The sequence below is a fragment of the Hoyosella sp. YIM 151337 genome, from assembly GCF_026041215.1.
In the GTDB taxonomy this organism is placed as follows: Bacteria; Actinomycetota; Actinomycetes; order Mycobacteriales; family Mycobacteriaceae; genus Hoyosella.
Genome location: NZ_JAPEIQ010000044.1, coordinates 115,343 through 172,271, shown reverse-complemented (window position 1 = coordinate 172,271; position 56,929 = coordinate 115,343). Strand labels below are relative to the sequence as shown.

The 56,929-nt window shown below is 61.9% G+C and carries 52 protein-coding genes (1 of these 52 only partly in view); 26 read left to right on the top strand and 26 right to left on the bottom strand.

All coding sequences use genetic code 11. The features are described from left to right. Positions 1–2,873: the 3' portion of a DEAD/DEAH box helicase family protein gene (locus tag ONR57_RS21860; protein WP_265125822.1), read on the top strand. 469 nt of this gene lie to the left of the window's left edge; the window shows 2,873 of its 3,342 coding nt (coding positions 470–3,342); its start codon lies beyond the left edge, outside the window; its stop codon occupies positions 2,871–2,873. Positions 2,874–3,028: 155 nt separating this feature from the next. Here the strand turns inward: ONR57_RS21860 and ONR57_RS21855 are convergent, their stop codons facing one another. Further along, positions 3,029–4,168 carry a hypothetical protein gene (locus tag ONR57_RS21855; protein WP_265125821.1) on the bottom strand — a complete coding sequence of 380 codons (1,140 nt, stop codon included), beginning with the start codon at positions 4,166–4,168 and terminating at the stop codon, positions 3,029–3,031. Positions 4,169–4,300: 132 nt separating this feature from the next. On the opposite strand from ONR57_RS21855, the gene ONR57_RS21850 reads away from it, so the two are divergent. The 3 genes from ONR57_RS21850 (at position 4,301) to ONR57_RS21840 (ending at position 7,777) form a co-directional block, all read left to right on the top strand. Continuing rightward, positions 4,301–5,257, top strand: coding sequence for a hypothetical protein (locus tag ONR57_RS21850; protein WP_265125820.1), 957 nt, complete (start codon positions 4,301–4,303; stop codon positions 5,255–5,257). 29 nt (positions 5,258–5,286) lie between these two features. After that, the gene (locus ONR57_RS21845; RefSeq protein ID WP_265125819.1) at positions 5,287–6,192 is read left to right on the top strand and encodes an SDR family oxidoreductase; all 906 of its coding nucleotides are present in this window, start codon (positions 5,287–5,289) and stop codon (positions 6,190–6,192) included. Positions 6,193–6,295: 103 nt separating this feature from the next. Then, positions 6,296–7,777 carry an NAD(P)/FAD-dependent oxidoreductase gene (locus ONR57_RS21840; RefSeq protein WP_265125818.1) on the top strand — a complete coding sequence of 494 codons (1,482 nt, stop codon included), beginning with the start codon at positions 6,296–6,298 and terminating at the stop codon, positions 7,775–7,777. 84 nt (positions 7,778–7,861) lie between these two features. Here the strand turns inward: ONR57_RS21840 and ONR57_RS21835 are convergent, their stop codons facing one another. From ONR57_RS21835 to ONR57_RS21825, 3 genes are read right to left on the bottom strand one after another with little or no spacing between them, the layout of a single operon-like run. Beyond that, complete coding sequence (locus ONR57_RS21835; RefSeq protein ID WP_265125817.1) at positions 7,862–8,173, bottom strand: AzlD domain-containing protein; 312 nt, start codon at positions 8,171–8,173, stop codon at positions 7,862–7,864. Continuing rightward, entirely contained in the window at positions 8,170–8,844 is a 675-nt protein-coding gene (locus ONR57_RS21830) for an AzlC family ABC transporter permease (RefSeq protein ID WP_265125816.1), read from the bottom strand. The genes ONR57_RS21835 and ONR57_RS21830 overlap by 4 nt, the downstream gene beginning before the upstream one ends. Positions 8,845–8,886: 42 nt before the next feature. Further along, positions 8,887–9,711 carry an AraC family transcriptional regulator gene (locus ONR57_RS21825; protein ID WP_265125815.1) on the bottom strand — a complete coding sequence of 275 codons (825 nt, stop codon included), beginning with the start codon at positions 9,709–9,711 and terminating at the stop codon, positions 8,887–8,889. Between the two features lie 172 nt (positions 9,712–9,883). Here ONR57_RS21825 and ONR57_RS21820 point away from each other — a divergent pair, with 172 nt between their 5' ends. Together ONR57_RS21820 and fdhD are read left to right on the top strand one after the other, a co-directional pair. Beyond that, positions 9,884–12,184, top strand: coding sequence for an FdhF/YdeP family oxidoreductase (locus ONR57_RS21820; protein ID WP_265125814.1), 2,301 nt, complete (start codon positions 9,884–9,886; stop codon positions 12,182–12,184). 3 nt (positions 12,185–12,187) lie between these two features. Beyond that, entirely contained in the window at positions 12,188–13,087 is a 900-nt protein-coding gene (gene fdhD / locus ONR57_RS21815) for a formate dehydrogenase accessory sulfurtransferase FdhD (RefSeq protein ID WP_265125813.1), read from the top strand. Positions 13,088–13,098: 11 nt separating this feature from the next. Here fdhD and ONR57_RS21810 read toward each other — a convergent pair whose 3' ends face one another. Beyond that, entirely contained in the window at positions 13,099–13,647 is a 549-nt protein-coding gene (locus tag ONR57_RS21810; RefSeq protein ID WP_265125812.1) for an NTP transferase domain-containing protein, read from the bottom strand. Positions 13,648–13,782: 135 nt separating this feature from the next. On the opposite strand from ONR57_RS21810, the gene uraD reads away from it, so the two are divergent. Together uraD and pucL are read left to right on the top strand one after the other, a co-directional pair. Continuing rightward, positions 13,783–14,301: a 2-oxo-4-hydroxy-4-carboxy-5-ureidoimidazoline decarboxylase gene (uraD, locus tag ONR57_RS21805; protein WP_265125811.1), complete on the top strand. Its 519-nt coding sequence runs from the start codon at positions 13,783–13,785 to the stop codon at positions 14,299–14,301. Positions 14,302–14,304: 3 nt separating this feature from the next. Continuing rightward, complete coding sequence (gene pucL / locus ONR57_RS21800) at positions 14,305–15,222, top strand: factor-independent urate hydroxylase (protein ID WP_265125810.1); 918 nt, start codon at positions 14,305–14,307, stop codon at positions 15,220–15,222. Between the two features lie 11 nt (positions 15,223–15,233). On the opposite strand, the gene ONR57_RS21795 is transcribed toward pucL, so the two are convergent. Next, positions 15,234–15,656 carry an MmcQ/YjbR family DNA-binding protein gene (locus ONR57_RS21795; protein ID WP_265125809.1) on the bottom strand — a complete coding sequence of 141 codons (423 nt, stop codon included), beginning with the start codon at positions 15,654–15,656 and terminating at the stop codon, positions 15,234–15,236. A 74-nt stretch (positions 15,657–15,730) separates the two neighbouring features. Between ONR57_RS21795 and ONR57_RS21790 the strand changes: the two genes are divergently transcribed. After that, complete coding sequence (locus ONR57_RS21790; RefSeq protein WP_265125808.1) at positions 15,731–16,189, top strand: hypothetical protein; 459 nt, start codon at positions 15,731–15,733, stop codon at positions 16,187–16,189. 36 nt (positions 16,190–16,225) lie between these two features. Here ONR57_RS21790 and ONR57_RS21785 read toward each other — a convergent pair whose 3' ends face one another. The 3 genes from ONR57_RS21785 to ONR57_RS21775 are packed head-to-tail and all read right to left on the bottom strand — an operon-like array spanning position 16,226 to position 17,198. Next, positions 16,226–16,498 (bottom strand): DUF4235 domain-containing protein, encoded by a 273-nt coding sequence (locus ONR57_RS21785; protein ID WP_265125807.1) that lies wholly within the window; start codon positions 16,496–16,498, stop codon positions 16,226–16,228. Then, complete coding sequence (locus ONR57_RS21780) at positions 16,495–16,752, bottom strand: DUF3618 domain-containing protein (RefSeq protein WP_265125806.1); 258 nt, start codon at positions 16,750–16,752, stop codon at positions 16,495–16,497. Before ONR57_RS21780 ends, ONR57_RS21785 begins: the two co-directional genes overlap by 4 nt. Further along, on the bottom strand, positions 16,749–17,198 hold the full coding sequence (locus tag ONR57_RS21775; protein WP_265125805.1) for a phage holin family protein: 450 nt from the start codon (positions 17,196–17,198) through the stop codon (positions 16,749–16,751). The genes ONR57_RS21780 and ONR57_RS21775 overlap by 4 nt, the downstream gene beginning before the upstream one ends. A 259-nt stretch (positions 17,199–17,457) precedes the next feature. Here ONR57_RS21775 and ONR57_RS21770 point away from each other — a divergent pair, with 259 nt between their 5' ends. From ONR57_RS21770 to ONR57_RS21760, 3 genes are read left to right on the top strand one after another with little or no spacing between them, the layout of a single operon-like run. Beyond that, the gene (locus ONR57_RS21770) at positions 17,458–18,747 is read left to right on the top strand and encodes a hypothetical protein (protein WP_265125804.1); all 1,290 of its coding nucleotides are present in this window, start codon (positions 17,458–17,460) and stop codon (positions 18,745–18,747) included. A gap of 15 nt (positions 18,748–18,762) precedes the next feature. Continuing rightward, on the top strand, positions 18,763–19,299 hold the full coding sequence (locus tag ONR57_RS21765; RefSeq protein WP_265125803.1) for a TRAP transporter small permease: 537 nt from the start codon (positions 18,763–18,765) through the stop codon (positions 19,297–19,299). Next, positions 19,299–20,801 (top strand): TRAP transporter large permease, encoded by a 1,503-nt coding sequence (locus ONR57_RS21760; RefSeq protein ID WP_265125802.1) that lies wholly within the window; start codon positions 19,299–19,301, stop codon positions 20,799–20,801. The genes ONR57_RS21765 and ONR57_RS21760 overlap by 1 nt, the downstream gene beginning before the upstream one ends. 1 nt (position 20,802) lies before the next feature. Here the strand turns inward: ONR57_RS21760 and ONR57_RS21755 are convergent, their stop codons facing one another. Next, positions 20,803–21,174, bottom strand: coding sequence for a MerR family transcriptional regulator (locus ONR57_RS21755; RefSeq protein ID WP_265125801.1), 372 nt, complete (start codon positions 21,172–21,174; stop codon positions 20,803–20,805). Between the two features lie 54 nt (positions 21,175–21,228). Here ONR57_RS21755 and ONR57_RS21750 point away from each other — a divergent pair, with 54 nt between their 5' ends. Continuing rightward, positions 21,229–22,116, top strand: coding sequence for an alpha/beta fold hydrolase (locus ONR57_RS21750; protein ID WP_265125800.1), 888 nt, complete (start codon positions 21,229–21,231; stop codon positions 22,114–22,116). Here the strand turns inward: ONR57_RS21750 and ONR57_RS21745 are convergent. From ONR57_RS21745 to ONR57_RS21730, 4 genes are all read right to left on the bottom strand, one after another. Then, positions 22,074–22,820, bottom strand: coding sequence for a MerR family transcriptional regulator (locus tag ONR57_RS21745; RefSeq protein WP_265125799.1), 747 nt, complete (start codon positions 22,818–22,820; stop codon positions 22,074–22,076). The genes ONR57_RS21750 and ONR57_RS21745 overlap by 43 nt on opposite strands. Before the next feature lie 62 nt (positions 22,821–22,882). Further along, positions 22,883–23,971, bottom strand: coding sequence for a PAS domain-containing sensor histidine kinase (locus ONR57_RS23435; RefSeq protein WP_265125798.1), 1,089 nt, complete (start codon positions 23,969–23,971; stop codon positions 22,883–22,885). 39 nt (positions 23,972–24,010) lie between these two features. Continuing rightward, positions 24,011–25,192, bottom strand: coding sequence for an acyl-CoA dehydrogenase family protein (locus ONR57_RS21735; RefSeq protein WP_265125797.1), 1,182 nt, complete (start codon positions 25,190–25,192; stop codon positions 24,011–24,013). Positions 25,193–25,243: 51 nt separating this feature from the next. Beyond that, entirely contained in the window at positions 25,244–27,022 is a 1,779-nt protein-coding gene (locus ONR57_RS21730) for an acyl-CoA dehydrogenase family protein (protein ID WP_265125796.1), read from the bottom strand. Positions 27,023–27,166: 144 nt separating this feature from the next. On the opposite strand from ONR57_RS21730, the gene ONR57_RS21725 reads away from it, so the two are divergent. The 3 genes from ONR57_RS21725 (at position 27,167) to ONR57_RS21715 (ending at position 28,665) form a co-directional block, all read left to right on the top strand. After that, entirely contained in the window at positions 27,167–27,868 is a 702-nt protein-coding gene (locus tag ONR57_RS21725) for a response regulator transcription factor (protein WP_265125795.1), read from the top strand. A 126-nt stretch (positions 27,869–27,994) separates the two neighbouring features. Continuing rightward, the gene (locus ONR57_RS21720; RefSeq protein WP_308198736.1) at positions 27,995–28,267 is read left to right on the top strand and encodes a type II toxin-antitoxin system VapB family antitoxin; all 273 of its coding nucleotides are present in this window, start codon (positions 27,995–27,997) and stop codon (positions 28,265–28,267) included. Then, the gene (locus ONR57_RS21715; RefSeq protein ID WP_265125793.1) at positions 28,264–28,665 is read left to right on the top strand and encodes a type II toxin-antitoxin system VapC family toxin; all 402 of its coding nucleotides are present in this window, start codon (positions 28,264–28,266) and stop codon (positions 28,663–28,665) included. The genes ONR57_RS21720 and ONR57_RS21715 overlap by 4 nt, the downstream gene beginning before the upstream one ends. Before the next feature lie 107 nt (positions 28,666–28,772). On the opposite strand, the gene ONR57_RS21710 is transcribed toward ONR57_RS21715, so the two are convergent. The 3 genes from ONR57_RS21710 to ONR57_RS21700 are packed head-to-tail and all read right to left on the bottom strand — an operon-like array spanning position 28,773 to position 32,037. Continuing rightward, positions 28,773–29,804, bottom strand: coding sequence for an aromatic ring-hydroxylating dioxygenase subunit alpha (locus ONR57_RS21710; RefSeq protein ID WP_265125792.1), 1,032 nt, complete (start codon positions 29,802–29,804; stop codon positions 28,773–28,775). Next, on the bottom strand, positions 29,801–30,802 hold the full coding sequence (locus ONR57_RS21705; protein ID WP_265125791.1) for a PDR/VanB family oxidoreductase: 1,002 nt from the start codon (positions 30,800–30,802) through the stop codon (positions 29,801–29,803). Before ONR57_RS21705 ends, ONR57_RS21710 begins: the two co-directional genes overlap by 4 nt. Continuing rightward, positions 30,799–32,037 carry a cytochrome P450 gene (locus ONR57_RS21700; RefSeq protein WP_265125790.1) on the bottom strand — a complete coding sequence of 413 codons (1,239 nt, stop codon included), beginning with the start codon at positions 32,035–32,037 and terminating at the stop codon, positions 30,799–30,801. Before ONR57_RS21700 ends, ONR57_RS21705 begins: the two co-directional genes overlap by 4 nt. Before the next feature lie 196 nt (positions 32,038–32,233). Between ONR57_RS21700 and ONR57_RS21695 the strand changes: the two genes are divergently transcribed. Continuing rightward, positions 32,234–33,520: a CdaR family transcriptional regulator gene (locus tag ONR57_RS21695; RefSeq protein WP_265125789.1), complete on the top strand. Its 1,287-nt coding sequence runs from the start codon at positions 32,234–32,236 to the stop codon at positions 33,518–33,520. 332 nt (positions 33,521–33,852) lie between these two features. Here ONR57_RS21695 and rhuM read toward each other — a convergent pair whose 3' ends face one another. Together rhuM and ONR57_RS21685 are read right to left on the bottom strand one after the other, a co-directional pair. Continuing rightward, on the bottom strand, positions 33,853–34,812 hold the full coding sequence (gene rhuM / locus ONR57_RS21690) for a RhuM family protein (protein WP_265125788.1): 960 nt from the start codon (positions 34,810–34,812) through the stop codon (positions 33,853–33,855). Between the two features lie 334 nt (positions 34,813–35,146). Next, on the bottom strand, positions 35,147–36,172 hold the full coding sequence (locus ONR57_RS21685; RefSeq protein WP_265125787.1) for an AraC family transcriptional regulator: 1,026 nt from the start codon (positions 36,170–36,172) through the stop codon (positions 35,147–35,149). Between the two features lie 128 nt (positions 36,173–36,300). Here ONR57_RS21685 and ONR57_RS21680 point away from each other — a divergent pair, with 128 nt between their 5' ends. The 8 genes from ONR57_RS21680 (at position 36,301) to ONR57_RS21645 (ending at position 47,284) form a co-directional block, all read left to right on the top strand. Next, positions 36,301–37,818 (top strand): NAD(P)/FAD-dependent oxidoreductase, encoded by a 1,518-nt coding sequence (locus tag ONR57_RS21680; RefSeq protein ID WP_265125786.1) that lies wholly within the window; start codon positions 36,301–36,303, stop codon positions 37,816–37,818. Beyond that, entirely contained in the window at positions 37,815–38,741 is a 927-nt protein-coding gene (locus ONR57_RS21675; protein WP_265125785.1) for an alpha/beta hydrolase, read from the top strand. Before ONR57_RS21680 ends, ONR57_RS21675 begins: the two co-directional genes overlap by 4 nt. A gap of 80 nt (positions 38,742–38,821) precedes the next feature. Further along, on the top strand, positions 38,822–39,532 hold the full coding sequence (locus ONR57_RS21670; RefSeq protein ID WP_265125784.1) for a TetR/AcrR family transcriptional regulator: 711 nt from the start codon (positions 38,822–38,824) through the stop codon (positions 39,530–39,532). A gap of 322 nt (positions 39,533–39,854) precedes the next feature. Then, on the top strand, positions 39,855–40,625 hold the full coding sequence (locus ONR57_RS21665) for a lysophospholipid acyltransferase family protein (protein ID WP_374116506.1): 771 nt from the start codon (positions 39,855–39,857) through the stop codon (positions 40,623–40,625). Positions 40,626–40,660: 35 nt separating this feature from the next. Further along, positions 40,661–42,268 (top strand): succinic semialdehyde dehydrogenase, encoded by a 1,608-nt coding sequence (locus tag ONR57_RS21660; RefSeq protein WP_265125782.1) that lies wholly within the window; start codon positions 40,661–40,663, stop codon positions 42,266–42,268. Next, a complete protein-coding gene (locus ONR57_RS21655; protein WP_265125781.1) occupies positions 42,265–44,016 on the top strand; it encodes a GMC oxidoreductase in 1,752 nt (583 codons plus the stop codon). Before ONR57_RS21660 ends, ONR57_RS21655 begins: the two co-directional genes overlap by 4 nt. Further along, positions 44,013–45,848 carry a long-chain fatty acid--CoA ligase gene (locus tag ONR57_RS21650; RefSeq protein ID WP_265125780.1) on the top strand — a complete coding sequence of 612 codons (1,836 nt, stop codon included), beginning with the start codon at positions 44,013–44,015 and terminating at the stop codon, positions 45,846–45,848. Before ONR57_RS21655 ends, ONR57_RS21650 begins: the two co-directional genes overlap by 4 nt. 32 nt (positions 45,849–45,880) lie before the next feature. Next, positions 45,881–47,284, top strand: coding sequence for a wax ester/triacylglycerol synthase family O-acyltransferase (locus ONR57_RS21645; protein WP_265125779.1), 1,404 nt, complete (start codon positions 45,881–45,883; stop codon positions 47,282–47,284). 17 nt (positions 47,285–47,301) lie between these two features. Here ONR57_RS21645 and ONR57_RS21640 read toward each other — a convergent pair whose 3' ends face one another. From ONR57_RS21640 to ONR57_RS21610, 7 genes are all read right to left on the bottom strand, one after another. Further along, entirely contained in the window at positions 47,302–48,396 is a 1,095-nt protein-coding gene (locus ONR57_RS21640; RefSeq protein WP_265125778.1) for an ABC transporter ATP-binding protein, read from the bottom strand. Further along, on the bottom strand, positions 48,381–49,055 hold the full coding sequence (gene modB, locus ONR57_RS21635; RefSeq protein ID WP_265125777.1) for a molybdate ABC transporter permease subunit: 675 nt from the start codon (positions 49,053–49,055) through the stop codon (positions 48,381–48,383). The genes ONR57_RS21640 and modB overlap by 16 nt, the downstream gene beginning before the upstream one ends. A gap of 9 nt (positions 49,056–49,064) precedes the next feature. Next, positions 49,065–49,871, bottom strand: coding sequence for a molybdate ABC transporter substrate-binding protein (gene modA, locus ONR57_RS21630; protein WP_265125776.1), 807 nt, complete (start codon positions 49,869–49,871; stop codon positions 49,065–49,067). Continuing rightward, positions 49,868–50,263 (bottom strand): molybdopterin-binding protein, encoded by a 396-nt coding sequence (locus ONR57_RS21625; protein WP_265125775.1) that lies wholly within the window; start codon positions 50,261–50,263, stop codon positions 49,868–49,870. Before ONR57_RS21625 ends, modA begins: the two co-directional genes overlap by 4 nt. A 102-nt stretch (positions 50,264–50,365) precedes the next feature. After that, complete coding sequence (locus tag ONR57_RS21620; RefSeq protein WP_265125774.1) at positions 50,366–51,418, bottom strand: NAD-dependent epimerase/dehydratase family protein; 1,053 nt, start codon at positions 51,416–51,418, stop codon at positions 50,366–50,368. Between the two features lie 318 nt (positions 51,419–51,736). Next, positions 51,737–53,089, bottom strand: a complete 1,353-nt coding sequence (locus ONR57_RS21615) for an amidohydrolase family protein (RefSeq protein WP_374116505.1) — start codon at positions 53,087–53,089, stop codon at positions 51,737–51,739. Positions 53,090–53,246: 157 nt separating this feature from the next. Continuing rightward, a complete protein-coding gene (locus ONR57_RS21610; RefSeq protein WP_265125772.1) occupies positions 53,247–54,113 on the bottom strand; it encodes an SDR family oxidoreductase in 867 nt (288 codons plus the stop codon). Between the two features lie 69 nt (positions 54,114–54,182). Here ONR57_RS21610 and ONR57_RS21605 point away from each other — a divergent pair, with 69 nt between their 5' ends. Next, on the top strand, positions 54,183–55,607 hold the full coding sequence (locus ONR57_RS21605; protein WP_265125771.1) for an MFS transporter: 1,425 nt from the start codon (positions 54,183–54,185) through the stop codon (positions 55,605–55,607). The last annotated feature ends 1,322 nt before the right edge of the window (positions 55,608–56,929 follow it).

Sequence of the window (56,929 nt, the reverse complement as noted above, 5' to 3'; positions counted from 1 at the left end):
AGTTCAAAGCCCAGGATGAAGCCCATGCGAAGCTGCTGGCCGAGAAGGATGAGCTGCTTGTCTCTCATGAGGCTGAGCTCGCGAAGTTGCGTGAGCAAGTCAAGGTAGCTCAAGCGGCGAACACCAAGGTAGACGACCACGACTACACTGAAGCACAGACCCGCGACAAGCTTATCGACTGGTTGCTGAAAGAAGCTGGCTGGCCGCTCGACCAGGATCGTGACCGCGAGTTCGAAGTTACCGGCATGCCCAACACGAAGGGCGTCGGATATGTCGACTATGTGCTGTGGGGTGCCGACGGATTGCCGCTCGCGGTCGTGGAGGCGAAGCGCACTACTAAGAGCGCGCAGATCGGTCAGCAGCAAGCCAAGCTTTACGCCGATTGTCTCGAAGCGCAATTCAAGCGCCGCCCGGTGATTTTCTACTCCAACGGGTACGAGCATTGGTTGTGGGATGACGCGGCGGGGTTCCCGCCGCGCGAAGTTCAAGGTTTCTATACCCGTGACGAGCTGGAGTTGATGATTCAGCGACGCCACACTCGTCTGCCGCTTGCTGCCGCGCCGATCAAGAAAGACATTGTCGGACGCTACTACCAGGAGCGGGCAATCAAAGCGGTCGGCGACGCCCTGACGAAGAAGCAGCGCGAAGCATTGCTGGTCATGGCCACAGGTTCAGGAAAAACTCGCACCGTAATCGCCCTGGTCGACCAGCTGATGAAGGCCAACTGGGTCAAGCGAGTGCTGTTTCTCGCTGACCGCACCGCGTTGGTTAATCAGGCTGCGAACGCTTTCAAAGCACACCTGCCGAGTGCCCCGCCCGTCAACTTGGTGACGGAAAAAGCCACTGACGGCCGGGTGTACCTGTCGACGTACCCGACGATGATGAATCTCATCAACGACGTAGGCGAATCGGGGCGTCGGTTCGGGCCAGGCTACTTCGACCTCATCGTTATCGACGAGGCCCACCGGTCGGTCTATGCGAAATATGGGGCCATCTTCGATTGGTTTGATGGGCTGCTCGTGGGTCTGACGGCGACGCCGAAGGACGAGGTCGACCACAACACGTACCGGCTTTTCCACCTTGAGGACGGTGTCCCCACCGACGCCTACAGCCTTGATGAAGCGGTGGCGGACGGCTTTCTTGTGCCGCCCAAGGGAGTGGCCGTCGGTACGAAGTTCCTCCGCCAGGGCATCAAGTACAACGACCTGCCGGAAGAGGAGAAGGACCAGTGGGACACCCTCGACTGGGGTGAGGACGATCCGCCGGACGAGGTTGGTGCAGAGGAATTAAACCGCTTCCTGTTCAACGAAGACACCGTCGACAAAGTGCTCGGCACGCTCATGCAGCACGGGCACAAAGTCGCCAGTGGGGACCGGCTAGGCAAAACGATTGTTTTCGCCAAGAATCAGGCCCACGCTCAGTTCATCCAGCAGCGCTTCGACATCAGTTGGCCCGAGCACGCGGGCACATTCGCGCGCGTCATCACCCACGGCACACCGTACGCGCAGAGCCTCATCGACGACTTTTCCCAGCAGGACAAAGCACCGCACATCGCCATCAGTGTCGACATGCTCGACACTGGCATCGACGTGCCCGAGGTCCTGAATCTCGTATTCTTCAAGATGGTCCGGTCGAAGTCTAAGTTCTGGCAAATGATTGGCCGCGGCACCCGGCTGCGCCCCGACTTATTCGGACCAGGCCAGGACAAGAAGGACTTCCTTGTCTTCGACTTCTGCGGCAACCTCGAATATTTCAGCCAGGACCTTCCCGGCTCGGAGGGCTCAATCCAGAAGTCGATCACCCAGCGAATTTTTGAGGCGCGCCTCGGGCTGATCACGACATTGGGTGAATCTGAGCCAGACCTGCGCAATGCTACAGCAAATACGCTGCACGAATTCGTCGCTGGCATGAACCTCGACAACTTCCTCATCCGCCCGCACCGCAAATGGGTCGAGCGGTACTCCGACCCGAAGGTATGGGAGACACTCACCACCGAAGACGCCAACGAAGCCGCAGAACACTTGGCTGGTTTGCCATCGACAGCCGTCGACCCTGACGAGGACGCCAAGCGATTCGACCTCCTGGTGCTTCGTCGACAGCTCGCCCAACTGCAATCCGATGCGGTCGCAGCGGAACAGTTGCGCGAAACCATTCAGAACATCGCCTCCGCACTCCTCACCAAGACGGCGATCCCATCCGTCGCGGAACAAGCCGTGCTGTTGGAATCGGTCGCGGGGGATGAGTGGTGGATTGATGTCACCCTCCCAATGCTCGAACTTCTCCGGGTCCGGGTTCGCGCCCTCGTGCGGTTCATTGAGAAGACAAAACGTAATCCCATCTACACCGACTTCGAAGATGAACTCGGCGAATCAATCGCCGTCGACCTCCCGGGGACTACCCCAGGCACCAACTTCGAACGCTTCCGCGCGAAAGCGGCCGCTTACCTGAAAGATCACCTCCACCACGTCGCTCTCCAGCGTTTGCGCCGGAACAAACAACTCACGCCTGAGGACCTTGAGGCCCTAGAAGCGATGCTCATGGAGTCGGGCGTTCAGAAGGCTGACCTCGTGCGGGCTGGTGAGCAGAGCGGGGGGCTGGGCGTTTTCATCCGCTCGCTGGTGGGCCTTGATCGCGCGGCTGCTATTGAGGCCTTCGGGAACTATCTCGACGGCACACAGTTCTCGGTAGACCAGGTCCGCTTCGTCCAATTGATTGTCGATGAGCTCACGGCGAACGGCATCATGGAGCCAAGTCGGCTCTTCGAGTCGCCGTACACCGATCGGGGCCGACCCGACATTATCTTTCCCGACCAGCATGTCGAAGCCATAGTCGAGATCCTTCATGATGTGAAGGCTCACGCCGTGCCAGCTTGAGCCGTCTCGTGTGTTCGAAAACGAAGGCGTCGAAAATGGCCGTAGGAGAGTGCTCGTTGGCTCGGTAAACCGGTCGAATTTGCGCGAATGTCGCCGCGTGACCATCCTTTCCGATTTCCGCGCCTTCCTCGCCGAAAACTAATGCTCATCGGTCACTACCGGTGGAGATCGAGCTTCCACCGGATGATGTCGTCCAAGCTCCCTGGATCTCCCGGCGTGATGACCGGTGGCATCAGCAGACCATCGACATCGATGGGCAGTTCCAGTGCATCGGTGATCTCGCCGAGTTCTTCGGTGAGCTCCTCAGCAGCGTCGTCCTCGGCGGTGCGCTCGCGGAGGTCAAAGTCGACTCCCACGGCATCAGCCGACGCGGTGCTCACCGGGGTTGCAGGCGTTTCGGCCACACAACCGTCAGGCTCGTCTATCTCTACTGTGTATCCAGATTGTGCGTGGTAATTGACGAAAGCGTAGGTTCCGTCGGCGCTGGTCGTTGTTGCCGCGATCGGTTCACCATCGCGGAGCAGTGTGATGGGGATACCGCCGGGGCCGTCAGATGGGTCGTCGCATCCTGAGACCTGGCCACTGATGTCGCGCGCAACGCTGGCGAACCACGTCTGAAAAATCGGTGTGCCGGAGAGCCGGTGGAACTCGAAGCGCAAGGAAGTCAGTTGAACGACTGGCTCGAACCACGCTGACGCCCCGTCTGTGTCACTGCCTCCACCGCGCAACTCACCCGTCACAGGGTTCCACGCCGGTTCGTCGGTCGGCCGGGAACACGAAGGAGATCCGGGGCCGATGCAGTAGTTGAACGTACCCCTGAAGCCCAGCGCCGCTGGAGGGACCGGCTCACCATCGCGGCCGCGCGCCGACACGATCACATAGTCCGCGTCGACGTCACCTAACGTGAACATCCAATTCTCGCCGGGGGTGGGCTCCGCGAACGTATATGTGGTGATCGAGGGTTGGGGATTCGCTGCGGTGGTGCTGAGCGGGTTCACATTCAGGTACGGCAGGTTCCGGCTTGAGCCGTATTTCATACCGGGTGGTGAGCTAGCTGCGAGCCAATTGGTTGTCCCACCGATGCGTTGCGCAGTGCGCGCGTTTGATGTGAGGCTGGCTTGAGGGAAACCGCCGCCAAGTGTCATTGTTCCGGACCAGTTGGTCGCGGTGCCGGTTACGGCGAACTCGGCGTACCCACCGCCCTGCCCATCAACGGTATTAGCGGTTGCGATTGGCGAGAGGGAAAGGATTGCGGCGGCGGTGAATGCGCCGGCCGTGACTGTCTGCCGTTTCATTGCTCTCCACTTAGCGATCTTGTGCCCAATCGCGACGTTACCAAGCTGTGGTTGGCACGTTGGGTGAATCCTCACATGTACTGCACGGCGCGCTATTTCGGCGTATCGGACGAAATGTGACACGGTAACAGAGTGGCCAGCCTTTCCGAGCAGTACATTGCCGCGGTGACGCGTCGGCTTCCGCCCGCGTCGCGACGCGAAATTGCCGAAGAGTTGCGCGCCACGATCGCCGATATGGTGGCGGCGCGTCCAGGCCCTAACGCGGAGTGGGAGACGCTCAATCAACTCGGCGACCCGGCGGTGCTCTCCGCCGAGTACCGCGGATCACCACAGCACCTTATCGGTGCGGAGCTGTACCCGGATTACGTCCGCATGCTGAAAAGTCTTGTGCTGGTAGCTTTCCCGGTTATCGCACTGCTCGTTGCGCTGCCGCGTGTGGTCCTCGGTAACGGGCACCCGGGTGAGGTGATCGCTGCTGCCGGGCTGTGGACGTTCGTTGCCGGCGTGCAGCTAATTTTCTGGATGACGCTGGTGTTTGTGGTTGCTGAGCGGACCGGCAACCGGCATCGGCATTTCACGATGGCGTGGACGCCGGATTCGCTCAGCCGTACGAGCATGAGAACCTCGCGATCTGACGCCGCATTTTCCATCATCGTGTTGCTTCTCGTGCTCGGGTTTGTGCCGTGGCAACAGTTCTTCGCGGCGGTCCCCGTCATCGATCCTGCGCTGTGGCGAGGCTGGCTGCCGGCCATCATGGCGGCGATTGCGAGTTTGCTGCTCGCTGACATCCGCCGCATGCAGACGGGGCGCTGGTCCCGATGGACAGCGACCGTAGCCGTTGTTGGTGATCTTGCGGTAGTAGGTGTTCTGGCGTGGGCGGCCACGGTGAGTCCGCTCGTCAACCCAGAGTTTCTGACAGCTATCGGCGCAGACCCGGCGACGTTTCCGCAGTGGATTCTGGTGGCAATCATTGGTGTGTTCGTGCTCGGTGACGTCGCCGCGGTTGTGGTGGGGGCGCGTGCCCAGCGGTACGACTACCGTGGCGGTAAGCCGGAAAAACCGGGCCAGCCGAGCGCTGTGCAGCGGTGAAGAGACGGAAGAAGGCAGGGGTCGCCCAGATGGGTAGCAACGGTAACGCGGGAAAGACAGTTGTGGTGACGGGAGCGAACGGCGGGATTGGTCTCGCGACGGCGCTGGAACTCGCAGGAAAAGGCTTCGATGTGATCGGCACCGTCCGGTCGGAGTCGGCAGCGAAGAAGGTCACGGAGGCCACGGGCAATGCGGGCGTTAAGGTGCGAACCGTACAGCTCGACGTCACCGACAATGAGCAGACAGCACGCGCGTGGGCCGAAATCGAGTCACTCACCGGCGGCGGCCCGTGGGCGCTGGTGAACAATGCCGGTATTGCCCAGGCGGGCGCGATCGAGGATGTCGATGACGAGGCGGCGCGCCGTCAGATCGACGTGAACGTGCACGGCCCCGCAAAGCTGATGCGCCTTGCACTGCCTGCGATGCGGGAGCGCGGTGACGGCCGGATCGTGAACGTGTCATCGATGTCAGGCAGGGTGTCCTTGCCCTTCTTGGGCTGGTACGCGGCGTCGAAGTTCGCGCTGGAAGCGGTGTCGGACGCAGCACGCCGGGAGGTAGCAGGCTTTGGGGTCAAGGTCATTCTCATCGAGCCTGGCAGTTACGGGACCGGTGTGTGGCAGACGGCGTTTTCGGCGCTGCCGGATCGAGAGAAATCCGCGTACCGCGAGGCGTATGGGATGGTCGATCAGATCGAAGAGAGCGTGTCCGACATGCCAGCGCCGACCCCCGTCGCGAAAACGATTCAGCGTGCACTGAGCGCCTCATATCCGCGGAGCCGTTACCTAGTGGGCGCTGACGCGATCGGCGCTGTGCTCCTGAATGCCGTTACACCAACGCCGGTGGTTGACTATGCGATGCGGTTAGGGATGGGCCTGACTCGCGCACCGAAACCGCTGGAGCGTGTCGTTGACCGGGTTGTCCAGCGGTTGATGTGACGACAGCCATCGGTGTCTCGACGCGGGCGCCGGTAATTGGTACATTCTGTCTCAGGTTTTACGAACGACGAGGTTCGTAAACGAGTTACCTGAGGCAGGTCATATGGCTCCGCAGTACGACGCCGTCATCGTTGGGGCGGGTTTCGGCGGCATGGGTGCCGCAATCGCGCTGAAACAACTCGGACTCGACAACATCGTCATCCTGGAACGTGAAGACGATCTCGGCGGTACCTGGCACGTCAACCGCTACCCGGGTCTTGCTGTCGACATCGCGTCGGTCACCTACTCGTATTCGTTCGAGCCCAACCCGCACTGGTCCCGGCTGTTCGCGCCGGGCGCCGAACTCAAAAAGTACGCGGAACACGTTGCCGACAAATACGATCTGCGCAAGTACATGCGGTTCGGCGCGGTCGTCGGCGGAGCGGTTTGGGACGACGAGGCGCAGCAGTGGACCGTGTCAATCGCCGATCAGGAACCCGTGACGGCCCGGTACATTCTGACTGCGACCGGATTTTTGTCGCAGCCACACACCCCCGAGATCCCGGGTATCGACACCTTCCAGGGCAAGATCATCCACACAACGAACTGGGATGACTCGTACGACCTGACAGGGAAGAAAGCCGCGATCATTGGTACCGGCGCGACTGCGGTGCAACTCATACCAAAGCTCGCCGATCGCGTCAGTGAACTCACCGTCTTCCAGCGCACGCCAATCTGGGTGACGCCCAAGGTGGACACCCCGATTCCGAAGACCGTGCAGGCGCTGTTCAAGCGAATCCCAGCGACCCAGCGTGCTGCCCGGTTCGTCAACACGGCGCTGCTCGAGGCGCTGATGGTAAGTGCGGTTCTGCATTTCCGCCAGGCCCGTGTGCTGAACGAGATCGCTGCGGGAGCTGCCAAGCTGCATCTGCGTGCCCAGGTGAAAGACGCCGAGTTGCGGCGCAAGCTCACGCCCGACTACGACTTCGGCTGTAAGCGCCCCACCTTCTCGAACGAGTACTTCACCACATTCAACAAACCGCACGTCCACCTGCAGACGTCGACAATCGAACGCATCGAGCCTGACGGAATCGTCACCGCGGACGGCAGCAAAGCCGAAATCGACACGCTTGTGCTCGCCACCGGGTTCAACCTCTGGGATGTGAACTTCCCAGCCATCGAAGTACTCGGCCGTAACGGGCGGAACCTTGGAAAATGGTGGCGAGATAACAGGTTCCAGGCATTCGAGGGAATCACGGTTCCGCAGTTCCCGAACTTCATGACGCTCGCGAGCCCGTACTCCTACAGCGGGTTGTCCTACTTCACCACCATTGAAGTGCAGATGAAGCACATCAAGCGACTGCTCGGTGAAGTCAAGCGGCGTGGCGCTACGACGTTCGAAGTGAAGCAGGAGGCGAACGACGCATTCCTCGACCGAATGACCGAGAAACTGGGCGACTCCGTCTTTTACCGAGGCAGTTGCCAGGGTTCACGCAGCTACTACTTCAACCAGCACGGAGAGGCCGCGATCCTGCGCCCCACCTCGACGATCGCTGCACACCGCGAAGCTGAACGCTTCCCGCTGGATAGCTACACCTACAGTTAGTCCACCGCCAACGCACGACAAACGGGACAGATTCACGGGAACGAACTGTGAACCTGTCCCGTTTATCGTGAGTTTGCCCGTAGGCTAGGCGCCTGCCCACCGCAACCCAGCGGTGACCGCAGCCGCCGCGATCAGTACCACCAAGAAGGGCGCCCGTAACGCAAGCGCGACTGCGGCCGTGCCAACTCCCGCGGTGCGGGGCCAATCCAGCACCAAGGTCTGCCCCTCCGAGAATGTTTGTACGACGACAAGCGCTGCGAGCAGTGCCACCGGCACCATATACGCGAAACGCTGCACCACGGGGTGCTCCCGCAACTGTGCCGGGGCCGCGAGACCAGCGAACTTCAAGAAGTAGCAGCCTGCGCAGAGCGCGATAACCGCGAACCACACCGTCATGACCCGGCACCCCGCCTCAAGAAGACTGCAAAAGTGGCGGCCGCCGCGAGCAGCACCGGCAGCCCGGCCGGAAGCAACGGCACCGTCGCGATTGCGATCAGCACGGCGAGCAAGGCCACGACACGCTCACGGCCACCATCCTGCAACCGTGGCCAGATCAGCGCGAGGAACACCGCAGGGCCGACTGCGTCAAGCCCGAGGACAGCTGGATCGGTGACCTGGCCGGTCGCGAGCGCGCCGGCGAATGTGGTCGCGTTCCACAGGACGTAAAGCGTGACTGCTGTGGTGAGAAACGCGAGACGCGCCTCACCGCGGCTGCGGTAACCGATGGACACGGCCGCCGTTTCATCGATGACGCCGTGCGCCGCCAGCGCGCGCTTGCCGCCCCGCCACGCCAGGTGGTCAGCAAGCCGCAACCCGTACAACGTGTTGCGCGCGCCGAGCAGCAGCGCCCCGGCTGTGCCCGCGAGCAGGCTGCCGCCGCTGGCGAAAACACCCGCGAAGGCGAATTGAGACGCTCCAGTGAACGCCGCAAGGCTCAATGCGCATGTCTGCGCGACACTGAGCCCGGCGGTCACCCCTGCGGATCCGAACGCGAACCCAGACAACCCTACGCCCACGCCGACGGCCAGGCCGTTGCGGACAGGGGGCGACAGCACAATCGTCGACATAGCCGGGACGATACGAACCTCCACGCCGCACGGGCTTGAATGTTATTGCACACCTCGCTGGTATGCGCCTGGCGTCACACCCACCGTACGTTTGAAATGACGGGTGAGGTGTGCTTGATCGGCGAACCCTACCTGGTATGCCGTTTCGGCAGGCTTGAGGCCGCGGCGCAGCAATGTTCGTGCCCTCTGCACACGCACTTGGTTCAGGTAGGCGTGCGGCGGCAGGCCGTACGCACGCCGAAATGCGCGCAGCACCGAAAACGTGCTGCTGCCGACGGTGGCGGCCAGCTCCTCAAGCGTCGGCGGATCTGTGAGGCGCGAATGCAGCATGTCCCGGACGTCCCGAATCTCAGGATCGGGGCCAGCAAGTACGGTGCGCTGGCTGCCAAGGTCGGCGACTAATCGACCGAGCGTGCTGCGCAGCAGTGTCGACGCCGCGAGCGTGTCACCGGCTTCAGCGGCATGGTGCGCACCACGAATGAGTAACCACAAGCCGGGGGCGTACGCGGTGGTTCGGGTAAACGCCGGACTGCCACGAACTCCGAGTTCGCGGGCGACTTCACCGACGAGCTGCGTGTCTGGGTAGAGGACTCGGTAGCGCCAGCCCTCCGGGGCGCCCGCGTGCCCCGTGTGCACAACGCCAGGCGGGACAACGACCACCGCGCCAGGACCCGCACGTTCCGTTTCGCCATCGATGAAGTACTCCTCGACACCCGCCTCAATCACCGCGATCGCGTACGTGTCATGGATATGCCGGTCGTAGCGGTAGTCAATAAACCGTGCCGTGAGCATGTCCAGCGAAGGTGCCGTCGGATGCCGCCAGAACCGCGCGGTTTCACCGTGTCGCAGCCCCATCGCGTCACTCATTGCCAAGCCCTCATTTCACTGTGAACTTTCCGCGCCGCGTCGGCATTCCCCCCCGGCAGCCCGCGATAACTGTTGGTTATCACGGCATCGAACAGATTTCTTTGACGTCCTTCCTGATATGGCGGATCCTTCACTTATTAAGCGGACGCACGCGAGTAGATAGAAGCAAAATATGACTTCCCTCGAGGACCCGAAGGACAATCTCTCCGTCACGCCGCCGAAAGAGTGGGCGGCAGGTGTTACTGCCGTGCGGCACGCGATTGAGTATTCGCTGTCGCAGACCTCTGTCCGTAAGACCGCGCTGACGCTGCTGAGCCTGAATCAGGCAAACGGAATCGACTGTCCTGGCTGCGCATGGCCAGAGCCGGACCGGCGGCACCGCAACGAGTATTGCGAAAACGGCGCGAAGCACATCAACGACGAAGCGACGACTCGGCGCGTCACCGACGAGTTCTTCGCGCGGCATTCCATCGCGGAGCTGGACACTAAATCCGATTACTGGCTGAACCAGCAAGGCCGGCTCACAGAGCCGATGGTCAAACGCCCCGGTGCGACGCACTATGAGCGTATTCGCTGGAATGAGGCGCTCGACTTGATCGCCGCTGAACTGCGTGCGCTCGATTCGCCCGACGAGGCGCTGTTTTACACATCGGGGCGGGTGAGCAATGAGGCAGCGTTCCTTCTCCAGCTGTTCGCCCGTGTCTACGGCACCAACAATCTTCCTGACTGCTCGAATATGTGCCACGAGTCGAGTGGGTCGGCGCTGGGCGAAACGCTCGGCATCGGTAAGGGGAGCGTCTCCCTGGACGACATCTACGATGCGGACTTGATTTTCGTCGTCGGGCAAAATCCCGGTACGAACCATCCGCGCATGCTTTCCGCGCTGGAAGAGACCAAACGCAACGGTGGGCACGTTATCGCGGTCAACCCGCTGCCCGAGGCGGGCCTTATTCGCTTTAAGAATCCGCAGAACGCTCGTGGCGTGGTGGGGCGCGGAACTCCAATCGCTGACCAGTTCCTGCAGATTCGGCCCGGTGGCGACCTGGCACTTTTTCAGGCGCTGAACCGCCTGCTGCTCGAGGCGGAAGACGCCGCGCCGGGAACAGTGCTCGACGAGGACTTCATCCGGGCGCACACCACCGGTTTTGAGCTGTTCGCGGACGCCACGCGTCAAGTTTCCTGGGACGCGGTGCTGGCTGCGACGGGACTCGCGCGCGCTGAGATCGAGCAGGTCCACCAGCGTGTGCTGCGAAGCAAGAAGATCATCGTGTGCTGGGCGATGGGCCTCACCCAGCACAAACATGGTGTGCCGACGATCAGGGAGATCGTGAACTTCTTGCTGCTGCGCGGCAATATTGGCCGTCCCGGCGCAGGTGTATGCCCGGTGCGTGGTCACAGCAACGTTCAGGGCGATCGGACGATGGGCATTTGGGAACGGATGCCGCAGGAGTTCATGGACGCGCTCGGCCAGGAATTCGGCTTTACCCCGCCTGCGGCACACGGACTTGACTCGGTCGATGCGATTCGGGCTATGCGAGACGGCCGCGCGAAGGTATTCATCGGAGTCGCGGGGAACTTCGTGCGCGCCACGCCCGACAGCGAGGTCACCGAAGCGGCGTTGCGGCGCTGCCGGCTGACCGTTCAGATCTCCACTAAGCTCAACCGCTCCCACACGGTGTGCGGGGAAATCGCGCTGATCCTGCCGACGCTGGGCCGCAGCGACCGAGATGAGCAGGCTACCGGTGAGCAGTTTGTGACGGTCGAAGACTCGATGAGCCAAGTGCACGCGTCTCGTGGGCGGCTCGAACCGGCTGGGCCGGGTCTGTTGAGCGAGGTGGCAATTATCTGTCGGCTCGCCAGGCGGACTGTCGGTGACAAGGTGTCGATCCCGTGGGATGAGTTCGAGGATGATTACGGCTTGATTCGGGACCGCATTGCGCGGGTCGTCCCTGGTTTCGAAAACTTCAATCAGCGAGTGGAAGCGCCAGCCGGCTTCCGGTTGCCTAACCCCGTCAACGATTATGTTTTCCGCACGCCGAGTAAGAAAGCCGTTTTTACGTGCAATGAGTTCGCGATGCTGGAGGCGCCGGAAGGACACCTGGTCCTGCAGTCGCTGCGGTCTCACGATCAATGGAACACCATTCCGTACGCCATGAATGATCGGTACCGCGGAATCCACAACGCACGGCGCGTGGTGCTTGTGAACCCGGCCGACCTGGAGGACCTAGGGCTCGCTGATCGTGACCTCGTCGACATCATCAGTGTGTGGCACGACGGGGTTGAACGGCGCGCACGAGAGTTCAGTGTGGTTGCATACCCCGCTGCCCGCGGTTCGGCAGCCGCCTATTACCCCGAGACCAACGTGCTGGTGCCCTTGGACAGTGTCGCTGATGTGAGCAACACACCAACCTCTAAAGGCGTGGTGGTGCGGCTGGAACGTGTGGTGGCGACCAACGGCGCGAAGGGGGAGTGAGCGATGGGTCGCGTGACGGCAAGACAACCGGTGCTGCGGATCCGCAACGGCTCGCGTTCGACGCGACCGGACACGCTGGCGGCTGAGGAACCGATGGAAATCCGGGTTGCCGGGCGCCCACTCACCGTCACCATGCGTACGCCCGGGCACGACTTCGACCTCGCGGCGGGTTTCCTCGTCAGTGAAGGCGTTGCGCATGCTGCCAGCGATATCGCCGCGATCCGCTACTGCGCCGGCGCCGCACCCGATGGGCGCAACAGCTACAACGTCGTCGACGTTGCCCTCGCGCCCGGGGTGCAACCGCCCGATGCGTCGCTCGAACGCAACTTCTACACCACGTCCTCGTGTGGTTTGTGCGGCAAGGCAAGTCTGGACGCCGTCCGCACCACAGCAGCATGGTCCGTCGCAGCAGATCCCATGACAGTCGAGCAGGAAGTGCTCTCTGAACTTCCCGAGCACTTGCGCGCCGCCCAGAAGGTGTTCGACAAGACGGGTGGGCTGCACGCGGCCGGGCTCTTCACGTCTGATGGTGAAATGCTCTGTCTCCGCGAGGATGTCGGGCGGCACAACGCCGTGGACAAAGTGATTGGGCACGCGCTGACAGCAGGCATGCTGCCGCTGCGCAACACGATACTCATGGTGAGTGGACGCGCGTCATTCGAGCTTGTGCAGAAAGCGGTGATGGCAGGGGTTCCCATGCTTGCTGCTGTGTCTGCCCCGTCCTCGCTCGCGGTTGACCTGGCGGCGGAGAGTGGGCTCACGCTGGTGGGTTTCCTGCGTGGCGACTCGATGAACGTGTACACGGGTGCCGAGCGGATCAGCCTCCTCCGTGCTCCGGATCCATCTCCGGGTGTCAGCGAAATGGGCTTCAAACGCGCTGTTTTAGCTGACATCCGCAGCTAGATTCGGTGCACTCACGTGCGGACATCGATATCGGCGCCGGACGCGAGATCACCGCACTCCACCATTCGCGTGTCGTGGCGCGCAAGAAAGGCGCGAGCACCGGAGTCGCCGGCGAGCGTTTTCAGCAGGCCGGGCCAGTGGGACCGTCCGATCACCACAGGATGTCCGGGGGCACCGTGATAGGCGGCGCGGGTGAGCCCAGGTGCACTGGAGTGCTGGCCTAGCACTCGAGCTGTCACCGCCGCGGTGACATCAGGAGTGTCGACGGTGTGGAGAACGAGCACACCACATTCGCTCGGGAGAGCAGACACGACCTCAATCACCGTCCGGACAGACTCACTCATACCGCGCTTCCAGTGCGGGACGTAGATTTCACGGGCGGGTTCAGGGAGGCGTGGACGTGCTGCTCCGGTCGTCACCCACACGGAGTCGCAGCCGCCGTCGGCAAGAGCCCGTACGGCAGCAATCAGCCATCGGCCCTGCTCTGCCAGTATCTTCGGCGCCCCATACCGCGTGCCAGCGCCCGCTGCGAGTACCACACCAGCCACAGCACCTCCCATCGTTCCATTGTTACGTGCTGACGAATCAGCAGCGCCATGAGTAGCGGAAATCGCCAACACCCGATTGGATGATCATGTGGAGCTAACGAACCTCACGGCGCAGCTGAAACGGCTCGCCGCGCTACGGACGTAACCATGCCGGCGGTCAGCATGGCGGAATTCAATGCCCTTCCGCGTGCGGAGGCGGTCGCGCGCTTGCTCGGCTGTTGTTCGGCGCGTGCGTGGGCGGAGAACATCGCTGACGCTCGCCCGTTTGCTGATATGGGCGAGTTGCTGCGCGTCGCATCCAAAGCCTTCAGGGCCATCGGTACGGATGACTTCCGCAGCGGCTTCGAAGGGCATCCGCGGATCGGCGAGCGCCCCTCTGCGGGCCACTCTGTTGCACACTCGAAATCAGAACAAGCGCAAGTCGCGGGAGCCCAGGAGGACGTGCTCGCGCAGCTAGCCACGAAGAACCTCGAATACGAATCTAAATTCGGGTTTGTCTACCTTGTTTTCGCGCACGGCCGGTCGGCAGAAGAACTTCTGACAATCCTTACCGATCGTCTCGCCAATGACGCGGACACTGAGTGGCGCAACGCATGCACTGAACTTCAGAAAATCACTCTGCACCGGCTGCGTCAGTTGGTGACCGATGATCGACCAGCGAGGTGACGTATGGGTATTTCTCTGGGCAGCAACCAGTACGGCAAAGCCGAGAACCGGGTCGTGCGTATCTACCGCGACACTCCGCGGCACGAGATACGAGACCTTACCGTTTCCACCGCTCTCCGGGGCAATTTCACGGTTGCCCACACCCACGGTGACCAGTCTCCTGTTCTGCCGACCGATACGCAGAAGCAAACGGTGTACGCCTTCGCGAAGACTCATGGTGGTGGGTCGATCGAGGACTATGGACTTGCGCTGGCACGGCATTTCGTTGACAACACACCACCGGTCACCGGAGCCCGGATAGAAATCGACGAGCACGCTTGGGAGCGCGTTACGGCTAGCGGTGCTGAACACGCTCACACGTGGACGCAGCGCGGGCCTGAGGTGCGAACCGCCGCGATCACCATTTCTGGTGACGGCTCTAGCCAGCAAGCGTGGGTGATCGGGGGGATCAAAGACCTCGTCATCCTCAAATCGACGGGCTCGGAGTTCCACGATTTTCTGACCGACGAGTTCACGGTCCTCGAACCCACGGACGACCGTGTCATGGCGACATCACTTGTCGCGCAGTGGCGTTTCGCTGGCACCGAGCGGACGGGCGAGGCATGGGATGTCGTCTATCATTCCGTACGCCAGATAATCACCGAGACGTTCGCGACGCACCACTCGCTGGCATTGCAGCAAACGCTCTACCAAATCGGTAAGAACGTGCTCGAAGAGCACGAGGAACTGGTGGAGATGCGACTCTCCGCCCCCAACAGGCACCACTTCGTCTATGACATCGAACGTTTCGGCATCGAGAACCACAACGAGGTCTTTCACGCTGATGACCGGCCGTACGGGCTGATTCAGGCTACGGTGGTGCGCGATGACGCACCGGATGCTGGCTCCGCGTGGACGCAACAACGGCACTGGCTGGGCTAAACACGGCCATGTCACAAACCATGTTCCGTGAGCCAGGCCGCGGCGCGGCGCCGCGAGGCCCGGCATAGCCACGCGTCCTGGATCAGTTCGCGCAGCTCACTGCGCGGGATCTCATGGAGCTGGGAGGCCCTGACGAGCACGGATAAATGGCCGTCGAAATGCGGGGTGGTGAAATAGGGGCGCGTGGCGTCCTGCACTAGTGCGTCCTTCTCGCCTGCGTCCGTTACCCAGATCACGATGACGTCGGCGTATCGTTCACCAGTTTCCGGATCGAACGCGTCCGGGCGAGGGTTGCGAAAGAAAATGAATGACTTCCCTCCGACCTGATAGACCGGGTTAGCCCCTGCCTTCTCCACACGAACGAACGGCATGCCGCCCGCGATGTCGTGCACATCCGCTACGGTTGCGGGCTCGTCATCTTGTGCTGTGGCCATCCATTCACGCTATAGCGGTTTGTTGTTTCGGTATCGGGTACTTCGGCACCATGGACCGGTTTCTCGCTATTTACATGAACGACCAGCTTGCGCTCGGCATTGGGTGGCGCCAATTGGCGAAGCGGTCACAGCGCTCTAACCGCGGTACGGAGGTGGGTAACGCTCTCGCGGAGGTCGCAACCGGAATCGCAGAGGATGTCGAGACGTTTCGTGACATGATGCGGCGCTTAGGTTTCCGCGAAAACCCCGTGAAAGTGCTCGGCGCTCTCGCGTCCGAGCGGCTCGGCCGATTGAAGCTGAACGGCCGCATCGTGCGCTACTCCCCGCTGAGCCGTTTCGATGAACTCGACTTTCTTACGATGGGCATAGAGGGAAAGAAGCAGCTGTGGCACACGCTTGAGAGCCTCGCTGATTTGACAACCCGGCTGCCCGAGGTTGATTTTCAGCACCTCATCGACCGGGCGGAACACCAGCGGACGCTCCTAGAACCGCACCGGTTACAGGCGGGCAAAGCAGCGTTTCGTACGCAGTGACACCGTAGCTGTTAGGGGGTTGCGCTGCTGCTCAACTCACGATGGGTCGGTGTGTGTGAGTGCGCGGTATCCGGACGCACCTGCACGATCCACGGCAGCTTTGACGACACCGAAGATCGCGCCTTGCAGCGCAGCCGCGATAAGGACCTCGCGCATGGGATAGTTCAGATCTCGGGGGTCGGGAGCGGTGTCTTCATCACTTCCCACACGCTTCCACAGCTGTTTGAACACCAGTCCTGCCGCGATGCCGCCGAGAACGCTGGTCGCGATGGAAAGCGGCTTATACATCGCCTTCGATACGCTACTCACCGCTGTGACCTCCTTTTGGCGCGTCGCCGCCGAACTGTGAACACGGTGAGCGCAACTCCGAAAACCGCCGCCCCTGAAAGCATCAGTGTTTGAGGATTGTTTTCCGCGACGGTTTTCGCGCGGTCGGCTTGCGCTGCGGCGCTGTCCCGCACACGGCTTGGCACGTCAGCCTTTGCCGCGAGTGCGGCGACGGTGTCAGCCAGCTCAGCGCGCTGCTCTTCGATACGGGCCTGGTTGGTGTCTCCCGGGCTCATTGAACGCTCCTCCTGACTGCGGCGATGTCTTCATTCACGCTGTGGGCGGTGTTTTCAGGTACTGGCGGCATCGCCTTCTTAGCTTGCGAGCGGCCGACGGCTGCGAAGACCGCACCTCCGAGAACGAGCACGCCGCCCACAATCAATGCGGCAAGCCACGGCTGTACGGCGTTCGAGAGGCCGAGCACCGCTGCGGCGATCAGTGTTCCGAATCCGAAGAGCAGGAGCAGTGCGCCTGCCCCGGAAACCCCGATTCCGGTGCTGAAGCGGCTGCTCTTGCCCTTGACTTCCTCGAGCCCCTCGCTTATTTCGGTGCGCACGAGTGCGGACACTTGCTGGGTTAGCCGCTCGACGAGCTGCACTGTTGAAAGCTCGGTTGGTGGGGTCTCCGAGCCGGACGGCCGGGCGGAAGTCTCCGGACGGTGCGACGTAGTTTCCTGCGTCATCTCGTCTCCTGTTCCTCACTTTCAGTGGCTGATGTGCCAAGGTCCTGGATGTTCCTCACTTTCGCCTACCCGGCAAAGGCCAGGCGAAACACGGGACCTTTCAGCGCGGTGCTGCGTCGCCCACCGTAAGAATTTTCCGACACGTATCTCCACCTAGTTCTGACTGATTCGCGACGCGATAATCCGCAGAATTTCCAGCACGTGTTGTGAATCACATTAGCGGCGAGCTAATCACCCTCAGCAGACGGAGCAGTAACTGATGAAGACACCCCCGAGACCACTCGCAGCAAAAGGCAGCATCGCGCTGTGCTGCAGCATCGCCTTCATGGTTGGCTGCACCCCCGCTGGTGACCGGAACACCTCTGCGGGCGGGCCTTCGGTACCTCCCGGCGCAACCAAAGAGCAATACGCGGCCGCGCTCGCCGACATGGAGCCCATCCAGCTGACGACGCAAAACGGCGGTTCCCCGGGCTCGCCGCAGGCGGTTGCTACGGAAATGTACGCGGACGCACTCGAGGAGTGGTCCGGGGGAAAGATCACCGTCGACATTGGCTACGGAAACGCATACGCGGACCCCAGTCAGGCGGATCAGGCGCTCGACGACGGCCGACTTGACTTCAGCCAGGTCATCCCACAGTACGACCCGTCACGGTATCGGGCCTACGACCAACTCGACCGGATTAGTCTGCTCGGTTCAACGGCGCCAGCATCTGGCCTGCTGCAAACCAATGCCGCGTTGCTGGACCTTGCGCTGTCGACGCCGGAAATCGAAAGCGAGTTCGCGGCGAACGGCATGAAGGTGCTCCTGCCCGCGGTGCCACGCAATGCGACAGCGCTCACCTGCCGCGAGGCTAATACGCAGCTAAGCGACTCTGCGGGGCGGACTGCGCGGATCGGGGTGGCAGCCCACCGGGAACAGTCTGAAGCACTTGGGCTTTCACCTGTGTCTCTGCCGTATCCAGAAGTCTACGAAGGCTTCCAGCGCGGCACAATTGACTGTGCCGTTGCAGCATTGTTTATTGCCAATCTGGGGGGTTTCCTTCCCGTGGCCAGGCACGTCGTGCTGGATCCGGAAGCCAGCTTTGTCGCGAATCCAGCGGCGTATGCGTTCGGCTTGCGTGCCTGGGAGCAGCTGCCCCTTGCCGCGCAGCAGCTCATTTTCGACCGGCTCGACACTTACATCACGGGCCGGGCAATCGGTGAATGGCTCAGCGTAGTAGAAGCGGTCAGAACAATCGAAGAGAACAACGGCGAAGTGTCGGAGCTAGCGCCAGACGCCCGAGCGGCATTGGCAGCGGTAAACGCACAAATAATTGATAATGTGCGGGCATCGAATGCCATCGCAGACAGCGCAGAGTTTGTTGATAGCGCCGAACTGGCCTTCGGCAGGTGGCGCACAGTCGTTGAAGGTGAACTCGGTTATCCTGCGAATCAGACGTACTACGAATTCGCAGATTCGTTCGATCCAGAGTCGGTCGATCTCACCGCTTACCTCAACCTTCTCGCGACCGAGATTCTGAATTCCCACCGGCCAGAGTCTGACTCGTAAACGGAAGGTATCCTAATGCGTACGGTGGCTTTGGCGGTGAAACTGTCCCGCCTGGTCAACACCGCCATTCAGGCAATCGCAGTGATTGCCGTGGTTGCGATCATGCTTCATACCGTGGCTAATGCGCTAATGCGGTACGCATTGGCGGAGCCTATTACCGGAACTCAAGAGTTTGTGCAGTATTGGTACATGCCCCTGGCGGTGCTTTTGGGGATTTACCTTGCGCAGCGAGGGCGTGATCATATTGAGGCGAGGCTGATTTTTGATCGACTGCCTCTGCGCGTTCAGCTCGAGGCGCAGATATTTGGCCAGGTCCTGGCGATTGCGCTGGCCAGCGCGTTCACCGTATTCGGCATGAACGCCGCAATCGATGCATACATGGTTGGTCAAACCGGCGGAGCAAGCGGGATTGTCACGTGGCCCGTTTACTTCGTTGTCCCCCTTGCCTTCGCGCTGTTCGCGCTGCAGCTCATGCTCGATCTCGTTATGGTGATGCGCTCCAGGAATCCTGACGCGGCAGCTGTCACCACGATTGATTCCAGGGGAAAGTGATGACCAGTATCTTGCCCACTAGAACGCTGATGCAGAACCCAGAACCTGGATCTGCAGCCGGGTCTAGCACGATGCACCGAACCACAACGCGGGTAGTAGTCGCTGCCCTTCTCGCCGCGTGCGTTGGCGCGATGTTCTCCGGCGCTCCACGAGAAGTGGTGGGCCTCGCAGCCGTCGGCATGCTCGTGCTTTTGATGCTGATCAAGCTCCCGGTTGCGATCGCTCTCGCTGTCCCGTCAGTCATCGGTGTGTATGCGCTCGCTGGTGACCGGGCCGCCGTGAACATGCTCGCACACCTTCCCTATGACACGGTGGCGTCCTGGTCTCTCTCGGTGCTGCCGATGTTTGTCTTTATGGGCTTGCTGCTGGCGAAATCAGGGGTGGCGACCAAAATATACGTCGCTGCGCGCCAATGGCTGAGCTGGCTGCCGGGTGGACTTGCAATCGGCACCAACAGCGCAGGCGCTGGAATGGCGGCGGTATCGGGCTCGACGATCGGGATAACCTACACGCTGGGGCGCATTGGCATTCCTGAGATGTTGCGAGCCGGATACGACAAGCGGATGGCGGTTGGCTCCGTGATCGTCGCATGCTTGCCGGGCCATCTCATTCCGCCCAGCATCCTGCTCGTCATTTACGCGGGGATCGCGAATGTTCCCGTCGGCCCGCAGCTCGTCGCCGGCATTGTGCCGGGGATCTTGATCGCACTGTTCTGTAGCGTAGTGATCTTCGCAGTCAGCGTTGCGCGCCCGTCGCTGGCCGGCCGCAACGCTCCATTATCTAGCGGGTCGCGGGCAGGGGGCAGTTCGAAGAACGAGCTGGGACGGTCACTCCTTGCAATTTGGCCGATACCACTTCTGATTGTCGCCGTGGTCGTCAGCATGCTGACGGGGCTGCTGACCGCGACCGAAGCGGGCGCGGGTGGCGCGCTGCTGGCATTGATCGTGACTGTGATGTACAAGCGCAAGAATGGTCCATTTGCGGTAGTGGCCGATGCTGCGACCGAAACAGTGCGCACCGTGGGCGCGATTTTCTTCCTGATCATTGGTGCGTACATGCTCACCCGGCTGCTATCAATCTCGGGGCTTGCCACCGGATTCTCGGACTGGATCACCAGCCTCGGATTGAGTCGCGTCGAGTTTCTGCTCATCATGATGGTGGCTTACCTTGTCATGGGCGCCTTCATGGACTCGCTGTCGATGATGCTTCTCACCATTCCGCTGCTTATCCCGACGCTTGCCGAGCTTGAGATCTCGCTCATCTGGTTTGGTGTCTTCGCTGTCTTGCTAGGCGAACTAGGCATGATTACGCCGCCGGTTGGCATTATCTGTTACATCGTGCACAGCATTGTCAAAGACCCCATGGTGAATCAAGGTCACGACATCACTTTGCGCGACGTGATCGTCAGCATTCTTCTTTTCCTGCCAGTCGTCTTGGTCTTCATCGGGGTGCTGATAGCGTTTCCGGGAATTGTGACATTTCTGCCCGATCTGATCTCTTAGCTCAGAGTGTGGTTGCGGCGTATTTCGTGCACGCCTCGCACCTGGTGAGTAGGTCGTGCTCGCAGGTGATCACGTGGACGAGAAAGCGTTCGGCATCCTCGAGTTGCGCTCGTTGTGCTCGGATCCGGTGGAGTTGCCGTTCGATCACCCGCGTTCTGCCGGGCTCACTGCGGTGCAGAACGTGCCGGATCTCGGGCAGGCTCATGCCGACACTCTGGCAGGCCCGCAGGACCTGCAGGCGGTGCAGGTGTTCCTCGCTGTATTCACGGTGCCCGGACGCTGTGCGGTCCGGTACGACGGCGCCGACGTCATCCCAGTGCCTCAGCACATGCTCGGCAACTCCGAGGCGGCGAGCGGCTTCTCCAATCTTCATGCCGCCATTATTTCCGCTTGACCTCAGGTTGGCCTGAGGTTTTAGCGTCACCTCATGAATACGAGAGAAGCGCGCTTGCCGGAGCCCGTGCACGTCACCGTCGGTGGCGCGAGCGTCGCGGTGTACGAACTCACACCACAGCGAACGGCTTCGCGCGGCGATGTGGTGTTCTGCCATGGAACACCGTGGTCATCTCAGGTATGGGCGGCGGCGGCATGGCACTTAAGCAGCAGTTATCGGGTGTTCCTATGGGACATGCCCGGCTACGGCAGATCAACGAAGGATCCGGCAGTGCCGGTCGATCTAGCCTCCCAGATGACACGATTCGCTCAGCTGCACACGCACTGGCGCCTCGACCGGCCATACGTCGTCGCACACGACATCGGAGGAGCCGTTGCGCTCGGGGCGCACCTGCTGCACAACACTGACTATGCCGGGCTGTTTCTGTGGGACATCGTGACACTCGACCCATGGGGATCGCCGTTCTTCCGTTTGGTCGCTGACCATCCCAACGTTTTCGCGGAACTCCCAGCTGCGCTCCACGCGGCGCTGGTTAAGGCATATATCGCCGGAGCGGCAGGCCACCCGTTGACACCCGGCTGGATCGACACATTGAGCGAGCCGTGGCTCGGGGCGTCCGGGCAGTCAGCCTTCTATCGCCAGATCGCCGCGCTTGACCCCGAACACACCAGGCCCGTCGCAGAAAGCCTGGATCGGGTGCGCTGCCCCGTGAAGATCGGGTGGGGCCAGCAGGACCCCTGGATCCCGGTCAGCCAGGTAGCTCAACTGCAAGACCGGCTCCCTGGGAGCCCTGCAGTAGAAATGCTGACTGGGGAAGGGCACCTTGCCCCTATCGAAACACCCTCGCGTGTGTCACGCGCCCTCACCGACTGGCTCGCTCAGCAGGAGGACGGCGCGAGAGAGTCGAGCAAGAGCCGGTGATCCGGAAAGGCTCCGGTCAGCAGGCGGCAGTACAGGACGGTGCCGTCGCCAAGTAGGATGCTCAGGGCTCGCTTGCCAGCCGCAAGTTTTACAGTGACGCTGCGCCGGAGCCGGGGAGTCAAGGCTCTCAGATCGTCACCGGAGAGAGTGCCTGCCCACGATTCGCCGGAAGAATGCGCTGGAACTAGCGTTCGCGTAGCGAGCCGGTACCGGTCGGTCGCTGTGAGTGTTACTGATTCGGAATCTGCCGCTAAACGCACGCCGTTCAGGATCGGCATATCGGGGTCGTGGATCGTGGTGGCCAGAACGTCGTCGACAGCGCCTGCGAGGACCGGCCCCGGCAGCGAGCAGATCATAAGCTGCGGCTGATGACCGAGCGAAGCCTTGAGCCCGGCAGCAGCCTCCTGGACGGCAGAAGCCCCCTTGGCGGCCTTAGCGGCCTGCTCGTCGATCAGCAGCGCTGCCTCCTCGGCGTCCGCGGTGAAGAACTTCTCGACAATCGGCAACGGCATTCCGATTTCGCGCAGCTGCCGTAACTGGAAGGCACGAGTCAGTTGCGAGGGGCTGTACATCCGGTAGCCGGTCAGCGGAATGACCTCGTCGGGGCGAAGCACACCGGCGTCGTCGTAGAACCGCAATGCGCTCGCGGTCAGGCCGACTAGCTTCGCGAACGCGCCGATCGACATCAGTTCTGTGTCAGTCACCTGATTATCTTCAGGTCTCAACCAGCTCGAAGGTCAACCCCGAACGCAGCCTTGTCCCTTTGCTAGGTGCTGAACTGCCATGGCAGGTGGACGACGATTCGCGCACCACCTGCCGGGCCGTTCCCGAAATCGACACGACCCCCAAGCCTTCGGGCTCTCTCTCGCACGCCCACGAGCCCGAGACCAGATCGCCGGTGGTTTTCCGGTGGGTAACCGCGACCGTTGTCAGCGATGGAAAACACCAAAGCGTCCTTCTCACGGGACAGAACCACCGTCACCTGGGTGGCCTCGGCATGCCGAGCCACGTTGGTTAGCCCCTCCTGCAGCATCCTGAACGCGTCCAGCTCCGCCGCTGGCGCGGCGCACGACGCGTCATGGGGGAACGCGATTGACACCGCAATGCCGTAGCGTGTCTCGAACTTTGCGGCGTAGTCACGCAACGCGCCGTAGAAGCCCAACTCGGCCAGTGAACTCGGCCGAAGCTGTTCGGACAGACGGCGTACCGCAGCAATGGACTCCTGGGCTGTGCCGGTGATATCTGAGTTGAGTTGCAGCAGTTCATCAATCGCCGCCGGAGTGACCGGATCGCTGCGCAGCCGTTCGAGTCGGCGTCGCATGCGGGCGGTGTCGAACTTCAGCGCCGTCAGCAGCCCGCCGAGGTTGTCGTGCAGTTCCAGCGCAATCTGAGTTCGCTCCGCGTCCTGCGCGTTCTCCAGCCTTGACATCAATGCTCGCAGCTGCGACCGCGACTCCACCAGTTCGGCGTGCGAATCTTCGCGTTCGGTAACGTCCAGCGCAATACCCACAACGGCGGGTTCACCGCGGTAGACCACCCGGTTACCGTGCAACTCAATCTGCCGCAGCCCCTGATCGCGGATCTCCGCCTGAATAAGGAAGTGTGGCAGCGGTGCACCCTCTATGCGGTTTTCGTAATGCGCCACCAGCCTTGCGCGTTGCTTAGGCGGCGCGACGTCAGCGACTGAGCGTCCCTCTAGACGCTCCGGCGTGGTCCCGAAGAAGCGGGCGAACTGGCGGTTAACGTAGCGCAGCACACCGCCTTGAGCAAGGTAGATTCCCGCGGCGTTTTGATCCACGATGCCGTGAAAAAGATGCGCCGCATTCGAGGAGAAGTCGCGTTCGAAATCTGACACGGTCACCTCCCTTGGCGCGGCGGAATCCTCACCATGAGATCATGCCGGTGCGCTCGCTGCCGATGCCGTTCGCATGAGGCCACGTCCGATGATGAGTCGCTGAATCTCGCTGGTGCCCTCGTAGAGGCGCAACAACCTGACGTCACGGTAGATCCGCTCGACCGGAACTTCTCTCATATATCCCGTTCCGCCGTGAATTTGCACTGCGAGGTCCGCGACTTTCCCGGCCATCTCGGTGCAGAAAAGTTTGGCCGCCGACGGTGCGATTCGGCGGTCGGTGTTGTCAACCCAACTGCGCGCTGCTTCACGTACGAGTGACCGCCCGGCCATGACGCCAGTTTGCTGATCGGCCAGCATCGCCTGCACTAACTGAAACTCGCCGATGGGTGTGCCGCCCTGGGTGGAGTGAGCGGCGTATTCGACGGATTCGTCGAGTGCGCGCTGCGCCTGTCCGACGGAGAGCGCGGCAATGTGCACTCGCCCGCGCGCGAGGGATGCCATCGCGGCACGATAGCCAATCGCAGCATCCCCACCCACCAGGGCATCAGCTCCGACATGGACATCAGTGAACGTGACATCAGCTGTGCCAGCGCCTTGCTGTCCCATTTTCGCGTCCTTGTGCCCGACGTGGACACCGTCGGAGTCAGCTGGCACGAGGAAGACCGCGATCCCGTTGTCGTCCTGGCCGGTCGGCTTGGTGCGCGCAAAAACTACGAATAGGTCTGCGATGGGTGCGTTGGTGATAAACCTCTTGCTGCCGTTGATGATCCACTCGTCACCGATCGATGTTGCGGTGGTGGTGAGCCCAGCGGGGTTGGAGCCCGCACCGGGTTCTGTAAGTGCAAACGAGGCGACCACGCCGCCTGCTGCCATTCGCGGCAGCCATCGTGCACGCTGCTCGTCGGTGCCGAAGCCGACGAGCACCTGGCCGGCGATGCCGTTATTGGTGCCGAAAAGTGAGCGCAACGACAGGGTCGTGTAGCCCAGTTCCATCGCGACTTCGACGTCGCCGACGAGGTTGAGCCCGAGGCCGCCCCACTCCTCGGGCAGTGCGTACCCGAATAACCCCATCTCGGCCGCGAGGGCGCGCAGATCGTCGGGGATAGCGTCCGTGGTCATGATTTCGTTCTCCCGCGGAACGACCTTCGTGCGCACGAAATGCGTGATTTGTTTGACGACGTCGGCGAGGACATCGTCGGGGACTCCGGCCGCGTGGATCATGTGGTTCTCCTAGGGGTGTGGAGTAGCAAGCTTGTCGGGCCTGAACCTGCGTCAGCGAGCGAAGATCGCAGCGGGATCCATCAGCGTTGCTGTGGACGAGCGGGCGCGCGCGGCAATCGCCGCAGTGTTCGGCAGCAGCTTGTCGAAGTAGAAGCGTGCGAGTGCCAGCTGCTGGTGGTGAAACGGTGTGGCGTCATCCGCGAGAGCGTGAACGACGGCAGCGGCCCGGGCCCAAAAGTAGGCGACCATCCAATACCCGATGAGTTCGAGGAAGTCGGCTGCGCTGGTGCCAATCCGGAGGTCGTCATTCTTTGACCATTCTGCGAGGTCAGCGCTGAGGTCCTCGACGTCATCGCATAGCTTTGCCAGGGTGGCGCGGAACGGCTTGGTTTCCGGATGGATACCTGCCTCACCGGTGAACTCGCGAACGGTACTCAACAGGCCGGCCAGCCTGCGGCCGTCATCACCTAACACCTTGCGCGCGAGGAGGTCGTAGGCCTGAACTCCGTTGGTGCCCTCATAGATTGGGAGAATTCGCGCATCGCGCAGTGTTTGTTCGACACCATAGTCTGTGACGTAGCCTGCACCGCCATGCACTTGCATGGCAAGGGAGGCCACCTCAACCGCCCGATCCGACATGAACGCTTTGGCCATCGGGGTCAGGAGCGAGAGAATGTCGTCCGCGCATTGGCGGGCTGCAGGATCGCTGGACTTCTTGCGTACGTCGACATGCAGCGCCAGCCAGTAGAGAAGCATCCGACCACCGTTGGTCCATGCTGCTTGCGTCAGCAGCATCCGCCGAACGTCGGGCTGATTGATGATCGGATCGGCCGGCATTGCTGGGTCCTGCAGCGATGTGGGTGCACGCGACTGGAGTCGTTCTCGCGCGTACGTCAACGCCATTTGGCCGGCCAACTCGCTTACCCCGAGTGCCTGCAAACCGGTGCCCAACCGGGCGCTGTTCATCATCACGAACATTGCGGCCAAGCCCTTGTTGAGTTCGCCGACAAGGTGGCCCACAGCATTGTCGAACCTCAAGACGCAGGTAGCACTGCCGTGTAAACCCATCTTTTCCTCGATGGCATCGCAAAACACGCCATTGCGCGCACCCACGGTGCCGTCCTTGTCGACGTGCCGCTTTGGCACCGCGAACAGGCTGATACCTCGGGTGCCCGCAGGTGCATCCGGGGTCCGTGCGAGGACGAGATGGACGATGTTCTCCGCGAGGTCGTGCTCGCCGGAGGTTATGAAGATCTTGGTTCCGGTCAGCCTGAATGAGTCATCCTCCGCGGGAACCGCGCGTGTGCGCAGCATCCCCAAATCGGTCCCGCAATGTTCTTCGGTCAGACACATCGTGCCGGTCCACCGGCCCGAAGCCAGTTGCGGCAGATACCGCTTCCGCAACCCTTCGGAGGCGTTCGCGTTCAAACACCGGTAGGCCGCTGTGGAGAGGCTCGTATACAGCGCCCACGACGGGTTCGCTGATGCCAGCATCTCTTTGATCGCGGAGCCGATCATCGACGGCAAACCACCGCCCCCGTCACGCTCCTCACAGTCCACGCCCGGCCATCCGCCGGCCACGAACTTCTCGTATGCCGTCTTGAAGCCATCGGGCGTGATGACGCTGTCACCGTCGCGCCGGCAGCCCTGTCGATCGCCCGAGGCGTTCAGCGGCGCAATAACCCGTGCACAAAAGTCGCCCGCGCCTTCGAGGACACCGTCGATCGTCTCGGCGTCGATCTCGATGCCCGCTGCACGGAGAACTGACGTTGCGTCGACCACTTCGTGCAGTGCAAACTGCATCTCGCGAATCGGTGGTGAATATGTCATCTGCTAGTGCTACCTTCCGCAAGCTGACTGATTACGTGCATTCTGCTAAGCACTCGCTCCCGGGGCAGTCGGAATTGCGCGGTGATCGGTGTCAGAAAAATCCCACGCAGCAGCGCCGCGACTGAGGAGCGTTACCGTGGTCAAATGGGCTGTACCCCGGCGCCCGTGCCAGCCACGGCGGCCAACGTCAGACAGCGAAAGATTCAGGGACTCATGATCGACGTTCTGTTGGTGGACGACCACACGATCTTCCGCGCCGGACTCATGCGCCTCCTCGAGGAGGATCGACGCATTCGCACTGTCGCGCAGGCAGACGACGGCGCGTCAGCCCTCCGGCTATTGCGCGAACGCTCTTTTGACGTCGTGCTGCTCGACATCAACCTTCCAGTGCGGAGCGGCATCGAGTTATTACCGTCCCTCCAGCGCCTGGATCCACAGCTACCAGTCATCGTGCTGAGCATGTACTCCGCGAAGCAGTACGCGATCCGTGCCTTCGAGGCCGGAGCGCGCGGCTACGTGTCCAAAGATATGGACGCTGAACTCCTGCTCGAGGCGATCCACAAAGTCGTCGAGGGTGGCCGGTACATCACACCAGAGGTTGCAGAACAAATGCTGGAGAAGCTCGATTCTCTTCAGGGTGAGGATCGCCACCTCCAACTGTCTGAACGTGAATACGCGGTCATGATCAAAATTGCCAACGGCGTGAGTCTGACGGCAATCGCACAGGAAATGCATATCAGCATCAAAACCGTCAGTACTTACCGATCGCGACTGCTCAAGAAGATGGGCCTGGACGGCAATGCTGCTTTGGTTCAGTACGCCATGAGGAATCGTCTCATCGACTGATTGGGGTCACTCATTGCAGCGAGGACGCGCGTGCTCTTGAGCAGCTTCCGGTTCGGGTCGTCGACGCGCTTCCGCGGCGGGCGCTATGATCCACAGCAAGGTAGACTTCTACCATGCAAGGGAGGAATGGTAGATATGGGGTTAAATATAAAAAATGAGCGCGTGCACGCTCTTGCGCGTGAAGCTGCCGCGCGGACGGGGCGATCTCAAACGAGTGTCATCGAGGAAGCTTTGCGGCTTCTTCTGGAACGACTCGGCGATGAGGACGAGCATGCCGCAAGGGGGAAAGTGCAACGTATCGACGTAATACTGCAGGACATCGATGCCCGGCTGTCCGATCAAGACCGTGAAATGCTGATTACTGACGACCTCTACGATCAGTCAGGGCTGCCGGAGTGATCGTTGACGCATCAGCATTGCTCGCAATTCTGAAAAATGAGCCCGAGCGTGCCGCATTTGTTCGCGCTCTTGCATCGGCCGATAGGCTCCGCATGTCTGTTGTGAACTATCTCGAAGTGGCGATCAAGATTGACCGGCAACCGGACCCCGTGGTCACGCGACGCTTCAATGAGCTTGTTGACGCTCTTGGCCTGGAATTGGTCGCCGTCACCGTTGAGCACGCGGGCGTCGCTCGCGAGGCGTATCGAGATTTCGGTAAGGGGAGCGGTCATCCAGCACAACTCAACTTTGGAGACTGCTTCGCTTACGCGCTAGCCATCTCAGCGGGCGAGCCACTGTTGTTCAAGGGGGACGACTTCACGCACACCGATGTGGTCGTGGCGGAGTTTTCACTCTGAGTATGGGGTTGATACTTCCCGTGCATCGTCGGGCAACGTGACCACGTGGCGATCGAGTAGGGCGACCTCGTCGGCCTGCACTACTCGCTCGACCGCCTCACGCTGTGTCAACTCTGCCGCCCACCGTGTGCATGCAGGGCGATCTGGCGGGCCCGTACCGCAGCGCGATCCGCTTTCACGTTGAGGTCGCGCCGGGGTGCCATTCCGGCCTGAAGATCCTCGGCATGCCGCATCTGAATTTTCTCCAGGACGGCGGTGTCACGCATCGCCATCTCGTGGAACATTGTTCGCAAGTACTCTGTGACACCGTCGTCACCGCGGGCGTAGTCACGCTGGATACGCAGGAACACGTGTGTCGCAGTGGGGCTTTCAGGTGTGAAGCCCTGAATCCGGATAAGTGTGTACGGCGTTGCGCCCGAGGGATCGATAACGTAGCGCTGCACGTGCAGCGCGGGGGACACGAACGACCCTTCTTCAAGACGGGGCAGCGCAGTGCTGGCGGCGAGTTGCGCGACCTTCAATTCCCATTCCGCTGGCCGGGTCGGAGCCGTCAGGCGTGAGTGCGACACTGACATTTCGGAAACTTCGACTTCCTCAAGCGGAGGCAGTGTGTGGATATCCGGCGGCGCGGCCTCGGGGTACATCGAGAAGACGTTTGTCAGGTCGAGATAGTGTTCGTGCAGCAGCAGGTAATTCGCCTGTACGGGCAGCGCCTCGACTGATGAGGTCCATCCCTCGCCGTCGGCCGACCACGGCATTCGAGGCGGTGGGCGCAAGCTGGCCGCGCCCGGGTCACCCAGCCAGATCCAGACGAACCCAGACCTTTCTTGCACTTGATACTTTGTCAGCCGCGCGCCGCGCGGAACATTCGTTTGAGAGGGCACGCCGACCAGTCGGCCATCAGGGTCGTAAGTGAAACCGTGGTAGCCGCACACGATGCGGTCGCCTTCGCAACGACCTTCAGACAGCGGATAGGCGCGGTGGAGACAACGGTCCTCGAGAGCGACAACCGCCCCTGTGGCGCTCCGGTACAGCACTACGGGTTTGTCCAGTAGCCGCCGTGCCAGCAAATTTCCACGCGTCACCTCCGCGCTCGTCGCGGCGACGTACCAGCAGTTGAAGGGGTAGTTGGTTTTCATAGGTCCAGCACCAGCCTTTCGGACCGGGATCGCGAAACGCAGATCAGGATGGTGTCACCGCTGTCCCGTTCGGCGTCGGATAGGACCGAGTCGCGGTGGTCGGGGGTCCCTTCCAGGACGTCGCATTCGCAGGTGCCGCAGACGCCTTCCATGCACGAGCCGAGGACATCAACGCCGACTGCCTCGACAGCGTCGTAGATGGTCTTGCCGGGCGGGACATCCACGGTGACCCCAGAGCGCTGGCATTCGACAACGAAGGGTGCGTCGCCCTCTGGTGCGGGCTCCACGGCTTTCGCCGCGAAACGCTCCACTTGCAGGCTTCCAGCAGGCCAGTGATCGCACGCCTTCTCAACAGCAGTGAGCAGGCCTTCAGGCCCGCAGCAGTAGACAACGGTGTCGTTCTGCGCTTCAGCCAGCTCCGCCGCGATGTCGATGCGCCCCGTCTCGTCTTTAGGGCTGATGACGACACGATCGCCGTGCTTCTCGAGGTCATCGACGAAGGCCATTGTCTTCCGGGAACGCCCGCCGTACAGCAGCCGCCAATCGGCGCCCGTAGAGATGGCAGCACCGATCATCGGCACCATTGGGGTGATCCCGATACCTCCGGCAATAAACGTGTACTTGCGCGAATTGACGAATGGAAAATGGTTACGGGGACCACGAACGCGTACTGTGGCGCCTTCGCTCAAACTGTCATGGACGAACTGCGAACCGCCACGGCTGGCCGGATCGAGCAGCACTCCGACCTGCCACTCTTTGCGGTTGGACGTATCGCCGCAGAGCGAGTACTGGCGCACGAGCGTTGGTGTCATCATCAGGTCGATGTGCGCGCCAGGCGACCAATCAGGCAGGTCCGCGTCATCTGGGTCCGCCAGGGTGAGGACGACGACGCCCTCCGCCACCGTCTCGCGCTTACGGACCTGGAGGTCGAGCTCAACTTCCCGGTACGCGCTTTTACTGCGCTGGGGTGAATCGGCAATCACGTTTGGAGCGGTCATGACGTCCGCCGAACGGGAATCGAATTGTACTGGTTCAGAAACAGCGCACGCACACGTGTGGGCTCGCCGTCGAGTTGGAGGTCTGGGAAGCGCTTGAGTGTCTGCTCAATCCACAGCTTCAGTTCCAGGCGGGCCAGATTGGCGCCGAGGCAGAAGTGGCGTCCGCGTCCGCCGAACGCCTGGTGCTTGTCCGCGAGTCCAGGCCGGGTGATGTCGAACGTGTCGGGGTTGTCGAAGGCTGTTTCGTCGCGGTTCGATGCGAGATACCACAGCAGAACGCGGTCGCCTTCTTTGATCGTCTTACCGTGCATTTCGACATCACGGGTCGCTGCTCTCGCCATGAACGCGAAAGCGGGATAACAGCGCAGCCCTTCCTCAACCGCAGCGTCGATCAGTTCCGGCTTCTCGCGTAACTGGGCGAGCAACTCGGGGTTGCGCAGCAGTTCGAGCATGGTGGCGCTGTAGGTGGCTCTGGTCGAGTCGTTACCAGCGGACATCAGCAGGATGAAGAACGTCGCTAGCTCAAGCTCATTGAGTTTCTCGCCGTCGACTTCAGCGTTCATGAGGGCAGTGATCAGGTCATCCTGAGGATTCTGGCGACGCTGTTCGATCAGCCCGTTGACGTATTCGATGACCTCCGTGACGATGGCCGCGGTATCCGACCATTGCTCACGGATAGCGGGGTCTTCGAAGGCGGTAAAGACGTTCGTCCAATACACCAGCTTGGCGTCGTCTTCCGGTGGGGTACCGAGAAACGATCCGATGACACGCGCCGGTATCGGCCGTGCGACTTCTGCGACAAGATCGAATTGTTTCTTATCCGCCACACCGTCGAGCACGTGACCGATGATCTGCCTGATGTGTGCTTCGTGTTCGGCGACCCGCTGTGGCGTGAAGGCCTTGATGACGAGCGCTTTGAGCCGGTCATGGCGCGGCGGGTCCATCGAAATCATTTGCAGCCGCTGAATGTCGAGCGGGACGCCGATGTCGTCGAAGTGGAAGATTCCGCGTTTCTCCGATGAGAACGTCTTGTGGTCGCGGCTGACGGCACGAACGTCGTCGAACCGTGTGATCGACCAAAATCCGCCCTCCTCCGGAGCTGAGCGTTGCGGGCTGAAATGCACCGGATCCTCGCGCTGCAATCGCTTGAACAGTGCATAGGGAGGGCCGCCGTCCCACACCCGTGGGTCAGCCAGATCAATGCTGCCGAGGTCGCTGTGCGCTGTCGTACTCATGGGTGCCTCGCTTTGTCGGTGAGATACAAGATCGGAAAGCAGTTTCTGTGGGGTGCTTGGAAGAAACGGTACGGTCAGCGTGCGTTCGCGCCGATGGTGCGGCGATACCAACTTCATCGGATAGTTTGTAACGGCGATACAAAATTGAGAGTGCGAATCACGCACAGATCCAAAGGTCCAGAACTACGCTGCGCACATGGCGCACCGTCAATTTGGTGACCCTGACCGGGCCGCAGTCGCGCATGCCGCGGCAGCGATCACCACACAGCTGGATGACCGCGTGGGTGACGTCGCGCGCGCTACCCAAGAGACGCTGATCCGTGAAATACCGGAGTTGCGTGATGATGCTCAGCTACTGCAGTTGCTCCACGACACAGTGGTGGCGAACATCGACACCGTTTTCGCTGCTATCCGCAACGACATCACGCTCGACCACATTGAGCCCCCGACAACCGCGCTGGAATACGCACGCCGGCTCGCGCAGCGGGATGTCTCTGCGGACGCTCTGGTGCGCGCCTACCGGATTGGTCATCAAACAGTCCTGAACGTTGTGATGGCGGAGATCCGCAACTACGGCCTCGAATCCGGTGTGATGCTCGATGTGATCGAATGGATCACCGCGATCACGTTTAGCTACATCGACTGGATCTCGCAACGCGTGATCGGGGCCTATCAGGACGAGCGAGACCGCTGGCAGGCAAGCCGCACCAGCCTGCGCGCGTCACGTATCCGGGAACTTCTCGAAGCCGAGCACACCGATGCTGATATCGATGTGCTTACCTCGGCCATCAGCTACCCGCTGCGGCGGACACACCTGGCGCTCATTCTGTGGTGCAACGATCAGCGAGGCGGTGGAGAACTCGCCGTCATCGAACGGTTCGTGCAGAGGCTCGCTGACAGCGGCGAAGCGGGCGTGGAGGCGCCACTGTTTGTTGCAGCCGACCGGCTAACGGGGTGGGCGTGGATCCCGATACTCGCAGACGCTAAAGCGACTGTGCTGCAACGGATACGAGAGATAGCTGAGGCGGACTCGGGTGCCCCGTTCCTCTCAGTTGGTCAGCCCCTGCCCGGCTTGGAAGGTTTTCGCCGTTCGCACCAGCAGGCGCGTGAGGCCCGCATCGTGGCGCTCGCTGCCGCACGGCCAGACGTTCGGATTATTAAGGCTAGTGAATGTGGTGTCTTGCTCGCGGGACTGCTCGCCGAAAAGGGTGAGGCAGTGCGGGCATGGGTGCAGGAGGTCCTCGGGCCGCTCGCGTCAGACACGGCAGGCGACGAGCGACTCCGTGAAACGTTGCGCGCGTTCCTGCGTGCTGAATCAGGTTACAAAAGCGCGGCTGAGCACCTGCACATGCATCCGAACACCGTCAGATATCGCGTCCGCCGGGCCCTGGAACGCCGCGGTCGCGAGATCAGCGACGATCGACTCGATGTCGAGGTTGCGCTGCTGCTGTGTCAGTGGCTTAGGGGTGAGGTGGTGGGCTGAATGCGGGCGTCCATGGAATGCCAGCGGTATTGCACTCAGACCGGCGGAGCACATTTGTTCATGAGTTGACCTATTCGGTCGCGGACGGCCTCGGGCAGGAACGTCTTTTGGCTCCTTGCTGTGGCCTTGTACTCAGTGATCCCTAGGATAGTGCCCACCCGATTCGATTCTGATAGACGGGCTGACCGGACTGCAGCGTGTCGCTTAGCTGCTAGTCGACAGACGCATCTTGGCTGCCGCCCGCCTGTAGATTTCTCGCCGCGCGGTGGTTTTTCCATCCGCTAGCGCAGCGATTGCGGGCATTATGAAGGTCTCCCATTTGGGTAACTACATCATCTGTCCGACCCTTCGGTGATCATGCGGATAAGTAGCGAGACCATCAGGTCTTTCTCCCTGGGATCGCTCATGGCGACCATGAGCGTGATGGCGGCGAGCGCGTTGTTGGTAATGCGCGGATTGCCGCCTTCATCCTGCAGAACGCCGTTGCGGGCGAGAAAAGTAACAAACAACGCCGCTGCGCTGCGCTTGTTGCCGTCGGCAAATGGGTGATCCTTAACCACGAGGTACAGCACGTTCGCGGCCTTCTCTTCGACCGTTGGATAAAGGTCCTTGCCGCCGAAGCTCTGGTAAATGGCCGCTATCACTCCGTCCAGTGCTTCGCCCCGCTCACGTCCGAACAGTCCATCAGACTGGAACTCGGCTGCTATTTGGCTGATCACTGTGCGCGCTTCCTCAATTGTGAGAGTCCAGCCCGGCACCGCCGAAGGGTGCGTGTCGATGCGTCCGTCGTCGTAGTCGCGCAGCAGGGTGAGGCCGGGTAGGTAGCCGGAAAGGACATCGGCGACTCCCGCGACGAGCTCGTCGGTAGAACGACTGAGGATGCGGACGATAGAGCCGAGTTGCTCTAGACGTCGCTCGTTGATCGCGGCTCCTTCGACGAGATACTTCTTCAAGACACTGTTTGCCCAGCGCCGGAAGTGGACACCTTCGGTCGACTTGACGCGGTATCCGACCGAAAGGATCATGTCCAGGCTGTAGTGTTCTAACTGCCGTGTGACTACCCGGTCGCCTTCTGGCTGAACTGTCGCAAATTTTGCGACAGTTGAAATCCCGGCGAGTTCTTCGCGGCCCGCATTCGAGATGTGCTTGCCAATCGTTTTGACGTCGCGGCCGAAAAGAGTTGCGAGTTGCTGCCTGGACAACCACACAGTTTCGCCGTCGGCACGCACCGCGAGCTCAACCGTCCCGTCTTGAGTCCGATACATCTCCACCTGCTGAGGTGAAGCGGTCATTGCGCACTCCTTTCTAAGTCCGCGACGATCGCGCTACGAAATTCGGGCTGGCGGGCGATAATGCGGGCAATGTCAGGGTTCAGCACCGTGATGTCAGTGGTTCGCGGGTGTCCTTCGCCTTGAAGACTCGATCCAAAGTCTCGTGCATGGTCTCGTCGTTTTCCGCGCGTCCCTTCCGCCAGGCGGGTAACTTTTCATTGACGGGATGTGGCTGCAGGTCATTTTCAACTCATCACCCTCTTATCCATTTTCCCAGCTTGCGTGAGTTTCAGGCCCCTATCCCATCGCCGGGTTTCATAGCGAAGCTTGCCAGACACCACTGACAATTCGTGGCTCACCGGGCGCCACTCACTCGCGCCCGATACTCGCGCGGTCCCAGTCCTTTCCAGCGCCGGAAAGCCTGTGAAAAGCTCGATACTTCGAGGTATCCAAGCCGGTGGGCGACGTCAGCGACTGGCATCCGTCCCGTGATCAGAAGTTCCTCGGCGAGGCCTTCCCTTATCTCATTGATCAAGGCGCGCAGCGAGGTTCCTTCCGAGGCGAGCTGTCGGCGCACGGTTCGTGTACTGGTATGCAGTTCGCGGGCGACTTCATCAAGCGTGAGCGGCTGCGCTGGATTAGCGAGCAGCAGGTCACGCACTTGCCCAGACAGGCCCGCCCGAGATTTGCGCTGGTTGAGCAGGTCGCGGCATTGTGACTGCGCGATTGCTCGCGCGTACTCGTTCGCTTGCGGCAGTGGCTGATCCAGAAAAGCGGGGTCGATTGCAAGAGTGTTCTCCTCGGCGCCGAAGATCGGTGTAACACCGAAGGTCTCGGCGTACCGCTCGATTCCGTCGTCTGGCTCGGGAAATGTGAAGGTCACCCGTCGCGCCGGGACTGGCTGCGCGAAAAGTTCCTGTTGCAGCGTCGTAATCGCGGCGCTGTCCCGTTCCGTGACGAAGCGGCGCACAGCGACAGGCGCTTCACTGGGGTCGAGAACGAGCCATACCTCGTCTCCGTGCTGCCGTGCAGTGATCTGGCAGAACGCGAAGGTCAGTCCCACGAATCGCAAGCCGACGTCGATGGCGTCACGCAGTGTGGGACTGCTGATGAGCGCGAACCCCCAGATCCCGTACGTGGTGAGGTGGTATTGCCTGCCCACTTCGAGTCCGAGGCCAGGTTCGCTGTGGAGCGCATCGACGATGTTGCTGATGATGCGGAGCTCTTGCCGTGCGTCGACTTCGGTGGCTGGATTGCGCAGGTCGCCCAGAGTGAGCCGAGTCCCTTTGAGGCACGTCTCAGGCGGGGTGCCGCGTGATTGCGCGAACTGAACGAGAAGAGCCGCGCTAGCCGGCGAGCGCGGCAACGCTTCTCTAATCACAGTTCCCCCGGTACGCCGTGGCCATATCTAGTAACTCTCCGGCCAATTATCACCTGTTAACCACGTTCTGACCTCAATATTCTCGATTTCAGTCCCAATTCCGACGAGCACAATGCGAGGACACGAACATGGCAGTTCAGGGAGCAGCCCGGCGTGCACACACACCTTCAGTCGCCATCATCGGCACCGGCTTCGGCGGTTTGGGTATGGCGATCCAGCTGAAGAAGGCTGGCTTCGACAACATCACTCTGTTCGAGAAGACCGATGATGTTGGCGGTGTGTGGCGCGACAACGACTACCCAGGTGCTGCCTGTGATGTCCCCTCGCACCTCTATTCGTTTTCCTTCGAGCCGAAACCCGACTGGTCACGCCGCTTCGCTCCGCAAGCGGAAATCCACCAGTATTTGCGCGACTGCGCCCGCAAATACGGCCTGCTGCCACACATCAAGTTCAGCACGGAGGTGCGTGGCGCGGAATTCGACGAGCAGGCCGGGAACTGGATGATCGAAATCGCTGACGGTTCCACCCATCGGGCTGACGTCGTTATCACAGCAACTGGACAGCTCAGCCGGCCTGCCTATCCCCGCATCCCGGGCATCGACACCTTCGAAGGTGAGATCTTCCACTCCGCCACCTGGAACCATAACTTCCAACTGGAAGGGAAAAAGGTAGCTGTCATTGGCACCGGCGCTTCGGCGATCCAGTTCGTCCCAAGGATTGCGGCGAGTGGTGCGCAGGTGGAACTGTTTCAGCGGGACGCCGCGCATGTGATCCCGAAGCCCGACTACGCCTACTCCAAGGCCGCGGTCGAGCTGTTCCGTCGTGTCCCGGGAGTTGTGCGGCTTTCTCGGTGGGCTACCTACGCCACCCTCGAACCGCGCGCACTCGCGTTCACCACGTTCCCACAGGCGATGAAGATGATCGAGTGGCGCTTCAAACGTCACCTCAAGCAGAACATCCATGATCCGGCGCTTCGTGCGAAGCTCACACCGAAAGATCCGATGGGCTGCAAACGCATCCTGATTTCCAACGAGTACTACCCGGCACTCGCGCAACCGAACGTGGATGTGGTGACGGCCGCGATCACGGAGATCACGCCTGACGGGGTGGTTCCCGCTGATGGCGAACTGCATAAAGTTGACGCCATCATTCTGGGCACGGGATTCCAGGCGACAGAATTCCTCTCACCAATGGAGTTTACGGGCCTCGGCGGGAAGACCCTCAATGAGGAGTGGCGAGACGGAGCGGAGGCGTATCTTGGCATCAGTGTCTCGGGCTTCCCGAACCTCTTCATGCTGTACGGCCCGAACACGAACCTTTCGCACAGCTCGATCGTGTTCATGCTCGAATCTCAGATCCGGTACATCCTGCAAGGTGTCAGACGTCTGGCCAAGGGCGATATCAAGTGGCTCGACGTGCGGCAGCACGTCCAGGGCACCTTCAACGCGCAGGTGCAGAAGAAAATCGGTGCGACAGTCTGGGCTGAAGGCTGCTCAAGCTGGTACAAGACGGCGTCTGGCAAGGTGACGAACAACTGGCCGGGCTTCACGTTCGCGTACCGCCGCGCAACGCGCAGGCTCAACGAGAGCGACTATCACGCTGAGCCCGCTCGCGCACCGCAGTATGTGGGTGCAGTTGCCTCATGAGCTTTCAGCGCCAGCTCATGAAACTGGTAATTCGCGGCATTGTCCGTCCGGCACTCAGCCCCGGCGCGCCGGTGCAGCGCCAGCGCCGCGTGCTCGAACTTGCGGCGCGGGTCGCAAGGACGCCGCGGGGAGTCCAGGTCCGCCGGATCTCATTGCGTGGATGCGCGGCCGAATGGATCACTACCCCCGGCGCGGACCCCCACAGCGCGGTCCTCTATCTCCATGGCGGCGGCTACACGGTGGGCTCGCCCGCAACGCACCGGGCGCTGGCCGCTCACCTGTCAGCCGCATCCGGGATGCCCGTGTTTGTGGCTGCGTACAGACTCGCTCCCGAGCATCCTTTTCCGGCGGCGCTCGACGATGCTGTCACCGCGTACGAAGCGCTGTTAGAGCGTGGTCTCGCTGCCGAGCGGATCACGGTTGCGGGGGACTCCGCTGGGGGTGGCCTCGCGCTTTCGCTCTGTCTCGCGATGCGGGACCGGGGGATGCCAGCACCCGCGGGGCTTGCGCTGCTGTCACCGTGGCTGGACCTCACGCTGACAGACGTTTATGACGACGATCGTGATCTGATGCTGCGCGCCAGCTGGCTTCGTGCTTGCGCCGAAAGGTACTGCGCTGGGGATCCTGGAGCCGCGGCGGCGGGAGCGGCGGTGCTCGCACCGCTATCGGCGGACCTTACGGGACTCCCGCCCATGCTCGTACATGCGGCCAGTGATGAGATCCTCCGTCCCAGTATCGAACGATTCGTTGCGCGCGTGCGCAGCGCGGGCGGGAGGGTGCGCTACCGGAAGCTCAGCGGGATGTGGCACGTGTGCCACCTGCACGCGGGGTTACTTCCCGAATCCGGTAGCGCGGTGCACGAAGTTGGCCACTTCTTGAGAGAAACTGCCACGCGGCTGTCCGGTGACGTACACCACCAGTAAGTACACATGTCTGTCAATATGTGTACTTACTACACACAGAGTGCTATTCTGTAAATCAGATCAGCAAATCAGGAGATCCCATGCCAAGTCCCGCGGGCGCAACGTCAGTGCCGGAACAGTCGCGTGGTGGCCTCATGGCGAGGAGGCCGACGATGATTCATGCGTCCACTAGTCTGAAGCGCATGGTTGAGGCCGAGTGGTCGCCAAATCGGTACCAGCGAACAGCGCTGAGTCTCATGCGCAGTGGCCTCCTAGATGCCCTTGGTGAGCAACTCAGGATCAAAAAGTGGTCTGCGGTCACAATGGCGGACATCGCCGCTGCAGCCGGTGTCAGCCGCAAAACGCTCTATAACGAATTTCAGTCCCGCAGTGGGCTCGCCCGCGCCTACGCGGCCCGCCTCACCGGTGAGATTGCTGACGCGATCGCCCGGGAAATTCAGGCCAGATCTGGTGATCCATACGGTGCTATCCATGCGGCGTACAGCGACTTCTTCGACCGCATCGAAGCGGATCCGCTCGTAGCTTCGCTGCGCGGCCCCGACGCGCCGATTGACCTGCTGCGAATGATCACTGTGGACAGCCAGTTCCTCGTGGATGATGCGTCGCCAGTCATCGCGGAGGCATTCCAGCACAGCTGGGTAGGGGCGAGCGAGCGCGACGCAAACGTCTTAGGCGAAGCAATGACTCGCACCGCATTGAATTTCGTTGCACTCCCGCCCAAGGATCGCGAGGAAGCGATCTCAGGCGTGGCCAGTATCTACGCCCCGTACATCGAGGCAATTTCTGCGTAGCTGAACGACCCAACAACATCATCGCGCCGATTCGCGGTACATCCTGCCCACTCGGCGTGCCTCAACAACTCCGCGTTCACCTGGGCCAGGGAACGCTCATCCGTCATACCCCAAGGAAGGTGTCATGCCTGCAAAAGCCCTAACGACCACGCAGCCCGCCCCAGCTCCACAGCGGAGTTCGTCAGTGACTCCCGCACGCAGCGCGCACCAGATCCTGCCGGTGAAATCCCGAGCGCAGAAAGGGCATCGTGATCCCCTTTCCCGGTTCATTGCCCGCCGGGTAGCGAACGCTCAGACATCAGAAGGGCCGAACTCCACCTTCATGCGCCTGCTTCAGCGGCCCATATGGGACGTCCTGTGCGACCGCTACTTCCGCCTAGAAATTGACGGGTGGGAACGGTTGCCGAACGAGCCGTCACTCCTCGTGGGTGTGCACTCCGGCGGATCACTCACAATGGACGCCTGGACGCTCGTGCATGCCTGGCACCGGCGCTTCGAGGGCAAGCGCATCCTGCACGGCACCGCTCACGACGTCCTCATGGCCGCGCCCCTCATCGGTGACTATTTCAAAGCGGTGGGTGTCATACCCGCATCGCGGCACGGGGTCTCAGCGGCTCTCGGGGCAGGCCGCGACGTGGTCGTCTGGCCTGGTGGCGAGCAAGACGCGATGCGCAGCTGGAGCAAACGGGACAAGGCCGTACTCGCGGGGCGAAAAGGATTTGTGCGGCAGGCCATCCGATCGGGTGTGCCCATCGTGCCCGTAGCAACAATCGGGGGCCATGACACCGTCTTCGTCCTCTCCGAGGGCCGGGCACTCGCACGGTGGAGCGGGCTGAGCAAGCGGCTGCGCGGTGCGACGATGCCGATCATCTCTGGATTCCCCTTCCCGCTGGCAATCGAGATCCTGCCGATGCACATTCCGCTGCCCGCCAAGATCCGAACCGAGATCCTCGACCCCATCACCGTGGACAGCGACCCAGAGCGGGCCAACGACGCAGAGTACGTCGATGCGATTTACCAGCAGGTTGAAGCCGCGATTCAGGCCGGGATGGACCGGCTCGCGCGCCGTCGCCGTTTCCCGATCTTCGGCTGAAACGCCCATCCACTTCCCACCCCGAAAGCACCACGATGAGCATCCACCTCCAAGAACTGACATCGAACGTTACTGGCCGTCACACGGTCGAGCGGCCCACGACTCTCACCATGGCTTCAGTCACGCACCTGGCTACACGAATCACCGCCGCACCCGATGCGCAGCGGGCCATTACGACCGCGCCGTACGACGGCTCGATCATCGCGGACCTGCCCGTCTCAACTGCTGAGGACGTCGATGAGGCGTTTGCCATGGCGCGTGAGGCGCAACGGGCTTGGGCGGCAACGCCTATCAGGAACAGAGCGAAAGTTATCGCGCGCTTTCATGACCTCGTCTTGAGGCGTCAGAACGAGATTCTCGATCTCATGCAGGTCGAGAACGGTAAATCCCGGAAAGACGCTTTCCTGGAAGTCGCGGACATCGCACTCACGGCCCGCTACTACGCTCGTTCGGCGCCGTCACTGCTGAAAGCGAAGCGTCGTCGCGGCGCGTTCCCCGTGCTGACCCACACCACGGAACTGCGGCACCCGAAAGGCGTCGTCACGGTGATCTCACCGTGGAACTATCCTTTCAGCCTTGCCGCTGGAGACACCATTCCGGCCCTGCTCGCAGGCAATGCGGTTGTGCAGAAACCCGATACCCAAACTGCGCTCAGCGCGCTGTGGGCTGTGGACCTCATGTACGAGGCGGGTTTGCCAAAGGGGTTGTGGCAGACAGTGATCGGCCCGGGCAGGGTGCTTGGTGATGCTTTGATGCGCGGCTCCGACTACATGATGTTCACCGGCTCCACCAATTCGGGGCGAGCGATTGCAGGTGATGCGGGCGAGAAACTGATCGGCGCGTCACTAGAGCTCGGCGGAAAGAACGCCATGATCGTCCTCGGCGATGCGGACCTCGACAGAGCGGCCGAGGGCGCGGTACGCGCGTGCTTCGCATCCACTGGCCAGTTGTGCATCTCGATCGAGCGGCTGTACGTGCATGCGTCGGTATACGAGGAGTTTGTGACGCGGTTTATCCGGCGTATCAGCGAGATGCGTGTCGGTGCGGCTTTCGACTACAGCTGCGACATGGGATCACTGACCTCCCAGTCCCAGCTCGCTGCCGTGACGAGCCACGTGGACGACGCGGTCGCCAAGGGTGCCACAGTTCTCGCCGGCGGCAGGGCCCGCCCCGATCTTGGCCCGCTGTTCTACGAGCCGACGGTGCTCGCGGGCGTGACATCTCAGATGGAGTGCTACCGGAACGAAACCTTCGGCCCCCTCGTATCGATATATCCATTCAGTGACGCGAACGAAGCGGTGAGACTCGCCAACGACACCCGCTACGGGCTCAACGCCAGTGTGTGGACCCGCGACGGCAAACGCGGTCGCGCACTCGCCGCCCGGCTGCATGCGGGCACCGTCAACGTCAATGAAGCATTCGCCGCTGCCTGGGGCAGTGTGGACGCCCCGATGGGCGGAATGGGCGATTCCGGTCTGGGCCGCCGCCATGGAGCGGAGGGCCTGCTCAAGTACACCGAGGGCCAGACGATAGCTCACCAGCGAGTCATGGGCTTCCGGCCGCCCGGCCGGATGAGCTTCCCGCTGTGGGCGGCCGCCCTCACCGCGGCTTTCGTGGTGATGAAGAAAGCGGGAATGAAATGACAAGCAGCACTTTTGATTACGACGTTCTTGTCATCGGCTCTGGATTCGGTGGGTCGGTCGCGGCGTTGCGGCTCACTGAAAAGGGCTACCGAGTTGGTGTGCTCGAGGCGGGCCGCCGCTTCGACCGCCACACGCTCCCAAAAACCTCGTGGGACCTGCGGAACTTCCTCTGGGCACCAAAGCTCCGGTGCTTCGGCATGCAGCGTATTCACATGGTCAAGGACGCGGTGATCCTTGCGGCGTCGGGGGTTGGCGGCGGATCGCTCGTGTACGCCAACACGTTGTACGAACCGCTTGAGCCCTTCTACAACGACAAGCAGTGGGCACATATCACCGACTGGCGCTCCGAGCTTTCTCCGCACTATCGGCAGGCCAAGTCCATGCTCGGTGTGCAAACCAACCCGGACGTCACTGCTGCCGATGAGGTGATCAAGCAGGTGGCCGAAGAAATGGGTGCAGGCGAGACGTACCATTCCACCCCGGTCGGCGTCTGCTTCGGCGGTCCGGACACCATGCCTGGTGAAGCCCTTGGTGACCCGTATTTCGGCGGCGTCGGCCCGGAGCGCAACGCGTGCATCCGCTGCGGTGAATGCATGACGGGCTGCAAGTACAACGCGAAGAACACTCTCGACAAGAACTATCTGCACCTCGCTGAACGCAATGGAGCAGAGGTTCGCCCGCTCACGACGGTCACCTCGGTGCGACCGCTCGACGGCCATGGTTACGCCGTCGACACAGTTCGTACCGGGCGCAACGCGCGGCGGCGAAAGAATCTCGCCACGTTCACCGCTGAACAGGTCGTCTTCGCGGCCGGAACGTACAACACCCAGAAGCTCTTGCACCGATTGCGCGACGAGGGCACACTCCCGGCGTTGTCGCCCCGGTTGGGCGAACTCACGCGCACCAACTCGGAATCGATCCTCGGCGCCAAGAGCCGTACCGCGGCCAACGACTACACCCGCGGCGTTGCGATCACCTCGTCGTTCCACCCGGACGAACACACCCACATCGAGCCGGTACGGTACGGCAAAGGCAGCAACGCCATGGGTTTGCTCCAAACCGCACTCACTGACGGCGGCAAGAAGATCCCCCGCTGGCTTACGTGGGTGCTGACCATGCTCCTGGGGCCGCGCAACCTCACGTGGTTCTCCGTGCGCCGCTGGTCTGAGAAGACCATCATCCTGCTCGTCATGCAGACGCTCGACAACTCGATCAACATCCGCGGAAAGAAAGGCTGGTTCGGCTCGTACCGGCTCACCTCCAGCCAAGGGCACGGTGCACCGAACCCCACCTGGATTCCCAAAGGCAATGAGACCACGCGCCGCGTCGCCGAGAAGATCGACGGCGTTCCCGGTGGCACCATCGGTGAAATCGCGAATATCCCCATGACCGCCCATTTCATCGGCGGGTGCCCGATCGGCGATAGTCGCGACACTGGCGTCATCGACCCCTGGCACCGCATCTATGGTCACCCTGGCCTGCACGTCACCGACGGTTCAGCGATCACCGCGAACCTCGGTGTCAACCCGTCCCTCACCATCACTGCCCAGGCCGAACGCGCACTCGCCTTCTGGCCCAACAAGGGAGAATCCGACAACCGGCCACCCGTCGGATCGGCGTACACAAGGCTCGCGGCCATCGCACCTAAATACCCGGCAGTTCCCGAACACGCGCCCGCGGCCCTCCGGCTGCCAATCGCCGCTGTCACGCACGGCGCCACCCCCTTCACTGACAAGGAAGCATCATGACCATCACGCAAAACACCGCACCTGCCTCTGGGACAAGAGAGTTCAGCGCACCAGCGACGTATACGATCAACGACACTGCCTCCTGTGCCGACGCGGTCGCGCGTCACGCAGCGGACACCCCCGGGTTCCCGCTGTTCCAGCGCAACATCGCCGGCGCCTGGACCGCCGTGAGTGCCGCGCAGTTCAAGAATGACGTCTACAGCGCTGCGAAAGGTCTTATCGCGCTTGGTGTCAATCAGGGAGACCGCGTGGCGCTGCTCGCGAACACGCGCTACGAATGGGTGGTTCTCGACTACGCCATCTGGTCGGCCGGTGCGGTAACCGTGCCGATCTACGCCTCATCCTCGCCGGACCAGGTCGCCTGGATTCTTGAGGACTCGGCAGCGGTCGGACTGATCGTGGAAACGGTGCAGAACAGGGAGACCCTCGATGCGGTGAGCGCCGCGGCACCCGCGCTCACCACCGTGCTGGTGATCGACGGCGGAAACGTTTCCGCGCTGCAAGAGCTCGCCGTGGCTGGACAGGACGTGGCGGACTTCGCCGTCGGTGAGAGAGTGGCAGCGCTCACTGCCGCTGATCCAGCGACGCTGATCTACACGTCGGGCACCACCGGACGTCCCAAGGGTGTGCAATTGACGCACCGCAATTTGCTGTCGGAGTCAGCATCTATTCTGGCCTCAAGCTTCTCGTCGCTGCTCCGAGAAGGCAACAAGACCCTGATGTTCCTGCCGCTCGCGCACGTTTTCGCGCGCGCGATCTCGGTCGCGTGCGTGGAAGCGAAAGTCACCGTAGGCCACACGTCCGACATCCCGAATCTTGTCGAGCATCTCGGAAGCTTCCAGCCAAACCTCATCCTGTCAGTGCCGCGAGTGTTCGAGAAAGTCTATAACTCGGCCCGGCAGAAAGCCCACGACGCGGGCAAAGGCTCGATCTTCGATAAGGCTGCTGATACGGCGATCGCCTGGAGCCAGGCACAGGACGCTGGGAAAACCCCGCTCCCGCTCGCGATCAAACACGCGGTATTCAACAAGCTCGTGTACAGCAAGCTGCGGGCGGCGCTTGGCGGACAGTGCGAACTCGCGATCTCCGGCGGCGCCCCGCTGGGCGCGCGCCTAGGGCACTTCTTCCGTGGGATCGGCGTGACGATTTACGAAGGGTACGGGCTCACGGAGACCTCAGCGGCGATCACCGTCAACACTATCGGCAGGCAGAAGATCGGTACCGTGGGCCGTCCACTGCCCGGCAACCGGGTTCGTATCAATGATGACGGCGAGGTGTTGCTGGCTGGGCCGGTCGTGTTCTCCGGCTATTGGCAGAACGAGAAGGCGACAGCCGAATCGATCGTGGACGGATGGTTCCACACTGGCGACCTGGGGAGTCTCGACAGCGATGGCTACCTTTCCATTACGGGCCGTAAGAAAGAACTGATCATCACCGCAGGCGGCAAGAACGTGCCCCCGTCCGGCCTCGAAGACGTGCTGCGCTCGCATCCTCTGATCAGCCAGGCGATGGTAGTCGGCGATCAAAAGCCCTTCATCGGCGCGCTCATCACCATCGATCACGAAGCGTTCCCGGGCTGGAAGGAACGCAATGGCAAGTCTGCGGGGGCGACCGTTGCCGACCTGCGTACGGACGCAGACTTGCTGGTCGAGATAGAGCAGGCCGTGATGGCGGCCAACAAGGCCGTCTCCAAGGCTGAGTCGATCAAGAAGTACAAGATCCTTGATGTCGACTTCACGGAGGCCACCGGTGAGCTGACGCCGTCTATGAAGCTCAAGCGCAACGTGGTTGCGGAAAAGTTCGCGCCCGAAATCGAGTCCCTGTACAGCTGACAACGCCCAGCACAGCCAATGAAGGTCCCACGATGCGTCTCATCAATCCTGTCGACTACTTTTTCCTTGCCCTCGAAGGGCGTGAGCGTCCGCTGCACGTAGGCGGCCTCCAGCTTTTCACGCCGCCAGCGGGCGCCGGGCCCGACTTCGCGCGGGAGTTGTACACGAAACTCGTTAGCGCGGAAGCAGTGTCGACACGCTTCCGCCAGACGCTGGGCTCGGTATCAGCGCGACCGAAGGCATTGAGTTGGCGCGATGACAAGAACATCGATCTGGACTACCACGTCCGGCTGTCAGCCCTTCCGCGTCCGGGGCGGATCCGGGAGTTGCTGGAGGTGACGTCGCGGTGGCACAGCTCGCTGCTGGATCGCCATCGCCCGCTGTGGGAGATCCATGTGGTCGAGGGACTGCGCGATGGGCGGCTCGCGGTGTACACAAAAATGCACCACGCTCTTGCTGATGGAGTCACCGCGCTGAAATTGATGCAGTCCTCGCTCAGTGAGGATCCCGGCGTGACGGGCGTGCCGCCGCTCTTCGCTCCGCACAAGCGCCACCGGGACGAGGACGCTGGTAGGGGACCGTTCGGTGCGCTCAAGGTCGCGGCCGGCATGGGCATGGAAGCTGTGGGGCTGACGCGTGCGACGGCGGAGATCGGCTGGCAGATCGCCCGGGAACGCGATATGCCACTGCCGTTGCGTGCACCCCGGTCGATGTTCAACGTGCCGATCGGGGGCGCGCGGCGCTTCGCCGCCCAATCGTGGCGTATCGAGCGCGTCAGAGCGGTAGCGAACGCACTGGACTGCACGCTCAACGATGCGGTCTTGGGCATGTGCGGTGGGGCGTTGCGCGCGTTTCTCCTGGAACAGCAGGCGCTGCCGGATGCGCCGCTGGTCGCGTTCGTGCCGGTATCGCTGCACGGCAGAGGAAGTGGAGACGCGAGCAATTCTGTCGCCGCGGTTCTCGCGAATCTGGGCACTGACACTGCCGACCCGTTGCAGCGGATGCAAGCCGTAACTGCTTCGATGCGGCAGGCGAAGCAGATGATGTCCGGTTTGACTCCGTTGCAGGCGATGGCCGTATCAGCGGCAATGCTCGCACCGTTCGCTACCTCGAGTGTGACGCGTGCCGTCGGTGCGGTGCCGCCGACGTTCAACGTCGTGATCTCCCATGTTCCTGGTCCCACACGTGCGATGTACTGGGATGGCGCGAAGCTCGACGGTGTGTACCCGGCATCCATCGTGATGGATGGGGCTGCCTTAAATATCACGCTCACCCGCACGGCAGACACGCTGGACTTCGGAATTATCGGCTGTCGCACCGCGGTTCCGCATGTGCAACGTCTGCTGATTCATCTTGAGACAGCGCTCGCTGAGCTCGAAAATGCTCTCGGACTGGGGGTACCACTGCACCAGCCCTGTGCATCGCTGCGCTGTTGATGACTAAGCCGCTATCTCTACCTGGCAGGCCGCTGCGCCCGGGGAATGATGTGGACCGCAGTCGCCTTAATGACTGCGCTTACCCGGCTGCCGGGAACCAGTCGCAGGTCAGATAGGGCTGGGCGAGTGATATATGCGATGAGCGGAACCCCGGCGTCGAGCTGGATCCGCTGCAGGGGGCCCTCCGAGGTGACGTCACGGACAATCGCCGGTATGTGGTTGCGGGGGCTCGCGGTATATGAGGGAGCAGTTTCCAGGGCGATGTCCTCGGCACGCACGCAAGCCAAGACGTGCGAACCCAGCTGAACGTCGCCCGGATCGAGCGCGGCAAGGGTGCCCGACCGCAGTGCAATCTGTACGAGCCCGCTGCCTCGGCTTTCCAGCTGGCCCGCGAGCACGTTTTCCACTCCCACAGCGTCGGCGACATGTGGTGTGGCTGGCTGCGAGAAGACCGTTTCAACTGAACCCTGCTGGTGTACTTGGCCGTCGACGAGCACCACAATCCGGTCTCCGAGAGCTAGTGCTTCAGAACGGTCGTGGGTGACGAGCAGAGTGGGGGTCCCCATGGTCAACAGGATGCTGCGCAGCTCGCCGCGCAACCGGGCACGGGTGGGGCTATCCAGGGCGGAGAGTGGCTCGTCAAGCAGCAGAAGTCGCGGATGCACCGCAAGCGCGCGTGCGAGCGCGACCCGCTGAGCTTCCCCGCCTGACAGTGTGGGCGTTGTGCGCCCCGCTAGGTGTGAAGCGCCTGCGGTGGCCAGCGCTTGCGATGTGCGGGTGCGCCGTTCCGCGCGGGATAGCCTCGCGAGTCCATAAGACACGTTGGCGTCGACATCGAGATGCGGAAAGAGTGCATGCTCCTGGAAGAGGTAACCAATGCGTCGGCGACGTGCAGGGACGTGGCGGTTACTGCCGACCCATTCCTCGTCACCGAACCGGATGAGTGCGGGCGGGGGCGGCGTATCCAGCCCTGCCACGCACCGCAGGAGGGTTGTTTTGCCCGCACCTGAAGGCCCGAAGAGGACGGTGACCGGTGCGGTTGCGTCGAGCGGCACGTCCAGATCAACATCGAGAGAACGATAGCGGACGCGGGTGCTCAGGGTCGGGGCCATGCGGGCCTGCCTCTGCGGTTGATCGTGTACGTCGTCACGAGCACCACCACCGAGAACAGCAGCAGTACCAGGCTGGTGCGGGCGGCGGTGGCGTGGTCGAAAGCCTGCACACTGTCGTAGATCGATATTGCGACGGTTCGGGTCTGTCCCGGGATGTTACCGCCGACCATGAGTACGACGCCGAACTCTCCAATGGTGTGGGCAAACGTCAGCACCACCGCGGTAAGCAAGCCCGCGCGGGCGAGGGGAAGGACGACCTTGACAATGGTTGCAGGCCACGACCGGCCCAGCACTGTTGACGCCTCGAGCAGCCGGCGGTCGACTCCTGCAAACGACGCCATGAGTGGCTGCACAGCGAACGGCAAGCTGTGCAGCACAGAGGCGATCAGCAGCCCGTTGAAAGTGAACACAATCGGTGAACCGGTCAGTTCAATCCACCACCGTCCGATTGGCGACCGGTTGCCGAGTGCGACGAGGAGGTAGAAACCGAGCACCGTCGGCGGCAGCACGAGCGGCAACGCCACTACAGCTTCGATGAGCACCGTCCACCGCTTGCGGGAAAACGCCAGCCAAGCAGCTAGCGGCACGCCAATGAGCAGCAGCACAATCGTTGTCGCGGCCGCGAGTCGCAGGCTCAGCGCTACAGCATCCCAGTCCACGGCCGCTGGTCAGCCTTCGCCGTCAGTCGGCGGGTAAAAACCGTAGTCCGCCAATATGTCCTGTCCCGCTGGGGAAGTAAGAAACTCCGCGAACGCGTGCGCAGCCTCCGGAGCGCCGCCCAGCACCACGCCGCCCTGAACGAGACGCGGGAAGTCGTCGAGGGGAACCTCGGTGAATGTCCCGTGCCCGCGCAGACCAGGCGACAGCGCGAGGGAAAGCGCGAGTATCCCTGCGTCGGCGTTTCCTGTGGAGGCGAACTCAGCGGCCTGGGCTATGTTTTCGCCGAGCACGAGTTTTCCCTGAAGGGCGCTTAACACTCCCGCGGTGCGCATCGCAGCTTCTGCAGCCTGGCCATACGGCGCGTGCTGAGGATTTGCGATAGCCACTGTTGTGACGTCATCCCGGGTCAGTCCGGAGATCCCGGCTTCGGGGTCAGCAGGCGATCCGTGGGCCGCCCATACGACCAGACGTCCAACCGCGTAGCCGAAAACGTCACGCGGGTCAGCGAACCCCTCGTCGGCGAGCATCTCCGCGAGGGTGATGTCCGCGGAGAGATAGAGGTCGAAGGGAGCGCCGTTGCGAACCTGCTGAACGAAATTGCCGGAGGATCCGTACGACACCGATACCGTCACGTCCTCGTTCTCGGACTGGAAAGCATCAGCGATCTCGTCGAGGGCGAACTTCAGATCAGCCGCAGCCGCAACCGAAATGGTGCGAGTCCCGCCGTCACCATCGTTGGGATGACCGCACCCCGCCAGCACGATTGCAACGAGCATCAGCGGGGCGCCGAAGCGCCGGAACCGCCCTCTCATCATCGCGGCCCTTCCCGTTCGATGATCGCGGTCGTCGCCTTGATAACGACAGTTGCGGCGACCCCGGGTTCTAACCCCATTTCCACTGCAGCTTCGCGAGACATCAGCGACGTCAAGCGGAAGCGCCCCGCCGTCACCTCGACTTGAGCCATGAGGCCATCCATCAGAACTTCTGTCACAATCCCGCTGATTCTGTTACGTGCAGACACACGCTCACCGCCACTGCCAGAACTAGCACGCGCACGGGCGAATGCGGCGATCTGGGCACCGTCGATAACTTGGCGACCAGCGTCGTCGGCGTGGGAAGTCAGCAGATCCTGAGATACCCACCGGCGAACAGTGTCATCACTGACACCAAGAATCTCGGCTGCCTCGCTTAGTCGAAAGTGCGGCATCAAGTCAGCATACAGCCCGCATTATCGGAGCAGTAGCTGGATTAGTTACGATTGTGCGGTGCTGACTTCGGGGAACAATCAAGCGATGTGCACGGACGCCGATCAGTGGGTGCGCGCGGTTCTGGTCCAGGGCGCTTGCAAGCCCTTGCGCGGGATCAGCGGTGGGCTCGGGCTGCCAGTTCCGTTGCGGAGGGCTTCGAAGAACGATGGCAGCAGCTCGTCCGCTGTTATTTCGGGATGCCAGTCCAGTTCAGTATGTGCCCGGCTGCAATCGAGAAGGGGGAGCTGGATGCCCATGTCGAGCCATCCCGGGCCGGTGGGCTGGAGCCGGAGCCGCCAGCTGAGCGCGGCGCCCGCCCGGAGAAGCGAAACCGGCGCTGGCGGCCCGGTGCCTCCGAAGATCTGCGCCCAGCTCTCGCGATCGATTACCGGGGTGGCAGCAAGGTTAAAGGCGCCACCGGCGCGCCGGTGCAGGATGTGAGTGATGGCGCGGGCGACGTCATCCGCATGGATGAACTGGATGTGCAGCTCGTTCGGCAGCGGCGCGAAGCGGAGGAGACCCTCACGCAGCATCACCGTGGGGACGAGCGGCCCCAGAAAGTACCGTGCGACCTCTGAGGCGGCAGGCTCGTGCAGTATCAGCGTCGGCCGCACGCGAGCGATCGTCGTTTCGCCTGCCGCTATCCCGTCGAGCAAGTGCTCGCAAAAAGCCTTATCGACGCTGTAATAGGAGCTGGGAATGCCGTCGTGCGGCCAGGACTCCGTCGCAATCGTGCCCGGCTCGGCAGACGCGTACGTTCCGATCGAGGACATGTGAACCAAGTGCGGAACCTTCTCATCCAGCGCTGCGCTGATGACACGCCGCGTGCCATCGCGGTTGACGGACTTAAGCGCGTCCTGGTTGTGAGAGGGCTGAATGAGCCACGCAAGATGGACTACGGCGTCCGCGTCCCGAAACCGCTCCCGGAGTTCCCGTTCTGCGGAGAGCTCACTAATGTCAGCCCTCACCCATTCGGCTGTGTCATATGGGGGTTCAGGCGGGGGCCGACGCCTGCAGATCCCGACGACGTGGTGCGGGCCGCCTGCATCCGAAGCAAGCGCACGCAGCAGCGCCGTACCCACATTTCCTGACGCTCCCGTAATCACGATGTTCACACTTGCCGGGTGCCCCCGATCCGGCGGGGATAACCGCGAAGCAGGGGGGATTTTGCCCGTTGAGGTGAACGCCAGATGTCTACTGCGCGAACACGCAACAATGCGCGGCGGGTCGACCACGTGACAGGCCTTAGTTGCGCGTACTAATGGTGACAGGGGGCGCAAGGGGGAATCTATGCCTGACACTGCTGGAGCTACTGTGGACACGCTTGCGTTCGTTGCGGGCGCGATCGTTGTGACGCTCGTACTGGTTGGTGTCGGTGCGGTTTTTACGATTTATGTCGTAGCCGTGGCGCGTGGCCGGATCCGCAGTATCGCTCAGCTATCGAACGCCGTCGACGGTTCCGCGGCCAGCCCCGTGGTCTCGGGAGGAGATGCATCCGTAGCAGCCGAAACCTCTTTACCCGCAACGAATACTGAGGTGATCGCGGGTTCACGCATCGTCATCAATAGTGAGAAGACGAGCGAATCGGCGGAGCCTCGCACCGATTCCAGTGCTCGTTCCAGCGGTTCCCATTCCCGAGGGTCGACTACGAGAAAGTCCGCGTCCTTCCCCGCATCGAGGTTGCCGAACCTGGCTTCCATGTCGAGTGCCTTCGCGCCCGCGAGGGTAGCGGTGTACAACAGTGCTGCCGGATCGATCGCGGTCGCGAAAGGTGCTCGTTCACTCATGTGGACTTTGAAGCAGTCGTTGGCCACCCGGCTGATGAGCCATTCGTCGCCGGCGCCGACGTCCGAACCGAGCGCGACCGTCACACCACTGCGCACTGTCCTCAGCCACGGCATAGTGCCGGACCCCAGGAACAGCTGAGACGTCGGGCAATGCGCGATCGACGTGCCGGTGGCGGATAATCGGGCAAGTTCGGCCTCTGTGCAATGCACCGCGTGAGCGAGGATGCTCCGGCGGCCCAGCAGCGACCGTCCACTCGGTTCTGACCCGGGGAGGAAAGCGCCGTCGTAGGTGTCGAGGTAACTGACGGTGCCGAAGTCACGGCACACGGCGTCCACCTCGCCGGTGCCGGGAGCATCGTTTTCGCTCAGATGAGAGTGGAAGTACACGCCCTTATCGCGCAGTTCATCGTAGAGGTCGCCAAGCCATCGCAGCGTCTCCGTAGTCACGGAGAGCGCGAAACGTGGCACCAGCGCGACCTGAAGGTGTGCGAGGTCGGGGCGGTCAGGCTGATCGGCACAATGCCATCGCTCAATTTCCAGGCGGCACAGGTCTTCTGCCTCACGATCGCCGGTGAGAAGCGGCGCTGCGGCTGCAGGTCCACGCGTCTGAATCCCGCGCCCGCTGACGATACGTAACCCCGCCCGTGCGGTCGCTTCGAACAGCGCATTCTGCGCTGCAGGGAACGCGGAACCGAAAACCATCGCTGCCGTGGTGCCCGCTCGAATGCGTGCGGAGCAGAACGCTGCTGCGGCGCGGCGCGCATGCTCCGGCTCGCGCAGACGTGCCTCAGCGGGAAAGATGCACCGATCGAGCCAGTTCAGCAGTGTGCCGCCGCCATGTGCGGCGACAGAGAACACCTGCGGGAAATGCACGTGTGTGTCCACGAAGCCCGGGATCAGGAACGCGGGGCGGTGATCCCGTACAGGCGCGATCCGGAACCTATCGGGCATCGCCCAGAACGGACCCGAATACAGGATCCGTCCGAGGGCATCCACCACGAGCGCACCGTCCGACTCCTCGACGAGCGAATCACGGGCTGCCCAAACCGCGGGACTACCCGTGATATGGAGGAGATGGCCTCGGTGAACCTGCACCTACAAACACTCCCACACTGTGGCCGAACAGGCAGCGCTACCGATTCACACGATTGGTGGGTTACGACGTCAACCGGGCCACTCGCTCGCTGACAGACCGGCCAAGTGCGCGGACCTCCTCCTCGACTTCCGACACTATTGGGGCTGAAATCTTGCCGAGAAGAGCGAGTGTTGGCCCCGATTGCAGGAACGCTCGCATCCAATACAGCAGCCGCACTGACCCGGGTACGTAGATGCGGCGCCGGCGCTTCTCGATACCATCCGCGATGATCCGGGAGCAGTCGTCGAGTGTCGTCGTGGCGTGCAGTGGCCACGGCAATGTTGCGCGCATATCGCGGAAGCTGCGCAGGTCGACCTCCGCGTCGCGCACCATGTCGGTGTCGATCCAGGACGGATGCGCGCACCCCACAGCTACCCCATGCCCCGCGACCTCGGCAGCCAAAGCCGAGGAAAACGACTCAACCCCCGACTTGCTCGCCGCGTACGCAGCAAGGCCAGCCATGGGCGCGAAGCTCGCCACCGACGCGATGACAAGCGCATACCCCTTGCTCTCGATGATCGCGGGCAGAGCGGCACGAACTGTGCGGAATGCTCCAGTGAGGTTGATGTCAATCGTTTTTGCGAACGCATCAGGATCAGTGACCCGCACCGTGCCGAAGGAAGCGATACCAGCATTCGCGACGACAGCGTCGATGCGGCCAAAGTGGTCGAGGGTGCCCGCGACGGCTTTATCGAGGTCATCCTGGCTTGTAACGTCCGCCAGGAACCAGGCTGCGCTGGAACCGATTTCCTTCGCGAGCCACGCTAGTTCGTCGGGCTCGATGCCGGTGAGTGCGACATTCCATCCCCGGTCGGCCAATTCGCGGGCGATTCCGGCCCCGATCCCGCGGGACGCACCGGTGATGAAAGCTGTTCTTCCGTGACTCATCCTTGAACACTACTCGCGTGAGGCGTCGATGAGGGCGAGAAATCGGTCGCTGACCAGTAAGCTCGCACCATGACAGCGAGCCCGCTCCAGGGACACGGACGCAGCAAAGAAGAGCTCGTCGCTACCGCGAATAAGCCACATCAAGTCATCTCATGGGGCTTGTGGGATGCCGGTAATTCGTCGTTCCACGCCCTTGTGGTGACGTTCGTATTCGCCGTGTACCTCGTCAACGCCGTTGGCGAGAACATCACCGGCCCGTTCGCCGCCTCCACGTGGCTGGCGTGGTCGATGGCCATAGGCGGCCTGATCATCGCCGTGCTCGCGCCCGTTACAGGCCAGCGGTCTGACGCTGCGGGGCGGCGCAAACGTGCCCTTGGGTTCCTCACCGTGCTCACGATCATCTGCATGTTCGGCATGTTCTTCGTACGCAACAGCGACACGCCGTTCACGTTCAACCTTGGGTTCACCGAGTTTACGGTGCAGCACTACTACTTCTGGCTAGGGCTGATCCTGCTCGCGCTGGCGGCGGCCTTCTCGGAACTGTCGAACGTCCCGTACAACGCGATGCTTCGGCAGGTGTCCCGCCCAGAGACGGTGGGTAAGGTGTCGGGGCTGGCCTGGTCCTTCGGCTACTTCGGCGGTATTTTCCTGTTGCTTTTCTCGTTCTTCGGCTTCATGGCGGGGGACGGTGACACCAGAGGCTTTCTGGGGCTCAGCACTGACGAGGGTTTCAACGTCCGCTTGGTTGTCGTGATGGCGGCCATCTGGTTCGCGATCCTCGCGGTGCCGCTGTTCCTGACAATTCCCGAGCTGCCGCGCGATCCGCGCGCGGACCACCGGGCCACGCTGAGGCAGTCGTACGCCAAAGTGTTCCGGGACGTCAAAACGCTCTACCGCGAGGATCGCCGCACGGTGCTGTATCTGCTCGCGCAGGGCATCTTCCGGGACGGTTTGTCCGGTGTCTTCGCCTTCGGAGCGATCCTTGCCGTCACCGTGTACGGCATCACTGAGTCCGATGTGCTGCTTTTCGGTGCCGCGGCGAACATCGTCGCCGGTCTCGGTGCCTTATCGGCAGGCTTCTTCGACGACAAGTTCGGCCCGAAGGCCGTGATCGTGACCGGTCTCGTCGCAATGATCGCTACCGGTGTGGTGCTGCTCATCGCCGAAGGGCCCATGATGTTCTGGGTATTCGGACTGATCCTTACCTTCTGGGTCGGTCCAATCCAGTCGGCGGCGCGCACCTTCATGGTGCGGCTGACACCGCCCGGCCGGGAAGGGGAAATGTTCGGGCTCTACCTCATGGTGGGCCGGGCAGTCTCGTTCCTGACGCCTGCGCTCTTCGGCCTATTTGTCTGGATCTTCGCCGGAGACCGGTTCGGAATCATCGGGATAATTCTCGTGCTGAGCGCCGGGCTGGCGCTGGTGCTCGCGGTGAAGAAGCCCGACCAGCTGGGAGTCGGGATGCGGGCTACGCCCCTAGCGCCGCGCGACTGACTCCAGTCCGGGGAGTGCTCGGTGGACGACGCACACCCTCGTCATCGAGGGCCCGACCTACCGGCAACGCACCCGCCCTGAACACACCAACCGTTGGCACGACAGAAAGCGAGACCGATGCCCGATGGACACTCACGGGTAGTCGAACACTAGCGGCAACGACGTGGTTTCACCACCCGGGCAAGCGACACTGGTCGGGCTGTGTAAGGCGACGCCAGCAGGTGCACATTTTGCAGAGATCCGCCTTACGCCAGACGAGATGCCACTGTGCGCATCAAAATGAGACCGCCAGCGATGGCACCTCTAAGCTGGGGTGGGCTCGCTATGGTCGCGAGTAATCTCGGTCTAGGAGGGATTGTGGGGCCTGAGTCAGAGTCGAGCGGCTCCTCGTGGCACGAGTACCACGGAGAATACGGAGAGCTTCACCTCGAGTATGACCGCTTATTCGACTCGTGGAACCTCGTATGTTCACAGGTGATGCTCGGCGGGCTGATCAGCAACCAAAACCGCGGAGGTATCAGAGTTCTCAGCCTCCACCTGGATGACGAAGAATGCTCAGTAACAATTACCGTTCTGCATCATCAAGTTGATCCACCGATTCAAATCAACAATTATGTGGATCTTCGTAAGCTCAGAAGTATGGCTCCCGAAGATGACGCAGCCTCAGCGGCAAGTATATACCTTGAGGACCTTATCCTCCGCCCTTTGACTGGGCCCGAAATCGAGGCCGACATTCAATTCAGCCGACGGTTTCCCCCTTCCTAGCGCGGAATGCTCCCACCACGCGGATTATTGCCGCACTTAAGACACCGCGGCGACCATCACGAACGTCGAGTATTCCTCAACGAAACGGCATCGATGGCTGGTCTGACGGTCGAGCAGGTGTTCTCGCGAGTCCTGCGAGCGGGCGACGGCGCGATCGCGGACCTTGTCGAGGCAACGGACGAAAAAGCTGCCGCGCTCACTCTGAGACTGGGCCGCGAGGTGCGCCTGCGTAACCCAATCTGCACTACATCATGCGCAGTAACTTGTCGGCGACCAACCCTGCCGCACCATCTCCCGTGTGACTCGGGTGCGTAGCTGCCGTAGAAAGAACACCGCCACCGTGGACTGCCCATCTGGAGAAGTCCGCCAGCGCGGACTCGTGCGCCCGCCAGCCTGTGGGACTGCGCGGTCTTTCAGGGCCTGTCCGGGGAGTCCCGGGAATCAGCGGGGTGCTCCTTGTCGGCCCCGTGTGGGGTTTCTATGAGCGTCCGGTGACCGGCGGTGGCGAGGGAACGCTACGTTTGCTCCCATACTTGTATTAGGTAAGACTCATCCGT

Coding starts and splice junctions, on each gene's coding strand:
- ONR57_RS21855 (WP_265125821.1), bottom strand. CDS start 4,168: ATGAAACGGCAGACAGTCACGGCCGGCGCATTCACCGCCGCCGCAATC.
- ONR57_RS21845 (WP_265125819.1), top strand. CDS start 5,287: ATGGGTAGCAACGGTAACGCGGGAAAGACAGTTGTGGTGACGGGAGCG.
- ONR57_RS21840 (WP_265125818.1), top strand. CDS start 6,296: ATGGCTCCGCAGTACGACGCCGTCATCGTTGGGGCGGGTTTCGGCGGC.
- ONR57_RS21835 (WP_265125817.1), bottom strand. CDS start 8,173: ATGACGGTGTGGTTCGCGGTTATCGCGCTCTGCGCAGGCTGCTACTTC.
- ONR57_RS21830 (WP_265125816.1), bottom strand. CDS start 8,844: ATGTCGACGATTGTGCTGTCGCCCCCTGTCCGCAACGGCCTGGCCGTC.
- ONR57_RS21825 (WP_265125815.1), bottom strand. CDS start 9,711: ATGAGTGACGCGATGGGGCTGCGACACGGTGAAACCGCGCGGTTCTGG.
- ONR57_RS21820 (WP_265125814.1), top strand. CDS start 9,884: ATGACTTCCCTCGAGGACCCGAAGGACAATCTCTCCGTCACGCCGCCG.
- fdhD (WP_265125813.1), top strand. CDS start 12,188: ATGGGTCGCGTGACGGCAAGACAACCGGTGCTGCGGATCCGCAACGGC.
- ONR57_RS21810 (WP_265125812.1), bottom strand. CDS start 13,647: ATGGGAGGTGCTGTGGCTGGTGTGGTACTCGCAGCGGGCGCTGGCACG.
- uraD (WP_265125811.1), top strand. CDS start 13,783: ATGCCGGCGGTCAGCATGGCGGAATTCAATGCCCTTCCGCGTGCGGAG.
- pucL (WP_265125810.1), top strand. CDS start 14,305: ATGGGTATTTCTCTGGGCAGCAACCAGTACGGCAAAGCCGAGAACCGG.
- ONR57_RS21795 (WP_265125809.1), bottom strand. CDS start 15,656: ATGGCCACAGCACAAGATGACGAGCCCGCAACCGTAGCGGATGTGCAC.
- ONR57_RS21790 (WP_265125808.1), top strand. CDS start 15,731: ATGAACGACCAGCTTGCGCTCGGCATTGGGTGGCGCCAATTGGCGAAG.
- ONR57_RS21780 (WP_265125806.1), bottom strand. CDS start 16,752: ATGAGCCCGGGAGACACCAACCAGGCCCGTATCGAAGAGCAGCGCGCT.
- ONR57_RS21775 (WP_265125805.1), bottom strand. CDS start 17,198: ATGACGCAGGAAACTACGTCGCACCGTCCGGAGACTTCCGCCCGGCCG.
- ONR57_RS21770 (WP_265125804.1), top strand. CDS start 17,458: ATGAAGACACCCCCGAGACCACTCGCAGCAAAAGGCAGCATCGCGCTG.
- ONR57_RS21765 (WP_265125803.1), top strand. CDS start 18,763: ATGCGTACGGTGGCTTTGGCGGTGAAACTGTCCCGCCTGGTCAACACC.
- ONR57_RS21760 (WP_265125802.1), top strand. CDS start 19,299: ATGACCAGTATCTTGCCCACTAGAACGCTGATGCAGAACCCAGAACCT.
- ONR57_RS21755 (WP_265125801.1), bottom strand. CDS start 21,174: ATGAAGATTGGAGAAGCCGCTCGCCGCCTCGGAGTTGCCGAGCATGTG.
- ONR57_RS21750 (WP_265125800.1), top strand. CDS start 21,229: ATGAATACGAGAGAAGCGCGCTTGCCGGAGCCCGTGCACGTCACCGTC.
- ONR57_RS21735 (WP_265125797.1), bottom strand. CDS start 25,192: ATGATCCACGCGGCCGGAGTCCCCGACGATGTCCTCGCCGACGTCGTC.
- ONR57_RS21730 (WP_265125796.1), bottom strand. CDS start 27,022: ATGACATATTCACCACCGATTCGCGAGATGCAGTTTGCACTGCACGAA.
- ONR57_RS21725 (WP_265125795.1), top strand. CDS start 27,167: ATGGGCTGTACCCCGGCGCCCGTGCCAGCCACGGCGGCCAACGTCAGA.
- ONR57_RS21720 (WP_308198736.1), top strand. CDS start 27,995: ATGGTAGATATGGGGTTAAATATAAAAAATGAGCGCGTGCACGCTCTT.
- ONR57_RS21710 (WP_265125792.1), bottom strand. CDS start 29,804: ATGAAAACCAACTACCCCTTCAACTGCTGGTACGTCGCCGCGACGAGC.
- ONR57_RS21705 (WP_265125791.1), bottom strand. CDS start 30,802: ATGACCGCTCCAAACGTGATTGCCGATTCACCCCAGCGCAGTAAAAGC.
- ONR57_RS21700 (WP_265125790.1), bottom strand. CDS start 32,037: ATGAGTACGACAGCGCACAGCGACCTCGGCAGCATTGATCTGGCTGAC.
- ONR57_RS21695 (WP_265125789.1), top strand. CDS start 32,234: ATGGCGCACCGTCAATTTGGTGACCCTGACCGGGCCGCAGTCGCGCAT.
- rhuM (WP_265125788.1), bottom strand. CDS start 34,812: ATGACCGCTTCACCTCAGCAGGTGGAGATGTATCGGACTCAAGACGGG.
- ONR57_RS21680 (WP_265125786.1), top strand. CDS start 36,301: ATGGCAGTTCAGGGAGCAGCCCGGCGTGCACACACACCTTCAGTCGCC.
- ONR57_RS21675 (WP_265125785.1), top strand. CDS start 37,815: ATGAGCTTTCAGCGCCAGCTCATGAAACTGGTAATTCGCGGCATTGTC.
- ONR57_RS21670 (WP_265125784.1), top strand. CDS start 38,822: ATGCCAAGTCCCGCGGGCGCAACGTCAGTGCCGGAACAGTCGCGTGGT.
- ONR57_RS21665 (WP_374116506.1), top strand. CDS start 39,855: ATGCGCCTGCTTCAGCGGCCCATATGGGACGTCCTGTGCGACCGCTAC.
- ONR57_RS21660 (WP_265125782.1), top strand. CDS start 40,661: ATGAGCATCCACCTCCAAGAACTGACATCGAACGTTACTGGCCGTCAC.
- ONR57_RS21655 (WP_265125781.1), top strand. CDS start 42,265: ATGACAAGCAGCACTTTTGATTACGACGTTCTTGTCATCGGCTCTGGA.
- ONR57_RS21650 (WP_265125780.1), top strand. CDS start 44,013: ATGACCATCACGCAAAACACCGCACCTGCCTCTGGGACAAGAGAGTTC.
- ONR57_RS21645 (WP_265125779.1), top strand. CDS start 45,881: ATGCGTCTCATCAATCCTGTCGACTACTTTTTCCTTGCCCTCGAAGGG.
- ONR57_RS21640 (WP_265125778.1), bottom strand. CDS start 48,396: ATGGCCCCGACCCTGAGCACCCGCGTCCGCTATCGTTCTCTCGATGTT.
- modA (WP_265125776.1), bottom strand. CDS start 49,871: ATGATGAGAGGGCGGTTCCGGCGCTTCGGCGCCCCGCTGATGCTCGTT.
- ONR57_RS21625 (WP_265125775.1), bottom strand. CDS start 50,263: ATGCCGCACTTTCGACTAAGCGAGGCAGCCGAGATTCTTGGTGTCAGT.
- ONR57_RS21610 (WP_265125772.1), bottom strand. CDS start 54,113: ATGAGTCACGGAAGAACAGCTTTCATCACCGGTGCGTCCCGCGGGATC.
- ONR57_RS21605 (WP_265125771.1), top strand. CDS start 54,183: ATGACAGCGAGCCCGCTCCAGGGACACGGACGCAGCAAAGAAGAGCTC.